The organism is Lepagella muris, assembly GCF_004793975.1.
GTDB classification, from domain to species: Bacteria; Bacteroidota; Bacteroidia; order Bacteroidales; family Muribaculaceae; genus Lepagella; species Lepagella muris.
Genome location: NZ_SRYB01000030.1, coordinates 1 through 57,671 on the forward strand (window position 1 = coordinate 1; position 57,671 = coordinate 57,671).

Below are 57,671 nucleotides of genomic sequence, written 5' to 3' on the forward strand. Positions count from 1 at the left end.
CATCTACAAGAAAGACGTCTATTGCAATTGCAATAGACGTCTTTCTTGTAGATGCCGGATCTATTCAGTATGGATATTTCGAGTTGTTGTTTTATATGCAATGAAGTCAAAATAAGTTTAAACAACTTCAATTGCCACTTCAATATGTTAATGTTAAATTTTTAGGCCGATATTGATATTTAATGATTTTTAGTGAACTTATCTATTTATTATGATGTTTTAAAGTCATAATAAATATAATGCTAAAAATCAATAGTTATGAAAAAGTTATTACTTTCCATTATTGCAGTAGTTGCGGTTGTTTTTTCCGGTTCTGCACAAATTACTTTGAAAGATGCCTACACATCTTTGGTAAATAATCCCGGTATGATTGAGAAAGCTGTGGGCACGATTCAATTGGCTCCTGGGATTTCCATCACGGATCTTCAAAGTGTCACTTGCAATACTTCTCGTTATGCGCAGGAATTCATTTACACTTATGAGAGTTTACCGGTGGTTAATCAGATTATAGGCGCAAATAATCAGAAAGAAATGGTTTGTGCTTTTACAGAGCCCTCTGATAATGGCGTATACAACGTGTTGTTTATTGTTGGGGCAAAGCAAGGTCCTTTTGTAGCGGCATACGGACAGACTTCTGCTGATGGTATAGAGGCAATCCGTAATAGTGATGTCAGTTTGGCTGGAGATAATTTGATTATGGCGGTCTCTCCTACTATTGATATTGTTCAATTCATTTGTATGGATATAAATGATTGATTAAAATTAGGTTGTTCTAAGTTTGATATAAAGTCAGATAAAGACTCCCCCATCTTAAGAAAAGTGTAGAGTTATATTTTATAGACCACTAATTTGGTTTTAGGTAAGCCATATTGCAAATGTGTGTCATTTATTATTAATGTGCTAAATTAAAAAAAGCTATGAAAAAATTATTTATATCAATCTTTGTAATATCGATTACAAATCTTTTAGGATATGCTGATACAACTCTTTCCGAGGCCTATGATGCAATCTCTTCTTTGTCAGGTATGTCTGAGAAGAGTGTTTCAAAGGTTAGCCTTTCCTCAGATGTTGCTATCACGAATCTAAAGTCTGCAACAGTCAACTCAAGTGTGTCTGACGTTGAGAAATATAGAGATAATATAATCTATACGTTAGAGAATCTTCCTGTACGTAATATGGTTATCGGAGCTAATAATATGCGGAATATCGCAACAGTATATTCATCTCCGTCTGGAAATGGGAATTACAATGTTTTGATTGTGACCGGGAATACTCAATCTGGACAATTTTCCGTATCTTATGGTCAGACTTCTAAGAAGGGGGTTGATTCGATACGTAATACTCAATTGACTATGGATGGCTTTGAGATCGTACTTGTTCCTGAAGAGGATTCAAATCTTAATAACTATGTCACGATGAAATAAAACCGTCTCTCTAAAATAAAAAATTTTTATAAAAGTAAGGCATCCCGATTTTTATCGGGGTGTCTTATTTTGTACATAATATTGTAGGTTGACGATATAAAAAGTTTTGTACTCTTATAATTTTTTGTTAACTTTGGAATAATTATGAATGAAGACTACCCTACCCTATCTCTTGCTTGTGTTTGCTATTGGATTAGATATTGGTAAAACATTGACATCTTTAGTGGATATTGATAGGGAATCTTCAAAAAATAAGATGTATGATTATATTCCATAGATTTTGTAGAGATAAGTTCCTATTGAGGATTAAATACTACAGGTTAAATTTAATCGTTGGAATAATAAAAATATTAAACTTCAAAATTAGTACAGAATTGCATCATGATTTCCATTAATAACTTAAATGTGGAATTTTCTGCGAAACCTCTATTTTCAGATGTTTCGTTTGTAATTAATCCTTGTGATAAAATTGCACTTGTTGGCAAAAATGGAGCTGGAAAATCAACAATGCTTAAGATCCTGTATGGTTTGCAATCTCCTACATCAGGAAGTATCTCAAAACCCAATGATGTTACTGTAGGTTATTTGCCGCAGCAAATGAAGTTATCGGATGACACATCAATCATAGAGGAAACTCGCAAGGCTTTCAAGGGAAGATCTGATATGGAGGATGAGTTGAAAGTTTTAAATCAACGCCTTCTTGAATTTGCAGATTTTGAAAGTGATGAATATTACAAATTGCTGGATCGTATCCAGACGGTTTCAGATAGGTTGAATGTCGATGATATAAATAATGTTGATGCAGAAATAGAAAAGACGTTGATCGGATTAGGATTTGTCAGGAGTGACTTTAATCGTCCGACAAGTGAATTTTCCGGAGGGTGGAGGATGCGTGTGGAACTTGCAAAGATTTTGTTGCAACGACCAGATGTCTTGCTTCTGGATGAGCCTACCAATCACCTTGACATAGAATCAATCCAATGGTTGGAGCAATTTTTGCAGACAAAAGCTAAGGCTGTTGTATTGGTTAGTCATGATCGCGCTTTCCTTGACAATGTGACAAAACGGACAATAGAAATATCTTGTGGTAAAATCTATGATTATAAGGTAAGCTATTCTATGTTTGTGAAAATGCGTCAGGAGCGTATTGCCCAGCAGTTAAGAGCTTATGAGAATCAGCAAAAACAAATAGCTGATATAACTGCATTTATCGAACGTTTCCGTTATCAGGCTACTAAGGCAATTCAAGTTCAAAGTCGTATAAAGCAATTGGAAAAGATAGTCCCTATAGAAGTGGATGAGGTGGATAATTCTAGACTCAGATTAAAATTTCCACCGGCAGCGAGGTCTGGAGATTTCCCTTTGATAGTGGAGAATCTTGGTAAGATGTATGGAAATCATGTAGTCTTTCAAAATGCAGAATTCACAATAAAACGGGGGGAAAAGGTTGCATTTGTTGGGAAAAATGGTGAGGGAAAATCCACATTGGTAAAATGTATAATGGGAGAGATTCCTTTTTCTGGTCATCTTAAATTAGGTCACAATGTTAAGATTGGGTATTTTGCTCAAAATCAGGCTCAGATGCTTGATGAATCAATATCAGTATTTGACACGATAGACAATGTCGCTACGGGCGATATTCGTACTAAAATCAGAGACATATTGGGAGCATTCATGTTTGGAGGTGAAAATTCCGAGAAAAAGGTTAAGGTATTATCCGGTGGAGAGAAGACACGTCTTGCCATGATTAAGCTTTTGCTTGAGCCCGTGAATTTCCTAATTCTCGATGAGCCGACGAATCATTTAGACATGCGGACTAAAGATATACTTAAAGATGCCATTAAAGATTTTGATGGTACTGTCATAGTTGTCAGTCATGATAGGGAATTTCTTGATGGACTTGTTGATAAGGTATATGAATTTGGCGGAGGCAAGGTCAAAGAGAATATCGGAGGTATCTATGATTTCTTAAAAAGAAAGAATCTTTCAAGTTTGAATGAACTTGAGAAATCTGTAAAAACGCAGAATAATGATGAATTAAGAAAAATAGATTCATCTGAATCAACAAGTAAGAATCTTTCTTATACTGAGCAGAAAGAGAGAGAGAAGATTCTTAAACGTGCAGAGAAATCTGTTAAATTAGCAGAAGATAATGTTTGCCGTCTTGAAGAAGAACAGGCAAAGTTGGAGAGTAAGTTATCATCCGGTCAAAGTGATAGTGAGTTATTGAAGGCATACTCTGAAATTATAAAAAAACTTGAGGAGGCTATGTCTGAATGGGAAAATGCTCAAGAGAACTTTGAGTCATTATCAAAGAATGCCGGGAAGTGAAAATCTAATAATGGAAATGATATGATTAGTGAAAATAAAATAGAAAGAATCTGTAATAATGATAAGGAACCTGGTGCTCTTTTATCAAATGATCGGCATGGTATTGATAGATCAAATCTCGATACTTCGGTAGATCCAAGAGATAACTTTTTTTTATATGCTTGCGGCGGATGGATGAAAAATCATCCTCTTACATCTGAATATTCTCGTTTTGGAACATTTGATTTATTGAGGGAGAAGGCTCGTGAACAGCTGAAGGAACTTGTCACTATGTTGTCATTGGATCCGGAAAGCAAGATACAAGGAACAGATGCGCAAAAAGTATGTGATTTATATTGTATGGGTATGGATGTATCTCGTCTTAATAAAGAGGGTGCTTCTCCGGTCATGCCATTTATTCAGAAAATACAAGATTTCTCTAAAGATGAATTTATACGAGTTTTGGCATGGCTTCATAATGGCATTACCGGTTCCTTCTTTACAACGGGAGTAGGGGCTGATCCGATAGATTCAGATAAAAATATAATGCATATAGGGGAAGTCGGATTAGGGCTTGGCGATAGGGATTTCTATCTTGAAAGAAGCGAAACTAATGATAAGATTCTCTCTGCGTATGAGAAATACGTGAAACGAATGGTTGAGCTTATTGGTTATGATAAAGATTCTCAACAACGAGTATGGGATAATGTGATTTCTATTGAGACTGAGTTTGCAAGGTATAAAATGACTCGCGAAGAAAGACGTAATCCGCAATTACGTTATAATTTATATTCTATAGATAAGATAGTTGCAGATTTTGACAATATTGATTGGAATACATATTTTTCAGAAATAGGTATAGAAAATATTTGCGAGGCAAATATAATATCAGTCGGATATCTTAAGTTTTTAAATAAATACTTACCTACATTGTCATTGCAGCAGATTAAGGATTACTTGGTATTTGAATGTGTTTCCGACTCATCCGGGGTCTTGAGTGATGAATTTCATGATGCTAATTTTGAAATGTTTGGGAAGATAATGTCTGGGAAAGAGGAACCGGAACCAAGATGGAAAAGGGCAATGACAATACCTAATTCTATGCTTGGAGAAGCTGTTGGGCGTCTTTATGTGAGCAAATTCTTTCCAAAAGATAATAAGGATTATATGCTTAGACTTGTAAAGAACCTACAGGATTCTTTGGGTAAGCATATTCGGAAACTAACATGGCTGTCAGAAGACTCTAAAAATAAAGCTTTGGATAAATTGTCAACGTTCAAAATAAAAATAGGCTATCCGGATAAGTGGAAAGATTATTCCGATATTGATATTGATCCCCAAAGAAGTTATCTTGAGAATGTATATCTTGCCTCCAAATGGTATACTCAAGATAATTATAAGAAGCTATATAAACCAGTAGATAAGGAGGAATGGCACATGACGCCTCAGACTGTAAATGCATACTATAATCCCACGACTAATGAGATATGTTTTCCGGCGGGTATCTTGCAGCCTCCGTATTTCGACGTATCTGCTGATGATGCAATAAATTACGGAGGAATTGGAGTCGTAATCGGACATGAAATGACACATGGCTTTGACGATCAAGGTAGGCAATTTGATAAAAATGGAAATTTAAAGAATTGGTGGAGTGATAAAGATATTGAGCGTTTTAATGAAGTTTCAGATCGCCTTGTAAAGCAATTTGATGCAGTAGAGGTGGCTCCAGGAGTTTTTGCAAATGGTAGATTTACATTAGGGGAAAATATTGCAGATCAAGGTGGACTTTGTGTTGCACTTACTGCGTATTTAGATTATGCAAATGGTAAATTTGCACCCGATATAGATGGGTTTACTCCCCTTCAACGTTTCTATCTTGCGTATGCTAATGTTTGGGCTGGAAATATCAGGCCGGAAGAGATTATTGTTAGAACTAAAACAGATCCTCATTCATTAGGAGAGAATCGAGTAAATGTCACGTTGGGTAATATCTCTCAATTTCTGGACGCATTCAATATTCGGAAGGGTGACAAGATGTTTCGTGCAGAGAAAGATAGAGCAATTATTTGGTAATTTTAATTATTATAATTTATTCATTAATATGTACGGTCTAATCGGTAATCCTTTAGGACATTCCTTTTCTGCAAAATTCTTTAATGAAAAATTTCGCAAAGAGGGTATTGAAGAATCATATAATTTGTTTCCATTACCTGACATTTTATGTGTCAACGAAATGTTGAGGGAAAATAAAGAATTAAAGGGATTTAATGTAACCATTCCATATAAGGAACAGATAATTCCTTTACTTGATTCCATTTCGAAAGAAGCTGCAGAAATTGGTGCTGTTAATGTTGTAAGGGTGGATAATTATGAGGGAAAGCAATGGTTGTCTGGATTTAATACTGATGTTATTGGGTTCAGGGAATCCATAAGACCTTTATTGCGCCCTGAAATGAAGAAAGCTTTAGTGCTTGGTACGGGAGGTGCATCTCGTTCAGTCGTTTATGCTTTGTCAAATATGGGAATTAGGGTTACTTTGGTATCGAGAGCTAAGAATGAGAATACTATTACTTATTCAGAATTGACGAAAGATATCATTGAATCAAACCTTATAATTGTAAATACGACACCCCTTGGGATGTGGCCAGAAATAGACAGATGTCCGGATATTCCTTATCAATTTATTACAGATAGACACGTATGTTATGATTTGGTGTATAATCCGGAAGAAACCCAGTTTTTGATTAAATCAAAAGAGAAAGGAGCTGTCATCAAAAATGGTATTGAGATGCTCCATTTGCAAGCGCTGGCGGCTTGGGATATTTGGCAAGATAAAGGGTAATGTCATTGCTGATACCTCTTATAGCGACTATTGTCGGTATTTTATGTGGCGAGTACTTGAATGGTCCAATCTACGGATTCATTCCAGTAGTCGCTGCATTATGTACGTATATATTATTGTTAAGAAAGATTCATATACCGGTTATTGCTCTAAAACTTAATAGATTTCATTCAATATGGATTTTTCTACTCTTTCTTGGATTGGGATTATTTTCATCATGGTATCATTCTGTTGATAGTTATAACAATAAATTCATTCACGGCATAGAGGGAGGAACCGGAGAGGTGACAGACGTCAATTCTTATGCCTCGCAAGATCGTATAAAAGTAAAGGTATCAAATCTTGTTGATAATACTGGTAAAATCACAACTTGTAGAAACTTCAAAGTTATTTTGAATACCAATGGTTTCTCTACAAAAAAGGGTGACGTATTATTATTTAAGTGTAAGTTCTCCCCTATTGTTGATAATCAAAATTATCGTGATAGAGGATACGCTGCCAGAATGCAACGAATGGGTTATCATTATACATCAATTGTAGATCCGGATAATCTCAAGATCAAGAGATTTAATGGCTCGTTGTTTTCAAAATCTTCTTTGTGGAGAGATCGAATCGAGATAGCTCTTGAGAAAAGCTCTCTTGAACGTTCTACGGTAGATTTCTTGATAGCTTTCTTACTGGGGGATAAATCATTTATTCATTCAGATATAAAGGAGGCATTTTCAAATTCAGGAGTTGCTCACGTGCTTGCACTAAGCGGAATGCATGTAGCTATCATAATGGGTATTTTGTTAGTGTTGCTTTTCCCTCTATCCTTATTAGGTTGGTATGTTCCTCGATATTGGGTTGCTGTTGTTGGAATATGGTTATATGCTTTTTTTACAGGTCTGGCTCCATCTACAGTCAGAGCATGTATAATGGCAACATTTGTAGTGTTATCAATGACAGTACAGCGAAAAAGGAATGCCGGAAATGCACTTCTTGCAGCATGTTTGGTCATCTTACTTATGGATCCATCTGCCGTATATGATGTGGGTCTGCAATTAAGTTTTTTAAGTGTTGCATCAATATTGCTCTTTGTGTCCCAACTAAATCCAATCAATCGACACTTACATCCAAGATTACATCTAATTACTTCGTCTATCCTTGTATCCCTTGTCGCAACATTGAGTACATGGGTTCTGGTTTCATATTATTTCAAAAGAATCCCAATTCTTTTTCTACCGGCAAATCTGTTGATTTTACCATTGCTGCCCGCATATATGTCTGTGGCATTAGCTTATACTGTATTGCTTATTATCGGTTATGATGTCGATGCTTTATCTTGGATACTTAATCATGGCTATGAATTATTTATTATGATAATTGATAATTTATCTTGTCATGGAAATTATACATTAGATTTTAGGGCGACATTGCCCATGGTGTTGTTATGGATAATTGGAGTCCTTGTTTTAGGATATGCGCTTAATCGACAAAAGAAATTTATTGCCATAGTTGTATCTGTGTTGATGTTTGTAGGGTCAATAGTAATTACTCCGTTCCTAACATCTCCACAAAAGGATACAATCTTATTCCAGAAAAAATATAGAGAGATATCTATGATGCTTTATCAAGGGGAAAGTGAGACCAGATCATGTTTCCCACGAAATTCAATCAGTAGGCTCAAGAGAAGGAATTCTGAGATATTATCGATAGATTGCAGCAACATAACAGATAGCTTATCAAATTCGTTGCTTAGAGAAAAGAATATCTATCGGTATGGGAATTATATAGTGAATGGAAATCAAAGAAAGAGATACCTACTTTTAAGCTCAGGATTTGAAAAAATGAATCTTAAAGATATTCCTGGAATAGAAAATTTTGATAAAATAATTCTTCATTCATCTTTTAAAAAGAAAAAAGAACAATTGCTTATTAAAGAAGCAAAGGAACTTGGACTTAAGACACTTCATAGCTTACGTATGGACGGTCCTCTTGAGATAGAAATGTAACAGGTTCTCAGATATGAAGATATGTACAGATAGGATTATTATTACTTTCAAGATTATATGGCTGCTCTTAAATTTTTTTGAAATTTGATTAAAAAAATCACTAAAAATTAAACTATATTAATTGAGAGGTGTTTTATAGATAAACAAACAAAATTTCTCTAAATCTAAATCTTAAATTATCGAGTTATGAAAAAAACAGTTTTATTTTTGGCCGCAGTGATGTCGCTTTCATGCGCATGGAGCCAGAATCTCTCAAAAAGTGAATCAAAAAGCCTTCAGGCTTTTATCAGTCAGCCGTCAGCAAAAGGCGGTAATAACGGAGAAGCCCTTGGTTTCCAGGGAGGTAATGTCGCAAATATTCCTGGAATCACAGTAAGTAACGGTCATGTTACAGACATCAAATGGGATGGTAAGGATCTTGGCGGCAGTCTTGATTTGTCTGCTTTCCCTGCACTCCAGAAAGTAGATATCAGCAATAATAAGATTAAGAATCTTAGCGTTGCCGGTGCCCCTTCCTTGGTAGAACTCAATGCTTCTAAAAACAGGATTTCTGAAATCTCTCTTCAGGGTTGTGATCAGCTTCAGACACTACGTCTTAATCGTAACAGACTTTCGGAGATTGATCTCTCAGGCACTCCATTCCTCAAGAAGCTCAATGTATCATCCAACCAGATTGCCGATTTGAATGTCAGCAATGCAGTGAACCTTACTTATCTTAACTGCATGAGCAATCGTCTTGAAGAGCTCTCAGTAGATGGATGCCCTGCCCTTCGTACCCTCTATGCTGGTTACAATGATTTGTCAGGCATCACCCTCTCGGGATTGGTGAAACTTGAGAATCTTAATTTGCAGGGTAATAAGATTCAGAAGCTGTATGTTCAGGAACTCCCCTCTTTGGTAACACTCGCTTGCAATGATAACCACATGCAGGAACTTGTTATCAATGGATGTAAGGCTTTGAACGACGTGTTCGCACCCTACAATGATTTGACAACGTTCACAGTTACTGGTACTCCTACTCTTGGTTTTGTAAATCTTGAATGGAATGATCTTACTTATGTAGATCTTAGTAACCTTTCATTTCTTCAGAGAGTTAACCTAAGCAATAATCAACTTCAGACTCTTGATGTAAGTTTTGACCAAATGTTGACTCATCTAAATATTAGTTACAATGTAAATCTTACAGATCTTCGTACAATTGGTGATACCCAGCTTCGTCAGATCGTAGGAGAATGGTCAAATTTCAACGAACCGGAAAACTTCTGATAAATTCCGGATTGCAAATAGTATAACCGCCGAGCCGGAAAGGTGGTTTGATTAGAGAAAATGTGAAGGCACCCCCAAAAAGGGTGCCTTTTCAATTTGTATACTTATAAATTTATTATTAATTTTGTGTATTCTTTGGATATACATGAATACGTTTAAAATTTATTGCCTAATACTTAATATATGCAATATTAGATGAGATATTCAGGTGATATCTAAGGAATATTTGAATTATAATCTGAAAAATTGGTTCAAATATAAATTAAGATTGGGTTAAGCTGTAGAACTTGTATAAAATATTTGTTTTGCATCATTCAATCAGACTCTTTCTAATGAAGCTTAGATAACTTCAATATATTAAATTTTCTCAAAGATATCATTTGCAGATGAAATCTATATTAATAGCGGATGCTGGCTCTACTAAAATAGAATGGACTCTGATTAACTTCAGAGGTGAGATTCTGTGTTCATTTATTACAGTAGGGTTAAACGCACTATTAGCTAATCGTCAAGATATGGATAATATTTTCAATGATGTAAAAGAGATGTTTCTTAATACGCAAGTAATTGATAATATATATTATTACGGTGCAGGTTGTGCAACATTAGAGATCTGTAATAAAATTGAGATGTCTCTTAGATATTGTTGGAAAGATGCAGAAATCTTTGTTGGATCTGATTTGTTGGCGGCGGCACGTTCGCTTTTCGGACAAGATGAAGGGGTGGCATGTATATTAGGAACCGGGTCTAATTCTTGTCTTTATAATGGGGAAAAGATTGTAGATCATATTCCTTCCTTGGGCTATATTTTGGGTGATGAGGGAAGTGGCGCAGCTTTAGGCAAACGTTTGCTTGGAGATATCTTAAAAAAGCAGCTTCCCGGAAAAATAATAACAGATTTCATGGTGGAATATAAAGAATCCTTACCTCATGTCTTGGATACTGTTTATCGAAAGGTCTCCCCTAATAGATATTTGGCATCCTTTGTACCATTTCTTCATAAGAATTTATGGTGTCATGAGGTATATTCCCTTGTATTAGTGGAATTTATTGCATTTTTTAAGCGAAACGTTGTTATGTATGAGGTTTCGAATAATGTAGATATTAGATTTACGGGATCTGTGGCTTTTCATTTTGAAAAAATATTAAAAGAAGCAGCACTTGCTGTTGGCTGCAAAGTAACAGAAGTGACAGAAAAACCGATGCAAGGGCTTGTTGGGTATCATTCTCTAAAAATGTCAGGATATGAATAGGTTCAAAATATTTTGGTCAATCTTTGTTCTTGGAATCTGTTTGAGTCCCAATATATCGTATGCTCAGAAACGAAGTGAGTATTGGCATCAGAGAGTATCTCATTTTGAAAAACTTGGTGTTAAATCGTCTGACATAGTATTTATTGGTAATTCAATTACAGATGGATGCGAATTATCGGAGTTGTTTGATAATCCAAACATTAAGAACAGGGGCATCAATTCAGATGATATCTGTGGAATAACGGAACGTATTGGCTCTGTTTTAGAAGGTAGACCCTCTAAAATATTCCTTCTTATAGGTATTAATGATATTTCACATGATTTATCCTTATCTGAAATGACAGAAATGTATGAATCATTAGTAGCGAAGATAAAGGATAGATCTCCGGAAACTCAATTATATATATTATCTGTAATGCCTGTAAATAATGATTTTAATAGGTATAAAAGACTTATAGGGAAAGAAAAAGTCATCAGTCAATTAAATAATAATCTGAAACAAATCTCAGAGAGGTATAAGATCGATTATATTGATTTATGGGATGCTCTGATTATTCCCGGAACTAATAAATTGAATTCCAAATACACCAATGATGGCTTACATCTAATTGGGGAAGGATATGAAATATGGAGAGATTGTATTAAGCCTTTTATTTAACTTAAGTTGTTAATTTATAATTAAAATAAAAAATGAAAATATTCAATAGACTCATATTGTATTCAATGATTTCATTCTCAGCATTGACCATTGATACATTCGCACAGGATATAATAGAGATTCAACCGTTGTTTGAATATCCATCCGCTCCGGAAGAATTAGCTACGCTTGAAGAGAAATCAGATTATCTTGTAGAGCATTTTTGGGATTCAATGGATTTTAAATCAAAAAGCACGGTTGATCAAAATGCTCTGAATGATGCATTTAAGGTATTTTCTGTGCCGTTAAGGTGGGCTAATAGAGATAAGGCAATTGCTGCTACAAATAAGTTATTACAGACAATTTCTAAAAATCCAACATTGTTGCTCCAATTTACTAAGGCTGCTGAAGAAACAATATATGGACCTCGCGCGGAAGTATGGGTTGATGAAGTTTATCTGAAATTTCTTAATACTTTAGTAAGCAATAAAAAGATTCCGGCGCAAAGAAAAAAGAAATACGAGGATCAATTAAAAGTATTAAGTAATGCCCTTGTTGGGAATGTTGCGCCGGAGTTTAAATTCGAAGGATTGGATGGCAGGGAAGCAACATACTTTCCAATGACAACTGTCACCATTATAATATTTGGAGATCCGCGAGACACTGATTGGCGTATTTCTCGATTGAGAATGGAATCGAATGCAGCTTTGACGGATGCACTGGATAAAGGCAAGATAAATATATTGTATATATTACCCAATAAATTGGATAATTGGAAGAATGAGGTGTCTGGCTATTCTTCCAAATGGACAGTTGGATGTGGTGATAAATTGAATGAAATTTATGATATGCGTGCCACTCCCTCTGTATATCTCATAGGAAGTGATGGTAAAATATTACTAAAGAACACTACTTTGAACATGGCTGTAAACAAAGCATTTGAACAACTTAAATAATAGTTTGTCTTTTTTCAAGGTATGATATAAATCAAATAGATATGAGAAAGTTTAATCTATCTAAGCTTATAAAAAGAACCTATTTCAGATTCACGGGCTACTCCTATACTAATTTAGGAAGATTGTTCTTGCGTCTGTTTGTAGGTATTATGCTCATGCAATTCGGTATCCGTCAGATTTTAAATTTTGAGGATATGCGTTATTGTTTCCCTTCCGTCTTTTTCATGGGTTCGGAATTGTCGTTACTGGTTATGATAGCAATTGAACTATTTTGCTCATTGTTTATCATGATTGGGTTTCTTACAAGATTTATGATTATTCCTCCATTTATCGCAATGATTGTTGCAGAACATTATTTATTGTCTGATTATGTAGGAGATGCATCATATTTGCTTGATTGGCAGCAACAGGGATACTTGCCAATTATGTTTCTTGGTATTTATTTCTTTCTGATGCTTGTTGGACCGGGAAAGATTTCCATTGACTATTTTCTTTCTCTGCATATCATTCATAACGAAAATAAAAGCGAAGGAGAACTTGAAGAGGTATGAAAATTGCTGTTCTTATTTCCGGAGGAGTCGATAGTGCTGTTGTCGTGCACAAGCTTTATTCAGAAGGACATGACCTTCATCTATTCTATATCCGTATAGGGATGGATAAGGGAGAGGGAGATTGTTCTGCTGAAGAAGATATTGAGATGTGCTCATTAATTGCAAAAAAGTACTCATTGCCTTTTGAGATTGTGTCATTACATGAGGAATATTGGCAATATGTCATGTCTTATGTCTTACAAACGGTGAAATCTGGATTGACTCCACATCCAGATATGATGTGTAATAAAATCATAAAGTTTGGTTTTTTTGAAGAACGTTGGGGTAAGAATTTCGATAAGACAGCCACTGGACATTATGCTTCAGTGAGAGAAGTTGATGGTAAATTATATTTGGCTACTGCCAAAGATCCGATAAAAGATCAGACAGATTTTCTTGCACAGATTTCGTATGATCAATTGTCGCATATAATGTTCCCTCTTGGGAATATGGATAAATCAGAAGTGAGAGATCTTGCAAGACAGGTATCCCTTCCAAATGCTCTTAGGAAAGATTCTCAAGGAATCTGTTTCCTCGGTAAGATTGATTATTCTGATTTTATTGCACGTCATCTCGGTGAAAAAAAAGGACCTGTAATCGAAATTGAAACGGGGAAAAAAATTGGAAGTCATCGGGGCTATTGGTTCTATACAATCGGACAAAGGAAAGGATTGGGATTAAGTGGAGGTCCATGGTTTGTAGTTGGAAAGAATATTAAGGATAACGTTATATTTGTATCTAATGGATATGACACCAGGCTACAGTATGGAAGAATAATCTCTCTTGCAGAACCAAATTGGATTAGTGGCTCTCCGTTCGTCGTCTCTAATAAATCAGAGGAACAGGAAGTAAGTGTCGTCATATCATTTAAGACTCGTCATTCCCCGGAGTTTTATACCGGAATGTTAGTGATGTCTAATGATGGGAATATTAAAATCGTGTCTGATGTTGATGTTCAGGGGATTGCTCCAGGACAATTCGCAGTAATTTATTCTAAGGATAAAATTTTGTGTTATGGCTCTGCGATGATTATCCCGAATGTAAAGAAAAGACGCCATCATCATTATAAAGGAAAAAATAATTTGGAAACTTCTAATAATGACTAATTCAATTTAAATGGAAAAAAGATATAAACTTGAATTGGTGGGCATAACTTATAATCAAATACAGTCCGGAGTATATGCTTTGATATTACAGCAGGTAGGAGCTACCCGACGGATTCCAATTATAATTGGATTTCCTGAAGCTCAAGCAATTGAGTGTAAACTACAAGAAGTTTCAACTCCTCGTCCTTTGACACATGATACATTCGTGGCGGCAATGTCTGCTTTTGGAATTTCTCTTAAAGAGGTTGAAATCAGAAAACTTCCTAATGGTGTCTTTGCGGCTAATCTTATACTATCGGATGGTATAATTGAGAAAACAGTTGATTCTCGTTCATCAGACGCTATAGCGATTGCAATAAGAGTTGGAGCTCCGATATATACTACAGAGACTGTGCTTCTTGAAGCAGGTTTCGATCCAGAAGAGCAGGCAGAAATGAAGGATGAAAATGATATTCATGGACTCAAATCAATCATGTCATTATCAAGCATGACTATGGCTCAATTGTCAGAAGCTATGCTGAAAGCATCAGAGATAGAGAATTATGAAGAAGCTGCCAGAATAAAAAATGAGATAGAGAAAAGAAACAAACAAAACATGAAGCAATGAAAAACAGACGTAAGAGAATCGATCTGATTATTGATCTTATAAGAAATCAATGTATCGGTAGTCAAGAAGAATTGGCTGATTGTTTGGCAGAAAGAGGACATAATGTGACACAGGCAACTTTGTCACGCGATTTAAAAATGCTTAGAACTACAAAGGTGCCTACAGATAGAGGCACCTATATGTATGTTTTGCCGGAAAGTGATTCATTGAAAGATAAAATACTATCTTTTGGACAGGCTCCCCCACGAGCAAATTATCAAAGTGGATTCTTATCGTTGCATTTTTCTGGTAATTTAATTGTAATAAAGACCAGAATCGGTTATGCTGCCGGATTGGCTTATGACATAGATATGAGAAATATGGATGAGATTCTTGGTACGATTCCTGGAAGTGACACTATCCTTGTAGTTATGCGTGAAGATGTGGTTCGTCAGAGGGCTGCTGAGATATTTGCAGGGATTCTTGGTGTTGGGATTAACGATATTCAGTCTTGATTTAAAATATATGATTAAAGTTGGAATTATTGGAGCTGATAAACCTGATGCTGGCGAATTGCTCCGTCTTTTAATTAATCATCCGGAAGTGGAAATTGAATCATTGTATTCTCCAGCATTTGCCGGACGTCAGATAAGCACATGTCATCATGGGTTTATTGGAGAAAGGATGTTGATATTTACTGATAGAATAGATATATCAAAAGTTGATGCTGTATTTGTGGTTGATGATTCTCAATTGGGACGCACTCTGATTGAAAATGTAGAGTTAAATGATAAATTGTGTATTATAGATTTATCTCCGAATAGAATGGATAAATTCTTTAATAATAGTTTAGAATATGGTCTCTCTGAAATAAATAGGAAACCACTTGTGAGAGGTGCTCGTATGGCATCAATACCATCAACAGTTGCATCTTTAACTTTGATCTCGCTTTATCCGTTAGTGGCAAATTCAATACTATCGGATGAGTTAAATATTGTTGTTAATGCACCTGAGGAATTTATCGGTGGAATTGATGTGGAAAAGACAATAAATGAAATCGAAAAAGTTTTAAGAAATATCAATGGGCAATTTAATAGTAAAATATCAATGAGATTAAATGCGGAAGGTAACGGTCGTACTATGCGGGTTATCGTAGACATGTCTTGTCCTCTTGCTATTTCAGAAATAGATACAATCTATAATTCAATTTACGATGATCATAATTTTACGTTTACTTCTTTATCAAAAGTTGGAAAGGAGGAGGTAGAAGGCACACAGAAATGTATTATTTCAATATGTAAACCTGGAGCCGGTCTTGTAGAAATTGATACTATTGGAGATTGCTATATGAGAGGAGGTGCCGGTGATGCGGTACATGTGCTTAATTTACTGTTTGCTCTACATGAAAAAGTTGGATTATGTCTGAAACCTTCAGCTTTTAGACGATATGATGAGAGCTCTTTGCGACAAACCTCATGGTTCGCATAAGCCAATGATTGGTTTCCCAATTGGGAAAATGATTGAATCTTTAAGAGAGATAAATTTGTTAATAATTCAACGATTATGTCTGTAAATAAAGTTATATTACTTGGATATGTAGGTAGCGATCCAGAGTTGCGTTATCCTGAAAAAGATAGGGCAATTGCGTATTTATCGTTAGCTACAAATGAATTACGAGGAAATACACGTACAGAGGTGACAGAATGGCACTATCTGGTATTTGGTGGGCAGAATGCAACGCTTGTAGAGCGTTATGTAAGGAAAGGTACACAACTATATGTGGAAGGCTATCTTAGAAGTAGAGAATATGAAGATAGAATGAAAATTGTCCGCAGACGTACAGAGATAATTGTGGATAAATTTGAAATACTTGGCAGAAAAATATGAATATTATTTTGCTTTATTGCCTTAGATTTTATATCTTTGGTAGTGAAGTTTAAATAAAAAGTTTAGTAAGGATTAAATTCAATGTTTTAAAGGATATTAATTCTTAACTAAGTAGATATCAAGATAATACATATTATAAGTTTTGAAATGAGAAAGTGGCGTATTGAGGATTCGGCAGAAGCCTATAACATAACCGGTTGGGGTCTCAGATATTTCTCGATTAATGAGAAAGGTCATGTTCAGGTGACTCCTAAGGAAGGTTGCGCATCAGTGGATCTGAAGGATGTGATTGATGAGCTTAGAATAAGAGATGTCTCTCCTCCGGTATTGTTGAGATTTCCAGATATTTTGGACAATAGGATACTGAAAATATCTTCCTGTTTTAAGAAGGCAGCAGAAGAATATCAGTATAAGGGGGTAAATTATATTGTTTATCCTATCAAGGTGAATCAGATGTGTCAGGTAGTTGAAGAAATAGTGAGTCATGGCAATAAGTATAATATTGGACTTGAAGCTGGTTCAAAACCGGAACTCCATGCTGTCTTGGCTGTTAACACTCATTCCAACTCTCTTATAGTTTGTAATGGCTATAAGGATGAGGATTATGTGGAACTCGCTCTCTTGGCACAAAAGATGGGACGTCGGGTGTATCTCGTTGTCGAAAAGCTGAATGAACTCAAATTGATCGCTGATGTTGCAGCCCGATTGAATATAATACCAAATATAGGCATACGTATCAAATTGTCTTCCTCTGGGAGTGGAAAATGGGAAGAGTCAGGCGGAGATGTAAGCAAGTTCGGTCTTAATTCCTCTGAATTATTGGATGCCCTTTCATTTTTGGAAAAGAATAACTTGAAAGAATCTTTAAAGTTAATTCATTTCCATATTGGCAGTCAAATCACAAAAATTAGACGAATAAAAAATGCATTGAGAGAGGCTATGCAGTTTTATGTGCAATTGTCTAAGATGCAATTTAATATACAATTCGTTGATATTGGCGGTGGTCTTGGAGTGGATTATGATGGCACACGATCTTCATTTGGAGAAAATTCAATGAATTATTCGATACAAGAGTATGTAAATGACTCAGTATCAGCATTGGTGGATGTCTGTGTAAAGAATAATTTACCCCAACCGAATATTATTACAGAAAGTGGAAGATCCCTCACTGCACATCATTCTGTTCTTATTATAGAGGTGCTTGAGACAACTCAGTTGCCTTTGTGGAATGATAATGAAGAGATTGATGCAGATGCTCATGAATTGACAAGAGAACTTTACAACATCTGGGATAGAATAAATCCTACCACAATGTTTGAGGATTGGCATGATGCTCTTCAGATTAGAGAAGAGGCTCTTGAACTTTTCAGTTTAGGTATGCTTGATCTTAGGACACGTGCGCAGATTGAAAAATTATTCTGGTCGGTTGCTCGGGATGTGAATGATCTTACACGTTCAATGAAACATCCTCCTGAAGAGTTGAAGAAAGTTGACAAGATGCTTCCTGAAAAGTATTTTTGTAATTTCTCATTGTTCCAAAGCTTACCAGACTCATGGGCTATTGATCAGGTATTTCCGATAATGCCTATTTCTAGATTGGATGAGAAACCCACTCGTCGTTGTACAATTCAGGATATTACTTGTGATTCTGATGGAAAGATAAATCGTTTTGTTTCTCCACAAGGTATGTCATATTCTCTTCCGATTCATCCGTTGAAGTCGAATGAACATTATTATATTGGAGTATTTCTTGTAGGTGCATATCAAGAGATATTGGGAGATCTTCATAATCTTTTTGGAGATACAAGTGCTGTGCATATCACCGTGAATAAGAATGGATATGATATTGAGCAGATAATTGATGGTGAGCCGGTTGCGGATGTGCTTGATTATGTGGAGTATAATCCTAAAAAATTGGTTCGTAATCTTGAGACGTGGGTGACTCGTTCAATGAAACAAGGTATAATCACTCCAGAAGAAGGACGGCAATTTCTAAATAATTATAAGTCCGGATTGTATGGAATAACTTATCTTGAAAGAGATTGACATCATGAGATATTTTATTAAATTATCATATAACGGAGAAAAATTCCATGGATGGCAATTTCAACCGAATGATATAAGTGTTCAGCAGATAATTGAGGAGGCGTTGTCAATAGTGACACGCCTCTCAATTGAAATTGTAGGAGCAGGTAGAACAGATGCTGGAGTCCATGCTCGAGAAATGTATGCACATTTTGACTTGCCTACTCCAATTCAGAATAAGGACAAAGTTCTTCTTTCTTTAAATCGTATAGTTGGTAAGGATATCTCTATTTATGATATTATTCCAATGCATGACAATGCCCATGCTCGTTTTGATGCAATAGAAAGAACTTATAAGTATTTTGTCTCATATTCAAAATCACCATTCATGTATCCATATTGTTGGCAAACAAATTATGATCTTGATATTGATAAAATGAATGAAGCTGCTGCAGTTTTATTAGAAACAAATGATTTTACCTCATTTGCAAAATTGCATTCAGACACCAAGACAAATATTTGTGACGTCAGAGAGGCATATTGGGAGAGAATCCAAAGTAATGATACAAATTTTATATCAAATTTCATCGATGATGGTTTGGTATTCACTATATCCGCTGACAGATTCTTAAGAAATATGGTAAGAGCAATTGTCGGTACTCTTATTGAAGTTGGAAGAAATAAGATATCAATAGAAGATTTCAAGAATATAATTGAGAGTAAGAATAGATCTTCAGCAGGCACTTCTATGCCCGGTGAGGCATTATTCTTATGGAAAATAAAATATCCGTATATATAATGGTTAATTTGTTGGATATTAATTGATTGTATATAACTTATTTTATTTGGTATGATCAATTCTAAAGTCAAAGGATATACTATTGGAGCAATTGCTGCTGCAAGTTATGGGTTGAATCCTATGTTTGCATTACCTTTATATCAAGAGGGGATGACACCTGATTCAGTCTTATTCTTCAGATATATGTTGGCTATTCCTATTATGGGAATATTACTTGCCTATAGGAGAGGTCTAAAAGAATTTGAGATCAGAAAGAAAGAGTGCTTCCAATTTTTTGGAATTGGAGTTCTAATGGCATTGTCATCTCTATTTTTATTCTTGAGTTATACCTATATGGATGTTGGAATAGCATCTACCCTACTCTTCATATATCCGATAATGGTCGCAGTGATGATGGCAATAGGATTTTATGAAAAGTTATCATTGTCTACGGGGATATGTATGGTATTGGCTTTGTGTGGTATATTTCTATTACATAAGAATGAAGATGGAAATACTATAAGTTTATTTGGAACAGTCTTGGTAATGTTATCATCTCTTACGTATGCTATTTATATTGTATATGTAAATCAATCTGGGTTGAAGAATATCTCAACATTAAAAGTGACATTTTACATGTTGTGTTTTGGATTGTCTGTATTTATAGTTAAAATTTTAGTTACCAATACATTCACTATGCCCGTCTCATTTTTTGGATGGGTATGTATTTTAGGATTGTCAGTTTTCCCTACGGCAGTGTCATTTTTATGTACCACTTCTGCTATTCACTATATAGGTGCTACTCCAACAGCTATATTAGGAGCTCTTGAGCCGGTGACTGCAGTTGCTATCGGTGTATCCTTATTTGGAGAAGTGTTGACCACTAGAATCGTAATAGGTATATTATTGATATTATTTGCAGTTTCAGTTGTTGTTTATGATGGGAAATCCTCTGGTATGCTTATTAAAATTAGAAAACTTTTTCCAATTAACATAAAAAAATAATTATATATGGACTTATCTTCCGTCAAGTTATATATTGAGAATCTAAGAAAAGATCTTAATCGACATAATTATAATTATTATGTTCTTAATTCACCACAAATATCGGATATTGAATTTGATAAGTTGATGAAGGAGCTGGAATCTTTGGAACAGGAGTTTCCTGAATTTGTAGATCCATTATCTCCAACGCAACGAGTTGGATCCGATTTGACAAAGGGCTTTGAACATGTTGTGCATGTACGGCCTATGATGTCTCTTTCAAACTCTTATTCTATTGAAGAGGTAGATGATTGGTTTAATCGTGTAAAAAAATCATTGGCGAAGGAACAATTCAATATAGTTGGCGAATTAAAATTTGATGGGACATCAATTTCTATTACGTACAAATCTGGACGAATGATTAGAGCTGTCACTCGTGGAGATGGAACGCAAGGTGATGATGTCACAGCAAATGTTAAGACAATTAAAAGTATTCCATTGGAATTGCAACCTGGCGACTGGCCTGAGGAATTTGAGATAAGAGGTGAAATCCTTATGCCATGGGATATTTTTGAAAAATTAAATGCAGAAAGAGAATACAATGAAGAGCCTCTTTTTGCAAATCCTCGTAATGCAGCTTCTGGAACTCTTAAGATGCAAGATCCAAAAGAAGTTGCAAAACGTCATCTTGATGCTCGGTTCTATTATCTTTTAAGTGATAATCTTCCGTATGACTCCCATTATAAGAATATGGAAGCTGCGAGATCATGGGGGTTTAAAGTTTCATCTTGTATGAAGAAGCTTAATTCTCTTGATGGTGTAAACGAATATATTAAATATTGGGATATACATCGAAAGGAATTACCGGTTGCAACGGACGGACTGGTATTTAAAATAGATTCAATAAATCAGCAACTCAATTTAGGATTTACAGCAAAATCACCTCGTTGGGCAATTGCATATAAATTTAATCCGGAGAATGCATGCACTCCGTTAAAATATGTATCTTTTGAAACGGGTAGAATGGGTATCGTAACTCCGGTGGCAAATCTTGAACCAGTTTTACTTTCTGGTACGATAGTTAAGCGTGCTTCTCTACATAATGATGATATTATTCAAGAGCTTGATATTTATGAGGGAGACTGGTTATATGTAGAAAAAGGGGGTGAAATTATTCCTAAGATTACTGGAGTGGATAAAGAAAGACGTTTGCCTAATGCAAAAAAAATTCAGTTTGTTGATAAGTGTCCAGTATGTGGCACCCCACTCATAAAGATATACGGAGAAGCTGCTTGGTGTTGTCCTAATCATTATGGATGTAGACCTCAATTGACTGGTAAAATTGAACATTTCTGTGCTCGCAGAATGATGAATATCGATGGAATTGGTGAAGAAACAACTGAATTATTGTTTGATTGTGGACTTGTAAAGAATATAGCAGATTTATATGATCTCAAATATGACAATCTTTTGGGTCTTGATAAAATTGGAGAAAAAACTGCGAATAGAATAATTGATGGTATAGAAGCATCAAAATCAGTTCCATTTGAAAGAGTCATTTATGCTCTATCGATTCCAAATGTTGGAGAAACTACTGCTAAGCGGATTGCGAAAGCCGTTAAATCTATAGATAATATGCAGATGATGTCGGAAGAAGAGCTTACTGCAATTCCAGATGTAGGTCAGATAATTGCAAAGAGTATATATGATTTTTTAAGAGATCCAATCAATATAGATATAATAGCACGTCTGAAGCAAGCCGGAATACAAATGGAACTTTCTCAGGAAAAACTTTCATCATTAGGAGATGCTCTTGTTGGAAAAATTATAGTTATTTCTGGTACGTTTTTGCATCATTCCCGTGATGAATATAAGGAAATTATTGAACGTGAAGGCGCAAAAAATTCAAGTAGTATATCTAAAAAGACCTCGTTTGTTCTTGCAGGGGATAATATGGGTCCTTCAAAAAAAGAGAAATGTGAGAAATTAGGTATTCCGTTGATTTCAGAAGAGGAATTTCTTGAAATGATAGGCGGCAAATAGATATTTGGGTGTTATTGTGGAAACGTATTATATAAAAATAATACGTTTCCATAATGGAGCTTATTTTGTATCTATAGAAAAGGATTTGTATTGTTTATATTTGATTATAAATAGTTTATGTAGCTAATAATTTCTTTATTGTATATCTTAATAATATTATTATTCATTAATAAATATTATTATTTGTAATTTATACTACTTAATTATTCTATTCCTAATCATAAAGATGGCATTGTAATTGTTGTGTAAATTACATATAATCAGTATATTACTGGTAAAATTTATTAAATTAAGTATGATTTCCTTGGCATATTTATATAATGTTGATCCATTGTATTAGTATTTTGGATTCTAAGAGATATCAGAGATGTAAAATCTACTTAGATAATCTTAAGGTGTAGTGTATATTTTATCTTAAAACTTCTATAAACTTATGTAAAAAGATATTTCTAATATGGCATAAGTATCACATTAGTAGTGTTTTAGGCTTTATCTTCGTTAGATTAAGCGGCAATTCCTTGGACTTTTTGGACTTTGACTGTATGATTGATTGTATTTACAGATTCTAATAGGCATTTTTTGTATATTGAATCCTATTTTTTGTCAATTAAAGTTATTAAAAATATAAGGGCATTAAAAATGCCCTTATATTTAAAAGTATTTGTTTTATTTTACTGAATGAGCCGCTGATAAAATTACTTCGCTGACAGTTGGATGTCCGAAAATAATATCAGTTAATTCTGAAAGATGAATTTCTTGATTCATCATATCAGCACATTGTTGGGTTAAGTCTGCAGCTTCCACACCCATGATATGGGCACCGATAAGTAGACCATCCTCTTTACGGAATATCAGTTTACATAGACCATCAGTTTCACCAAGAGCAAGAGATTTTCCATTTGCTCTAAAAAAACTTTGACCAATCATAATGTCTATTCCGTCAGCTTTACATTTATCTTCAGTCATTCCTACCATACCGCATTCCGGAACTGTGAATACTGCCGATGGTACTAAGTCAAATAGAATATTATCGGTTTTGTGATCTATTGCATTCAATGCTCTTAACCCCTGGAATGATGCAGCATGTGCCAACATCATTCTTGCGTTCACATCGCCGATAGCATATATACCCTTTATGTTGGTTTCCATATTATCATCTACGGAAATTCCTTTTGATGAATATTCTATACCAGTGGATTCAAGATTAAGAGTATTTATACGCGGAGCCCTACCAACAGCCATCAGCAAATCTGAAGAGATAACTTTTTCAATTTTTCCTTTAACTTCATAAGTTACCTCAATTTCATTAAACTCATTCTGTTTAATTTCTTTTGCTGCTGCACCCGTGATGATTTTAATACCTTTCTTGCTGAGTGTTTGCTTTAATCGTTTAGCGATATCTGAGTCAAAAGGCGGAAGAATTTGTTTCAAAAATTCTATTACCGTTACTTTTGAACCGAGTTGGCTAAAGATTGATGCAAATTCCATTCCAATTACACCACCCCCAATCACAGTTAGTGATTCCGGAATATAATTTATATTCAGTATCTTGGAAGAATCCATTACACAATCAAGATCATGACCTGGTATTGGAAGTGATTTGGATGTGCTGCCTGTGGCGATTATGATATTATCTGCTGTATATTCTTCACCATCGGCCACTATAGTCGCAGCATTTTTGAATGAAGCCATTGAATTTATCACATTCACTTTTGCTTGCTTCAACATGCTGTCAATTCCACTACGTAATGTCTCGATAATATTATTTTTTCGTGACAAAACTTTATTATAGTCTACAGTGAAAGTGAAGTCCTCAATTCCGAAATCTTCTCCTTTTTTAAAATTCGAGATCATTTCAGCATTTCGGCATAGACATTTGGTTGGGATACATCCCTCGTTTAGACATGTACCGCCAAGTAAGGTTCCATTGAATAGGGTTACATTCTTATCGCGTTTTGCTGCGGCAAGAGCTGTCTCATATCCACCGGGTCCTGCTCCTATAATTATAATATCACTTTTCATTTCTTGTTGGCTTTTAAAGCTTTATAATTTAGGATCGGATTTTTTGCTGCGGTTGTCTCATCTAACTTGCGTACGATTGTTGTCAATGGTGCATTAATCACTTCATCGGGAGTCTCACGTGCTTCTTTGGCAACTTTGTGCATCACATCAATAAATTCATCAAGAGTATCTTTACTTTCTGTCTCTGTAGGTTCAATCATCATTGATTCATGAAATAACAGAGGGAAATAAATTGTGGGTGCATGGAATCCGTAATCAAGCAACCTTTTAGCAACATTTAATGTTGTCACTCCTGTTGATTTATCCTTGAGTCCATCAAATACAAATTCATGTTTGCATACTCCTTCAATTGGAAGCAAATAGTCGTCTTTAAGACTTTCCTTGATATAATTTGCATTTAGTGTCGCAAGTGGTCCTACATTTTTTATATTTTCTTTGCCAAGAGTGAGAATATAAGCATACGCCTTCATCATTACTCCGAAATTCCCAAGAAATGTTGATATATTGCCAAGGCTATCTTCTCCAAAATCAACATAAAATTTTCCATCAACATTTTTCTTTACTCTCGGATTTGGAAGGTATTTGACAAGATGAGATGCAACTCCGACAGGACCAGATCCTGGACCACCGCCCCCATGAGGAGTAGAGAAAGTTTTATGGAGATTAATATGCATAATATCAAATCCCATATCTCCTGGACGAACTTTTCCCAATAACGGATTAAGATTTGCTCCATCGTAATACAGCAGACCTCCAGCTTCATGAACAAGTTTCGCAATATCAAGGATTTCAGTTTCAAACATTCCAAGGGTATTGGGGTTTGTCATCATAATGCCGGCAATTGTATCATCAAGCAAGGGTTTAAGATCTTCTACATCAATTGACCCATTAGGCTTTGATTTTACTTCAATCACTTCCAACCCAGCAACCATTGCAGATGCCGGATTTGTACCATGTGCAGAGTTCGGAACAATTACTTTTGTTCGCTTATGATCTCCTCTTGAAATATGGTATTGCCTCATTACCATCAATCCTGTAAGTTCTCCATGGGCTCCAGCATAAGGATTGAGGGTGAATTCTGCAAGACCTGCTATGTTGGATAGCATTTTTTGTAGATTCCAATATAATTCAAGGGATCCTTGTGCAGTCTCTGCATCTTGAAGAGGATGAATATTATTGAATGCCGGTAAGGCTGCTATTTCTTCATTGATTTTTGGATTATATTTCATGGTACAACTACCAAGAGGATAAAATCCAGTATCGACTCCAAAATTTTTAGATGATAGATTTGTGAAATGGCGAACCACTTCAAGCTCGCTTACTTCTGGAAGATCTGCCGGAGTTTCTCTCAATAGTGTATCGGGTATTGCCGACAAACCATTCGTTCCATATCCATTCTTAGGAAGAGAATAACCCTTTCGTCCGGGTTTTGAGAGTTCAAATATAAGTTTATCGTATGTTTTCATTTTCCGTTATCCTTCAACAATTAAGTTTACGAGTCTGTCTATTTCTTCTTTAGTCCTTTTCTCTGTCACTGCGAACTCAACCATGCCATTCCCAAGAAGGATGCCTCCCATGATACCATTTTCAAGTAATTTGGAATTTATCTTTTCCATGTCAAGTTCGGTTTTAACCACAAATTCCTTTAAGAACGGCTTATCAAATGCTGGTGAGAATTTACCGGATTCAATTAATCTGTGGTAAAGATAATGTGCCCCATCACAAGAAAGGACGTTAACTTCCTTCAATCCTTCTTTTCCAAGAAGAGACATGTAAATGGTAGCATACAAAGCCATAAGACTTTGATTTGAACAAATGTTGCTTGTAGCTTTTTCTCTACGTATATGTTGTTCACGGGCCTGTAAGGTGAGTACGTATGCACGTTTTCCATCGGCATCAGTTGTTGCCCCTACCACACGTCCGGGCATTTTACGAAGCATAGATTTGCTACATGATATATAACCAAGATATGGCCCGCCAAAAGCCAATGGCATTCCAAGCGATTGCCCATCGCCACATGCGATATCAGCTCCCCATTCAGAAGGAGTGCGAAGCACTGCTAATGTGGATGGATCTGCGAATATAGCAAGGGCTCCCTTTGAGGAATGAATGGTATCAGCCAAGCCTGTAAAATCTTCTATTATACCGTATTTATTAGGTGTCGGGACGATCACTCCAGCGACATCACCCTTGGAAAGTTCTGTTGAAATCTCTTCAAGATCTGTGATGCCTTCTTTTTCTGGAATAAGAGTTAAATTTACGCCATGAAACTTTGCATAAGTTTCTACAACGCGAATAACTCTATCTGATACTGTTGAAGATATTAGGATCCTATTTTTCTTCTTGGCAGACGCTACCATCATAAACATTGCCTCTGCTGCAGCAGTAGCTCCGTCATACATAGATGCATTTGTAGCTTCCATGCCGGTTAATTCGCTTATCATACTCTGATATTCAAATATATATTGAAGAGTACCTTGTGAAATCTCAGGTTGATAAGGGGTATATGCTGTGTAAAATTCACTGCGAGAAAGAAGATGGGCTACGGTGGATGGTGCATAGTGATCATACGCTCCTCCTCCTGCAAAAATAGTAAGAGTTTTATTTTTTGAACCCAAATCGTTGATATGGCGACGTAATTCTATCTCAGACATTGCAGAAGGTATATCATATTCTTCCCGATATATTACTTCTTCCGGAACGTCTCCATAGAGTTCGTCGATTGATGCAACACCAATTTTATTGAGCATTTCACGAATTTCGCTCTCGGTGTGCGGCATAAATTTATCTGACATGATTAGATTTAATTTGACTAAATGAAGCTTAGACTTCATTAAATTATTCAACTGATAGAGTTCGACATCCGTCGACATATCCATATATGTCAAGAGTTAAGAGTAAGGTGGGGCTAAACTACCTAAACACCCAACTCTTAACCCTTGAAAATTCTATATGCTCAAATTATTCTTCGCATATTTTTGCGTATGCAGCTGCATCAAGGAGAGAATCAATTTCAGAGGCATCCGATACCTTCACTTTCATAATCCAATTGGAGTATGGATCTTGATTTACAAGTTCGGGTTCATCCTCAAGAGCTTCATTGATCTCAATGACTTCTCCTGATACAGGAGAGATAAGATCACTGGCAGCCTTGACACTCTCAACTGCTCCAAAATCTTCACCTTGTGATACTTCGTCCCCAACTTCCGGCATATCAACATACACGATGTTGCCTAAAGCATGTTGTGCATAGTCTGAAATGCCGATAGTGGCGATATCGCCTTCAAGTTTAACCCATTCATGAGAATCTGCATAGCGCAAATCTTCTAAAATCTTACTCATATCTTATATAAATTTATTTCGTTGAAAAATATTATTTTTTATAGTTTTTATCGTAGAACCGTTTTTTTATAACCTTGGCAGGGAATGTTTTCTTTCTGATTCGAACTTCCACGTTTGTCCCAAGTTTATCGTATGGTTTTTCAATCATGGCCATAGCGACACTTTTGCCTGTAGATATGCTGCGATAGCCAGTAGTGATCTCCCCTATTTGCTTACCGTCAATTTCTACGGGATATCCATGGCGAGGTATGGCATTACCTTCAAGTTCAATCCCCACAATACGGCGTTTTACTCCATCAGCCTTTTGTGTTGCAAGTGCTTCCTTACCGATAAATTCAGGCTTATCAAGTTTTACGAACATACTTAGACTTGCTTCAATAGGCGTGATATCTTCAGAGAGTTCATCACCATAAAGAGGTAGTCCTACTTCAAACCGCAATGTATCTCGACAACCTAAGCCGCAAGGCTGAACACTTGCATCCATTAATTTGTCCCATGTCTTACGTGTGAAATCATGACTTCCGTATACTTCAAAGCCATCTTCTCCGGTATAACCGGTACGACTCACAATTATATCTTCTCCGTCAATGTGTATTGTCTTGAAGTTATAGAAAGGAATGTCTTTAACTGGAATATTCAATACTTGCTCAACGGTTTCTTCCGCTTTAGGTCCTTGAATAGCAACTTCTCCGTAATATGGGCTTTGATCAATTATCTCGACATCAAACCCTTCTGAATTCTTTAATATCCAGTCAACATCTTTTGCAATGTTTGATGCGTTGATTACAAGGAAATATTCATCATCAGACACTTTATATACTAAAAGATCATCGACTGTGCCACCTTTTTCATTGCACATCATACCATAAAATATCTGACCATCAGGCGCGCCGGTGACATCATTGACGAAAATATGGTTTACGAATTTACAGGCATCAGCACCTTTGACCCGGACTTCACCCATGTGGCTTACATCAAAAACTCCGACTTCGTGCCTTACTGCGTTGTGTTCTTCTGTTATACCCTTATATTGTATGGGCATATCAAAGCCTCCAAATGGTGACATCAAGGCTCCTAATGCAACATGACGATCATGGAGACATGTTTTAGTTAGATTTTCTTCCATTTTTATGGTTTAAATTATGATGTTGTTTCTTTTTGCAAGGCAAAAACTATTGCTTTGCTGGCATTTAGAAATAAGGATCCGACATGTTGTCGGTTTTCATTTTCAAAGTTAATTAAACAGATTTAATTCACCAAATTTTTTTAAGAAAAAGAATTAGAAAGTTTTTTGATTGTCTTTAATAAAAGAAACAGACTAATGTTGGATTAAATAATAATTGTATCCCTATATTCTCTAATGATGGCATCCTTACATAGTATATGTCGTAAATAATTCCTAAATTTGCAAGATAATGAGGTAACATATACATGAATTCCTCGCTATATTTTATAAATTCACTTGTTTTTATGAATTACGCATTTTTCGTATCCCGTCATTTGTCGTTATCTTATGGCGGCAATAAAAAAGCTCCGGCGATTATTGTCGCTGTTGTCGCTGTTGCTCTTTCTGTGGCAGTCATGATTATTTCAATTTCAATTGTACTTGGATTTAAGAAAGAGATAAGAGATAAGGTGATTGGATTTAATAGTCATATAACGTTGTTTTCATCACCGATTTCAAATAATGAGGATAATATAATTACTCTTACTCCAGTACTACAGAAAGAATTAAATAAAATGTCGTTTGTGACGGATTATTCTTTGCAAGCTGCAATACCAGCAATATTGAAAACTAATTCGGATTTTAAGGGTACTTATTTAAAAGGTATAGCCAGTGAAAGATCTGTTGAATTCCTAAGGAAGAATCTTTTGTCTGGTGAAGTTGTAGATTTCTCTAATCCCGAGAATAAAGCTAAAATTATTATTTCTAATAAGGTGGCATCACAGTTAGGATTGAGCGTTGGAGATAAGATTGACACTTATTTTATTAGCGATGAAATACGGGTTAGACGGTTATCTGTGGTTGGTGTATATGACTCTCATTTTGACCAATATGATGATCTCATGATTTTCGGCTCGCTTTCACTTATTCAGCAGTTAGGTAATATTGAAGATAACCAAGGTACATCATTGCAGATTAATACAGATGATTTCAGCAACGTGCAAGAATATTCCGTCATTTTACAGAATACTCTAAACAAGGCGGTTGCTGAAGGCGAATTATCTTATGTGTTTCATGTAGAGAATGCATATAATCAAGGAGTGGTCTATTTCAGTTGGTTGAATCTTCTGGATACAAATGTTGTTGTTGTGTTAATATTGATGATGATTGTGGGTTGTGTCACGTTGGTGTCAGGAATGCTCATTATTATATTGGAAAAAAAATCATTTATAGGAATTATGAAAGCCTTAGGTGCTTCGACATCGAAGATTCGTGAAATTTTTATTTGGCTTGCTCTAAGAATAGCACTTTGGGGAATGTCAATAGGTAATATCATTGCTGTGACATTTATATATATGCAAAGAAAAACTCATTTTATCCCACTTGATCCTGATTCCTATTACATTGATTTTGTTCCTGTGGTTATGTCATGGGAGTCAATAGTGCTTCTAAATATTGGTGTATTGTTTGTTGTGTATTGTGTACTTATTCTGCCGTCAAGATTTGTCGCATCTGTCTCACCTGCGCAAACAATGCTTTCTGAATAATATAAAAATAGTTAATGTAATGATATATTTTGGCATGGTATTTGTTGTAGTTTAATACTAAAAGAGTATACATAAATAAAACATAAATTATGGCTACAGGCAAAATTGGGGTCACAACTGAAAATATATTCCCCATAATAAAGAAATTTCTATATAGTGATCATGAGATTTTTCTCAGAGAACTTGTTTCAAATGCTATTGATGCTACACAAAAAATCAAGACTCTGTCATCGTTCGGCGATTATAAAGGAGAACTTGGTGATTTGAAAGTGGTTGTATCAGTCGATAAAAATGCAGGGACTCTTACTGTATCTGATCATGGTATTGGTATGGATGCTGATGATATTAATAAATACATTAACCAAATAGCATTCTCCGGAGCAGAGGAATTTCTTGCAAAATACAAAGATACAGCTAATTCCATTATAGGGCATTTTGGTCTTGGTTTCTACTCGGCTTTTATGGTTTCTAAAAAAGTCGTTATTAGATCGCTTTCATACAAAGATGGAGCCAAGGCTGTTGAATGGAGTTGTGATGGCAGTCCTGAATTTGAAATGACGGAAATTGAAAAGGCAGGGAGAGGTACAGATATAGTGCTTTATATAGACGATGATAATAAGGATTTTCTTGAGCAAGATCGTATCGATACTTTATTAAAGAAGTATTGTAGATTTTTGCCTGTACCTGTCGTTTCCGGTAAGGAGAAGGAATGGAAAGATGGCAAATATGTAGATACAGATAAGGATAATGTTGTCAATGCTTCAGAACCTCTCTGGACAAAGAAACCGGTTGATTTGACAGATGAAGATTATTTGAAGTTCTACCATGAATTGATGCCGGGAAATGAAGACCCAATGTTCTGGATTCATCTAAATGTAGATTATCCTTTTACTCTAACAGGAATATTGTATTTCCCTAAAATTCGTAGTAATTTCGATGTACAGAAAAACCGGATTCAATTATATTGTAATCAAGTCTATGTCACTGATCAAGTGGAAGGAGTTGTGCCGGAATTTATGACTCTGATGCAGGGTGTCATAGATTCACCGGATATCCCTCTCAATGTGAGTCGAAGCTATCTTCAGGCGGATCAGCAGGTGAAGAAGATTTCATCTTATATATCTAAGAAAGTTGCGGAGAAACTTGATAAGATGTTTAGAGATGATCGTAAATCTTTCGAAGAAAAATGGGATGATATAAAAATATTCATTGAATATGGCATGTTGACTGATGAGAAATTTTATGAGTCAGCAAAAAAATTCTTTCTCATTAAAGATGTAAACTCTAAATATTACACTCTGGATGAGTACCGGATTCTTATTGAACCTGAACAAACGGATAAGGATGAAACTGTTGTCTATCTTTATTCTACGGATACGGTATCTCAATATACGTATATCAAGGCTTGTGAAGATAAAGGTTATAATGTATTGGTAATGGACGGTCAGCTTGATAGCCATATAATTGGTCTTATTGAGCAAAAAATTGAAAAGACCCGTTTCGTCCGAGTCGATTCAGATATTCCGGAACGACTGATTGTAAAAGATAATCAAGATGATGCCGGTTTGACTCCTTTGCAGACGGATATCATGAGCACGCTGATCCGTTCGCAGATACCTGAAATTGAAAAAACAAATTTCATAGTAAGTTTTGCAGCTCTTAAAGAGAGTGATGCACCTGCTACAGTAACGCGTAATGAATTTATGCGACGTATGAAGGAAATGGCGGCAATGCAGCCGGGTGCAGGATTCTATGGAGAGATGCCAGATAGTTATGAAATTATCATCAATACAAATCAGCCTGTTGTTAAGCAAGTTGTTGAAGATGCCACAACTTCTCTTGAAAAAGAGGTGGCTCCAATCAGAGCAGATATTGAGATTCTAAACAATCATATTGAGTCTCTTCGAAAGGAAGCTTCAGAGAAGAAAGAGTCAATGCCCGACATATCTGATAAAGAGAGTAAGGTGACTGAATTGCGTAACACGGAATCCGAGGTAATTAGTTCTTATGCTAAGACACAACCTAAGGTTAAGCAAATTATTGACTTGGCTCTTCTCCAAAGTAATCTCCTGAAAGGTGAGAGCTTGAATGAATTTATAAAACGTTCAATTTCATTATTATAATTATAATAATGTTGACAAAGAAAAGAGGGTATACCTATTTTGGCATACCCTCTTTTCTTTGTCGACATTATTTCTTAAATGGCTCCTTACTGATATAGACCTTAAAGTTCTTTATTGCACCAGGCACTTCGCTTTCCATTCTTGGAAGGTATTGGATTCCGGATACTTTCTTAGAGCTACCAAGGTCAATTACGATAGCATGAGGGAATGGTTTACCTGCCTCTGTACTCCAATAAGTTGATTCTTGAAGGTCAAATGACTTATCGGCAGATCTATTGCCGGTTTTGACATCTTCACTATCGGCATAATCCACAATCCATGGCTCTCTTGATATTCGTTCGCCTTTATCGTCAAGAACGTATAATTCAGCTATAGCCGCAATATCTTTTCCATCAATTGCATCAATAGCTTCAAGGCATAAGTAGCGTCCTTCTGTTGGCTTGTCAAGTTTCTTCTCTTGCCATCCATTCCCCGCAGAGAATTCTCCTACCAGCAGCGGGGATATTTCGGAGAGATCAAGATTTTCGCCTTCCAAACGATGAGTGAGAGGTTTACGCACCTGTAGATTGTTAAGTAATGGAGACGTAAGGCCCTCGGATATTGCCTGATGGGGACCTACAATATCAAAGACCATTATATCGTTCTCCCCCTCTTTCAACCAACATCCAGGCATATAAAGGGTTTGTTGAGGACCGATTTCCCATATTCTACCGATACCATGTCCGTTGACATATACCAGACCTTTCCCCCATGTCTCAAAATTGAGGAATGTATCAGATGGCTTGTTTACGTTAAATGTCCCTCGATAGACTCCGATTGGTAATCTACCATTTTCACCAATAGAAAATGTTTCTATTGGAAAATATTCCATGGAATCATAAAATTCCGGATTATCGTTGAGGTTAAATATTTCCCAATTTTTGAGGTCGCAAATAAAAGGATAACCATCTCTATCTTCTTTGACAGTGACGTTATTTGTGATACCCTTAAAATCTTTAATTGCACGCCCGAAATTGATTCTTCCCATAGCTTCAACCAGAATATCAAGCTGCGCACCTCTTTTACATGAAGGAATTGTTAAATCCTTTTCCCCGTTCCTTCGGTCAAGTTTACCTATATATTTACCGTCAATAAATATTTGGGCATAGTCATGTGGGTCATTTACTGTCAATACTCCTCCATTAGTAAGTTCCGGGAGAGTAGTACGGTATAATATACTTCCGAACCCTTGGTCATATTCTTCCATTGTCCGTATTTCCTCGTCTTGTTTAGGCTCGGGTAGATTTGGGAATAATGGTGCGACTTCAGTGAAATTGAACTTTTTTATTGAAATCGGCTTTATCGTTTTGGGCACAGGAGGAAGTTTCTTGCCATTGTTATATTTTGAAAGAGTTTTACGTAAATCCCAATATTTAGGAGTTGTCTGTCCACTTTCGCTTATTGGCGCATCATAGTCATACGATGTTACATCAGGTGCATATCCAGGTGAGTTTGCGCCTGCCCAATGTCCCCAGTTTGTCCCTCCGTGAGTCATATATAAAGAAAAAGATATTCCTTTTGAAAGCATCTCATCAATACCCTCAATCATGTCGGCAGATGGTCTGGTTTCATGATTAGCCCCCCATTTGTCAAACCATCCACTCCAGAATTCGGAACACATAAGGGGACTTTCGGGACGCAGCTCCTTTAATTTTGCAAATTGCTGATCAATATTTGCACCAGTACCAAAATTCATGGTCCAGATCAAATCATCAAGCCCATTAAGTGTGAAATTAGATGACCAATCACATTGGAAAAGAGTAACGTCGTCACCGAAATTTTTACGTAACATATCTCTGATATTTGCAACGTATTCTTTATCTTCACCGTATGAGCCATATTCATTTTCTACTTGAACCATTATGATTGGTCCACCGTTTGATATGGTCATGTCTGCGACTTGATCAGCAACAGCCTTTTGGAATTTGTCTACCCTCTCAAGAAAATATGGATCATTTTCTCGTAGCTTGATATCTTTCTTCTTCAAGAGCCACCATGGTAATCCTCCCATTTCCCATTCTGCACAAACGTATGGTCCGGGACGAAGAATTACTTTCATATCATTTTCCGCACATAATCTTATAAATTCTGCAAGATCATTTTGTCCGGAAAAATCAAATTCTCCTTCTTTTGGTTCATGGGAATTCCAGAATGTGTAAAGACAAATCGTATTCATGCCAAGAGCCTTGCATAGTTTTATTCTTTGATCCCAATATGGCTTTGGAATTCTGGGATAATGCAACTCAGCCGCTTTGACGACAAATGGTTCGCCATTGAGCAAGAATGTACCGTTTCCGGCTTCAAATTTTCCATTTGATATAGTTTGTTCCGATGCCTGTTGTGGTAGAGGCATGGAAATTGCAGATGCTGATAATGCCGTGGAGAATAATGAAGCCACAGCAATTATCTGGATGATAGGTTTGTGTTTCATATCGAAATTATTCGAGTTTATTATGGTTTGATTTATTATGCGAATTTAGATATAATTATTAGGAAGTGTCTAAACAAATCAGTCAAATTTGAATATAAATCAGTCTTTATAGACGATTTTAGGTACAAAAAATAGCAATCTCCGGTTAATTTGACCGGAGATTGTATTTGTGCTTCAAAATATAATTATTTTGAAGATTATTATTTGCTTGACATGAAGTATCATTTGCATGTGTCAAGTGGACAACGAGGTTTAATCTGCTTGAAGAAGTCATTGCCCTTATTGTCGACAAGAATGAATGCGGGGAAATCTTCCACTTCAATCTTCCATATTGCCTCCATACCAAGTTCCGGGTATTCAAGAAGCTCGACATTCTTAATTGAATTCTTTGCCAAGATAGCAGCAGGACCACCAATTGATCCGAGATAGAAGCCTCCATGTTTTTTGCAAGCATCAGTGACTTGCTGGCTTCTGTTGCCTTTTGCAATCATAATCATGGAGCCACCCGCCTCTTGGAATTGGTCAACATAGGAATCCATTCGACCTGCTGTTGTAGGTCCAAAAGATCCTGAAGGAAGACCTTCCGGTTTTTTTGCGGGACCTGCATAATAAATTGGATGGTCTTTTAGATACTGTGGCATTGGTTCTCCGGCATCGAGACGTTCCTTGATTTTTGCGTGAGCTATGTCTCTGCCAACAATGATAGTGCCATTGAGAGATAAGCGAGTTGAAACTGGATATTTATCAAGATCTGCAAGCACTTCCTTAATAGGACGATTCAGATTGATTTTTACCACTTCACCCTCACCTTCATTACGGAGTTCCTCAGGAATCAGCTCGCCGGGGAATTCATCAAGCTTTTCAATCCAAAGTCCATCTTTGTTTATTTTAGCTTTTACATTGCGGTCGGCTGAGCAGCTAACTCCCATTCCCACTGGACATGAGGCTCCATGACGAGGTAAACGTACCACTCTGATGTCATGAGCATAGTATTTACCTCCGAATTGTGCCCCAAGACCAAGATTATGTGCAGCGTCAAGAAGTTCTTTCTCAAGTTCAATGTCGCGGAAAGCTTGGCCATATTCATTCCCTTCTGTAGGAAGATTGTCGTAATACTTAGCTGATGCTTTCTTTACAGTGGCAAGGTTTACTTCAGCAGAAGTTCCTCCAATAACGAATGCGATATGATACGGAGGACAAGCCGCTGTGCCGAGAGTCTTCATCTTTTCTATAAGGAATGGGACAAGCGTTTTCTTATTTAATATGGCTTTTGTCTCCTGATATAAATAAGTTTTATTTGCTGAACCACCACCTTTTGCAATGAAGAGGAATTTATATTCATCATCTTCAGTTGCATGGATCTCGATCTGAGCCGGAAGATTGCATCCCGTATTGACTTCGTCATACATTGTCAATGGCGCATTCTGAGAATATCGCAGGTTATTCTCCGTATAAGTCTTGTATACGCCCAAAGCAATACGCTCTTCATCGTTGCAACCGGTCCAAACATGTTGCCCCTTATATGCTGCACAGATTGATGTGCCGGTATCCTGGCAGAAAGGAAGAACTCCTTTGGATGCTACTTCTGCATTACGTAGCATCGTAAGTGCTACAAACTTGTCGTTTTCAGAAGCTTCCGGATCTTTAAGTATTTTTGCAACCATCTCGTTGTGTTCACGACGAAGCATAAATGAACAATTGTGGCTCGCTTCATTAGCAATTATTGTTAATGCTTCCGGATCAACTACGAGCATTTCATGTCCGTTCCAATTCTCAACTTTGACATAATCTTTCGTGATGAGACGATATTCTGTCGTGTCAGGTCCTAATGGAAATGGATCCTGATAATGAAAGGGTTTTGTTGCCATTGTATTTTTATTTAGATATAACTTGCATTTGACTGCATAAACAGTCTGTCGGCTTATTTTTGCAAAAATACGTAATTTATTCGACAACTGAAAACTAAATTAGAAAGAATTTTTTATAAGGTGGATTTTTATTTTATTCATCAATTAAGTGAGTGTGATTAACAAATTTTTATTTTTAATTATAAAGTTTTTTTCATAATTTTGTAAGTTGCGATTTCCCAAGTTAACATCATTGAATATTAAGTCGTATTATTTGAAATTATTATGCGACTGTTTCCTAAGACTGCAATGTATGACTTGTGGAACACATTGAAGGAGTTCAATTTTTTACATTCTTCAATAACCAATTGTAAAATGTAGACCTACGATGGCTAAATTATATTGTATGAAATTCAGAAGCATCTTATATATCTTATCAGCGTTTATTATTACGTTGGCAGGATTCGCAGCAACTGATGTGCAAGCTGCAAAGAAATCTAAGGCAAAGACATCAGTTGCTGCCAAGAAAAAATCCACATCAAATAAGAAAAAAAACATTGGTAATAAAAAAAAATCAAAGAAAGTTAGTGCTAAAAGAAAAAAATCGGTTTCAAAAAAACGTGTCAAACGGAATGGAATCAGCCATAAGCAGTACACTCCTCCTGTAGACCTACCGCTTAATGACTCATTGACTCTCTTAGTAAATTCAGAAGTCATATCGTGGATTCCTGAAAATCTAAATCCTGGAGGACTCAGGGTAAATAGCGTCATTCCTGATAATCGCACACGAACAGCAAAAGTGAAGTTAAACGAAAATTTCACCTATTTACCTGTGTCAAGCGATCTGATCTCGGCTATGAGAAATAAAATATCTGAGATTCTTCCGGATTCAATTTCGGATTATTATGTGTCTCTTAATGTCGGAGATAAGAATTATTCATATTATATAACTACAATTGATAAACTTCCGGAGGAATATCGGAAGAATATCCCATTTGTAATTGCTGCTGAACCATACGTCAATGCTTCAAAGGGGATGAAAAACGATATTGTCGCATTATGGGCAAGTCATGGACGTTACTATAAGCCTGGAAGTGGAGCATGGCTTTGGCAACGCCCTAAATTATTCCAAATAACTGAAGATACACATACTATGAGTTACATACTTCCGTATGTCGTTCCTATGTTGGAAAATGCTGGAGCTTACGTAATGTTGCCAAGAGAGAGGGACATAAATCGTAATGAGGTTATCGTTGATAATGATACGAATGATGATGGCTATATATTTTCTCAGCCATATTATAAAGAAATGACTGGAAGTACAGAATGGTCAACAGGTTATGGAGAGGGATTCATCTATGATCTTCCGGATTTCCGAGATACTGAAAATCCTTTTGAAAATGGCACTTATAGACAAACCACTACTATAACGTCAGGTTCGCCTTCTGTAGCTGCATGGTATGCGGATATACCTGAAGATGGCGAGTATGCCATATATATAAGTTATAAAACTTTACCAAATTCAACGACGGATGCTCATTATACGGTTAATTATTCAGGTGGAATTAGAGAGTTTAGAGTAAATCAGAAAATGGGTGGTGGAACTTGGATATATCTCGGAACATTCCCACTTGAGTCTGGATATAGCGATACTGAGCCTATTGTGACACTTTCTAATATTTCTGATAAATCTGAAGGGTGTGTTATTACTGCTGATGCTGTCAAAATTGGTGGGGGTATGGGTAATATTGCACGTAGCGACAAAAGATCCGATATATATAATAATCCATCAACTCCTGATAATAGCATCACCAAGGATACGTCAGATTTCCCGAATGAAGATAGTGAGATCCAGAACATTTATGAGACAGGTGATTCAGTATCTTTAAATTTGGAACAGAACTTGGCTTTTGAATCTAAATTTAAAGTGTCAGGATTACCACGTTATCTTGAAGGTGCTCGTTATTGGCTGCAGTGGGCTGGAATGCCTGAGTATATATATTCTCCATATCATGGTGAAGATGACTATAAAGATGACTATACATCACGAGGCAATTGGGTGAATTATCTTGCAGGTGGCTCACGTGTATTACCTCAAGAACCCGGATTAAATATACCTGTTGATGTGGCAATGGCTCTTCATTCAGATGCAGGTAAACGAGCGGATGATTCTTTTGTCGGAACTTTGGGAATATTTTATACTAATGGAGGCGACAGTTACATTGACGGGACACCCAGGTCAAATTCCAGGACATTGACAGATATGCTTATGCGCCAGATTGTATCTGATATTCGTCAGACGTGGGAACCTAATTGGAAACGACGTTCTATGTGGGATAAGTCTTATGTTGAGGCTCGAGTTCCAGAAGTGCCGACGTCTCTTATTGAATTCATGAGTCATCAGAATTTTGCAGATATGTGGTATGCTCTTGATCCAGGATTCCGTTTTTCTGTCAGTCGTTCGATTTATAAGGCCATAGGTCGTTTTATTGCTGAACGTAAGGATAGAAAATTTGTGGTACAACCGCTTCCGATCAAGAATTTTTCAATTGTTAAAGTTAAAAAGAATCATTATAAGTTAAGTTGGGAGAAAACTCATGATCCATTGGAGCCAACTGCTGTCCCGGAAAAATATATAATTTTTGAGAGGACTGCTGATGAATTAGGATTTCATAAATTAGGAGAAACTAAGGATGATCATTTTGAAGTTATTGTTGATGATTCAGATATTCATTCCTTCAAGATTGTCGCTGCAAATTCCGGAGGAATGTCCTTCCCTTCTGAAATATTAGCAATGAGAGAGTCTGGACATAATGAATCTCCGGTGTTGATAATAAATGGTTTTACAAGGATAAGTGGTCCTGCTCATTTCTCAAAAGATGGTATGGCTGGATTTGATGCATCTTCTGATTTTGGAGTGCCGTATTTACGAGACATATCATTTATGGGCTATCAGACAGAATTTAATCGTGCCGCAGGTGAGTCTTTTGGCCGCTCTGGGGATAGTTATGCTGATGTTGTGATTGCAGGTAATACTTTTGATTTTCCATATATTCACGGATTGGCACTTGCTGATGCTAATAAGGGTTTTGTTTCAACAAGTGTTGGGGCAGTGGAATCAGGGTTGGTTAAGTTGCAAAATTATAAACTTATTGATCTAATTTTGGGAAAACAGAAGCTTACTATTACCGGTAATGGCAATACTGGACTGCGTTATTTCGCGTTTTCAAAGAAACTTCAACAAGAGATTACAAATTTTGTAAATCAGGGTGGGGATATATTTATATCAGGTCAGTATATTGTTAGCGATCTTTATGATTCCAGATCTTCGGAAGGTAGTATTGATTTCGCCCAAAAAGTACTGGGTATCTCAAAAGGGGAAGGAAGTGTCTCTTATTCCGGATCACTTTCAATTAATGCCGGTGCAATGGATTCTAACATAAAAAAATCTTCTTTAAACTATAGTTCGACTCTAAACGAAAAACAATATATAGTCGAATCTCCGGATATAATTGCTCCGTCAGGAGAAATTGAATCTGAAATATTCCTTACTTTTAGTGATACAGGGAATGCCGCTGGAGTGTTTACGAAAAAAGGTAAAAGTAGAGGAGTGATAATGAGCATTCCATTTGAATCAATATGGGATTCAAATGTGCGTAGCTTATTAATGAGACAATTGGTTGATTATCTGGAGAAGTAGTATTTTTTATAATTTTAAATCTCATAACATGAAATTGATAAGGTTTTCAACCGTAGAAGCACTTAGAGACGAGATTTTTAAAAATACGTTGCAACAGTTCATACTTGTGCAATTGGATGATAGAAAAATAACGTTTGATGATAATTTCATTCATAGAATGGAAGAGGTATCGGCTGATTCTGATGCGTCAATTACGTATTGTAGTTTCAGAGAAAAAAATGGCGAACAAATTTTGTTACATCCTGTGAATGATTATCAATTCGGCTCTGTCAGGGATGATTTTGATTTTGGGAGTGTTGTATTATTGAATGCTGCGGATGTTTTGGCTGCTTCTGAAAATTTTTCACATGAAGAAAGCTGTGCTCCGGATGGTGGATGGTATGCCTTACGATTGAGAATGTCTATTGGTAAGACAATTGCTGCTTTACCGGAATATCTATATACTGTCGAGAAAGTAGACTTCAGAAAAAGTGGGGATAAACAGCATGATTATGTGAATCCCAAAAATAAATACTATCAAGCTCACATGGAACGAGTATTTACCGAGTTCCTCAATGAAATTGATGGACTTGTACCACTCAATCCGATTCGTCCAGATTTGACAGAGGGTGATTTCCCTGTAACAGCTTCTGTTGTTATTCCTGTTAAGAATAGGGTATCAACAATTCTTGATTCTGTAAATTCTGCCTTATCGCAAAAAACGGAGTTCACTTTTAATGTCATAGTAGTCGATAATGATAGTGATGACGGCACAAGGGAATTGCTTGAAAATATCAATGATGACCGTCTGATATTAATTAAGGTTGACAAAGGCGAATTGTTAGGTATAGGAGGATGCTGGAATAAGGCATTATTATCTGACTATTGTGGGAGATTTGCTATTCAATTAGATTCCGATGATATATATAACGATGAACATGTTCTGACTAAGATTGTGAATCGATTTTATGAAGAAAATTGTGTGATGGTTATTGGTTCCTACGTAATGACGGATTTTGATTTGTCAGTGATTCCCCCTGGCATTGTTGACCATAGGGAGTGGTCAGCATTAAATGGTGCAAATAATGCATTAAGGGTCAATGGATTCGGAGCGCCAAGAGCATTCTTTACACCAGTGGTTCGCAATATATTGTTTCCCAATGTAAGTTATGGAGAAGATTATGCAATGGGACTTCGTATATCTAGAGAATACGCAATCGGTAGAATTTTTGAACCGATATATTTCTGTAGGCGATGGCATGGAAATAGCGATGCAAATCTTTCAATAGAAGAAGTGAATGCAAACAATTCATATAAGGATTTCTTACGATCGGTTGAACTGATAGCTCGTATTCGAGCTAACGTTGAAAATAGTAGTTATGCTGAGTCTTGAGGATATTAATAGTTTCATTGAGTTGCAACTTTCCCAATGGTATCTGGCTAAAAATAATTATGATAACCTTATAAAAGTCAAAAGACGATACGTGAAAGTTTGCGATGTCGAAATCGGTATTCAATGGAATCCTGGAAGAATTGTATCTACAGCTGCAAAAGTGGATAAGGAATCTATAATCAATCGTAAATGTTTTCTTTGTAAAGTAAATAGGGACAAGCATCAATTGTCGATCAGAATGTTTGATAATTGGGAATTATTGGTAAATCCATACCCAATTTTCCCCACTCATTTGACGATCGCATCAAAAGATCATGCTCCTCAATCAAGAGTGCCCTATGATATTGTAAGATTTGCGGAAAATCTTCCCGGCTTGTGTGTGTTCTTTAATGGCGCTAAATCCGGAGCTTCGGCACCTGATCATCTACACATGCAAGCTGTCTTAAAAGATGAGATTCCTCTGATATCTATTGCTGAAAGATTCCATAAGGATTCTGAATCAGGGATTAAATTTTCATCTGATTTCGGAGTGTCTCTTCCTTTTTTCTTTGTATCAGGGGTTGTCTCTCCAGATTCCGCCGGGTTATCTACAATGAAGTTTGGATTAGATTTAGGTGGAATTGATAGTAATGATGAATTTAAAGACTTATCATTGGTCAATTGTTTCTTTTGGCTTTCAAACAATGGGTTGTTGAGGTTTATATCTATTCCAAGAAGAACGCATCGTCCGAAATGCTTTTTCTCAAATAATAGTGACTACCGAATGATAAGCCCTGGATCAATTGATATGGGCGGACTCATCATCACACCACGAGAGGAAGATTTCAATTTACTTACGTCATCCGATATAGAGAAGATTTATTCGGATGTAGCTGTTGCAAATGATTGTGTATATCATTAAAACTAATATTATGTCTACTCATAAAGTAAGTCCATGGCAATGGATACCAACTTTGTACATGGCTGAAGGTCTCCCCTATTTCGCAGTAAATACATTGACAGTGTTGATGTATGTCAATATGGGAATAGGAATGAAAGAGATGGCATTTTATACAGGATGGTTGTATCTCCCTTGGGTGATAAAACCATTCTGGAGTCCGTTTGTAGATTTGATAAAAACGAAAAGATGGTGGGTATTGATAATGCAGTTTGCTATAGCTATTTGTATGGGGGCCGTGGCGATAATGCTGCCGTCAAGCTTTTTCTTCGTTTTAACATTATTAGTGTTTTGGATTATGGCATTTTGTTCAGCCACACACGATATTGCGGCTGACGGTTATTATATGTTGGAATTATCTGCTCATGATCAAGCTGCTTATGTGGGAGTGCGTTCGACTTTTTATAGAATAGCCAGTGTGATTGGTCAAGGTGGTCTTGTGATAATTGCAGGAAAACTTGAAGAATCAATTGGGGATATTCCAACAGCGTGGGCAATTGTATTCGGGTTATTGTCTTTGTTTTTCTTGAGTGTGACGATATATCATAGTAAATTTATGCCTATTCCATATAGGGATAAATTGTCTAATAAGAAGTCTGTAGGCTCCATTATTATAGAATTCGGTCATACATTTAAGACCTTTTTTAGAAAAAAATATATTTGGTCAGCTATTGGATTTATGCTTCTTTATAGGCTTCCTGAGGCTCTTTGTATAAAATTGATTCAGCCATTTATGGCATCTTCTCATAGCCAAGGTGGATTAGAATTGTCAACGGCTCAGATTGGAATTATTAACGGAACTTTAGGTGTCATAGCTTTACTTTTAGGTGGCATTTTTGGTGGCGTCGTTATATCAAAAGGTGGATTAAAAAAATGGTTGTGGCCAATGGCATTCTCACTTACGTTACCGTGTGGGTTCTATTGTTTGCTCGCAATGACACAGCCGACTAATTTTATACTTATTTCAACTGCTGTTTTTATTGAGCAGTTTGGATATGGATTCGGATTTTCTGCCTACATGTTATTCTTGATATATTTTAGTAGAGGTGAAAGTCAAACCTCGCATTATGCGTTTTGTACTGCATTTATGGCATTGGGCATGATGATTCCTGGTATGATAGCAGGTTGGATTTATGAATATTTATCAGATATTGTAATTTTTGAATCATCACAACTGCAAGGACAAGGATTTGTTAATTTCTTCTGGATAGTAATGTTGACATGCCTTGCTACACTATGGATTTGTTCAAAAGTGAAGATTGAATCTTCTTTTGGTAAGAAAATTTGAGACTTTGATTGAATATAGAGATAGAAATAATAATTAGACATTAAAAACGTCAGATTATTATTTCTATCTTTTTTAGTGTTAGAGTACTTTAAAGTTAAGTTGCTTCAGAATTTGTCGGATAGAAGTTTTAATATTTCGGAAGGTGAGCTTACGATATTGTCTGCCAATGCATTCCTTAATTCAGAAATGGGACGAAAACCCCAGCTTACTCCAACAGATTCGACACAAGCTCTTCTTGCAGTTTCCATATCGACTCCTGAATCTCCAATATAAAGTACTTCTGATTTTGGAGTAGGATGCTCTGTCAATATGGAAAAAACTATAGATGGATCTGGTTTTGTAGGACGTCCATCTTGTTGTCCTTGAATTGAGACAAACGGAATATCTGGGAAATAATGCTTTACTATTCGTATTGCAGCTTCTTGATATTTATTTGATGCGACAGCTATCGCTACTCCTTTATCTGTCAATTCTTGAAGCAATTCAGGTATTCCGGTATATGGTTTTGTGTCATCCATACAGTGTATGTCGTAATATTCTTTAAATAGCTCAAGTAATTCGTCAACAATCTTTACATCTGCATCCGGTTGAGCTCTTTCAATCAACTTACGCACACCATTCCCTACCATATAATTATAAGCAGGAATAGGATGCTGATTAAAGCCTAACTTTCGTAATGCATAATTGCATGCTTCTCCTAAATCATATATTGTGTTTAGAAGAGTACCATCAAGATCAAAGATAGTCAGCTTTTTCATAAATAACATGTTTTAGATAATCAATAGTATAATCTGGTGGATTATTCCATCAAAACGGATATCCGATAGAGAAATGGAAAGAAGAATCTCTTTTCCATTGAGGATGAATAATTGGCCAATGCTCTTGTCCTGAAGCAGGATTATGAGCCTTCATTCCAAGGTCAAATCGCAGAAGAAAATATGAGAAATCCATTCGTATACCTAATCCATAGGCAGCTGCCAACTGTTTATAGAATGAATTAAATTTAAATAATCCTCCTGGTTGATTTGAATAATTATGAATGGTCCAAATATTTCCGGCGTCAACAAATGCTCCAAGTTCGAGCACCCAGAATAGTTTGGTCCTATATTCAAGACTCATATCAAAACGTATATCTCCGCATTGATTTATAAAGTCGCTCATTGAATTTGTTCCGGGATAACAACCGGGTCCAAGAGTTCTGACATCCCATCCCCTGACGCCATTTGCACCACCTCCATAGAAGCGTTTTTCAAATGGTAGCACGTATGAGTTGCCGTATGGATATCCTACTCCAAAACCAACATGAAGAGCAAGTGAATTCCTACTGTCAATTATATGGAGGAATGAGAAATCACTATTTAACTTTACATATTGTGAATATCGTATTCCAAAAACTTTATAAGGATCTTCTCTATAATTAGAACGGTGTTCAAGAATATTGCTTATTGCAAATAATAGGTTTCCTGCAAATTCAAAGTTTGTACGGATAGTATAAATATTGTTTTGTATTGATTTTTGCCAAGGACTACTTCCTTTTTTATTTGAATGATAGAAAGAGAAAGCACTACGCATTATGAAATGATCTTCATAGCTGTATCTTAGCAATGGATTATCTGGAGCTATCTGATCAATGAAATTGTTTGTGCTTTCTGGGAGATAGACATAATTTATATCTATCGGAGTAAGCACATATCGATTTCTATTTTTATTGTATATCCATTTGTATGACCAGCCTGCTGTTGAAATAATACGAGTATATTCAGGCCGTTCTTGATAAGACATTGAAATATTAAGTTCAGAAGTGGCATTTATACGTCTTTTAAATCTTTCTGTTAAAAAGGGAGCCTTGAACTTGGGAAAATTGAGTCCCATGTCAAGAGAATACTCCATATAGCGGTTATGGAGAAGTCCGTCAAGATCTCCACTTAAAGATTCGTATGCACCACGTAATTTTGCTGTAAGTGTTTCTGACCCCTTTGCAATATTCCGATGCGTATAGGTAGCTGATGCTGCAACTCCAAGATCCCCTTCGGAATTGGTCCCTTCAAGCTGTAACTCCATACTTTGACTTTTTGCAGGAGTCAACACTACATAAGCATCAAGAAGAGAAGTGTCTCCAATTTTACCTTGAGGAATAAAGCGAATATTTATAAATTTAAGAATTCCAAAACGAGAAAAAGCCTGGTAAGTCTTATCTACTTCTGTTTGCTTGTATAATTCACCTGGATGTATGAAACAATTTTCATATAATACAGAAGGACGTAGATATTTTTTATTGTTATACAATATCGTGATTTTTTTATAGACTAAAGTATCTAGTGCTTGGTATGTTGCCAATGATATATCTTTTGCAGCATCATAATCAGTTATAAATACAACATTACGAATCATGAATTTTTCATGATTCGGCACCACTGGATTTGAATTGCTTTTATGAGGTGGGTTAAGAGTCATAGTCAAATCTACAGACTTGCTCCCTTCTGTAGTGTCTGCACTAAAGGTGATGAACTCTTTTACAAAATTATAATAGCCTTTATTCCTAAGATTTTGCGTGATTATTTCACGCTGTAAATCCAATTGATTTCTATCAAGAGATTGACCTGGTTTTACAATAAATGATGCACTGTCGTTCAACACTAATGTGCGGAATGTGGTATCAGGAAAAATATAATCAATTGAATTGATTATATGTGGTTGACCTGGATTCAGTATATAGTTGACCTGGATTTTACGTTTTGAATCATCCCTTACCGTATCTGTCTCAACAACTGCACCCATAAATCCTCGATTGACCATGGCCTTTTGAAGTTGTTCTTTACCTGTATCCATTAGTGTTGAATCAAATATTACAGGAGCTTCACCAAGTTTACGAGCCCATTTATTCCACCATTTTGTTGAGTCATTGCCACTCATATTATATATCCCAAGTCGAAACTTAATGCTCCACAACATTTTATGATTTGGCAGCTGTCGTAGATATGCACTCATTTCTTGTTCATTAAATGTATCGGTAGAATCATTTATCTTTATATTGACCTTATCAAGAAGATAACTTCCCATAGGTACATGACGACTGCTGCCACAACTGCATATTAATAGAAGTGGCGATGCAATAATTGATACGATTACTATCTTTTTTATTGAGATCAACTTTATTTGATTTTTTCTTGGCAGAAATGTCTGCAAAGATAATAAAAATTTTTTATTAATTTTGTGGTTGTGTTGGATGAAGTTGTCCAATCTGAATCTTTAAAGAATTAAAATTTTATAATTCTACTAATATTTTTGTTATTCTTAATCCAATTAGGAACGACATGATTAAGGTTATAAATTTTATCTTTTTTTGTTTTGAATGATTCAGATTGTATAATTGCGATTCTATTTAAAATTACTGATATATACACATAGATAATTATGAGTCCCATATATGAAGAGATGCTATTTCTGTCAGCCGGTGAAGCAAATGCAGAGCAAGAAATATCATTACCTGTTTTAGTGGCAAAATTTATTGACATTGCAACAGCGCATGCTAATAGTCTTGACATAGGTAATCCGTCCATGCGTAAGATACATGCGGGTTGGGTCCTTTCTCGCCTTACTATTGAAATGAATTCTTATCCGGCGGTTAACCAATGTTATGTTATATCTACTTGGATTGAAAGTTTTAACCGTCATTTTTCAGAAAGGTCATTTTGTGTTAAATCTCAAAATGGCGAGATCTATGGTTATGCCAGATCTATTTGGATGGTAATGGATACTTATAATCATTCCAACATTGGACTTTCACATTTTACTATTCCATCTGAAATGATACTTGGAAAGAAAGCTCCTATTGAGAAACAGGCAAGACATACTGATATTATTGAGAGTTGTGACATCCCTAATTGTAAAGCATTAAAGGCAACGGATAGTGTTTTTAAGTATAGCTTTAATTATTGCGACCTTGATTCCTATAGGCATGTCAATACCGTGAGATATGTTGAACTTTTACTAAATAGGTTTAGCCTTAGTGAATTTGATTCTATGTTTGTCAATCGGTTGGAACTTTCATTTCTGCATGAGGCCAAATATGGGATAGAAACCAAACTCTTACGTAGCGATAATTATAGTGATAATGTGTTTTTAACATCATTTCAATTAAAGGCAACCGAGGATGACTCTTCTTTATTGTTTGCAAGGATGTTTAGGAAAGAGCGTATAAAGAATGAATCTGAGATAAATTGAAAAACGTCATATTTCGTATAAAATGGCAGATAATAAAAATTCAATAAAATGTCAACCACAGGATATTGCAGATCGTTTGACTAATCTCGGTATTAGGCCCACCGCTGTACGTTTGCTTGTATATCGTTATCTAGAGTCAGTGGATTCACCTGTGTCAAATTTGGATATTGAAATAGCTCTGGAAACGGTGGATAAGTCAACGATATTCAGGACAATCTCAATTTTCATAGAGCATAATGTTGTCCATACAGTAGATGATGGATCTGGCTTGTTAAAATATGAAATTTGCAGAGCAAGTCATGAACATTCGATTCATGATATGCACGTCCATTTTAGATGTACTCACTGCAATCGCACAGTTTGCTTGCCTTCTACGGCTATTCCAATAGTAAATCTCCCTGATGGTTTTATTGCCAATAATGCAAATTATGTGATTTCAGGTATATGCGACAAATGTTCTCAAATTATTTCTGGATAAAGGAAAGTTGAATATGGTGATTGTAGACAAATGTATTCTCCTCTTGTGGGATTTGCATAATATTCAGTTTTTGTAGCGTCTAATTGATACTTTAACTGTTGTCTCGGTGTATCTCCTAACCCAAAATGCATAGGAAAAAAATGACGAACATCAAAGTATTGCAAAAAGATTTTTGCTCCGATGTAATAATCACTTCCTATTCGTGAGTCAACTGGAAACATGACAATATCGAAATCTATATGTATGGATTTTATTTGTAGTAAGATAGATATATAATTATTTATCGATTTGTCAATTTCTTCTTCTGTTGATTGCTCTTTCCATATCCATGCATTCAGGTCACCGGCATGAAATAATTTCATACCTTTGGACATGACTACATAAGAATTACCGATATCTGTTGAACCATACGCTTCAATGGTAATACGCTTATCTATATAGCGTTCGCCTGCAGAAAGTATTATTACGGAATCTTTATTCGGTTTAGGACCTTTATATATTGATTTGTCAGACAGAATATGGCGTGAGTATTTAGCTATATCTTTACTGATTATATATTTGATATCATTAAATAGTTTGCACCATTCAAATATCCTTTTTGAGTAATGATCCTTGTGATGGTGACTGACAATTACATAGATTGGCTTATTTTTATCTGCATATTCAATAAATAATGGTAATGAATCTGCAGATGTCAATGGATCTTTCCAATAATCAAATATAATCATTAGCTTATCATTCTCAAAAACAAAACAATCATGCCAGATATAAGTCAATTTATTCATATAAGTTATTTATTTTGTTAAAAATTATCATAGGGTTAAAGAACCGACCATCTAAATTTAATAGATGGCTCTGTTTGTTTAGATTATAGTCGGCGCAGAAAGTGGTTTATGATCGATTATAACCTTTTTGTAGTAAGATAGAATAAGGGTAGTCAAGGGGAGGGCAATTATCATTCCAATAATACCTAATAATGTACCCCATATAGATAATGATAGAAGTATTATTGCCGGATTTAATCCCAATGATTTACCCATGATTTTTGGAGTAAGGATATAGTCACAGATGCATTGGCTTATAACATATACCAAAGCACATTTGCCTACTATTGCCCAGAAATCGACTGAGCCACTTAGGGATGAGACAAAGCATAGCATTGCAACAGGAATAACTGTAATATATTGAAAATATGGAATCATATATAATATTCCCACAAGGATGCCCATGACTATAGCCATAGGTAGCCCCACTATTGAAAATCCTATACAATAAAATATTGCAGCACAAAATGCAATTAACAGTTGACTGCGAAAATATTTGTTCATACTATCTTTTAAATCGGTTGCTATCTGAAGCACAGCTGGTTTATATTTATTTGGTATCAATAATTCAAAACCAGATCCAAGTTTATCATAATCAATAAGTATAAATAGTATATATATAAATGTAAGTAACCATTCAAGAGAATGCATGAGAAATTCAACAGAATTTGCCACTAATGTCTCGCCTCGATCTAACCATATAGAGCCCTTCCCATTCTCAAGTTCTGTTAGAAATTTCGATAGATTAAATTTCCTTTCGATTATTTCAGTTATACTTTCGGGTACAAATGGGATAGTAACTGTTTTTGTTGAATATTCTTTTACCATTGACATCATTTGATTTATTTCATCTAACACTAATGGAACAAAGAAGTACAAAAGCATTCCAACAATTACAGTCACGTCAAATATTGTTACAAATACGGCCAATACCCTACCCTTCTGATGAAGTAGTTTTTGATTAAATTCTACAAATGGTTCCATTATGTATGAAAGGAGACAAGCCAGACAAAATGGGAGTAGCACATTTTTTAAGATTCCAATTAACCATATAGTACAGACTATTAAAGTCAACGCTATAATCATACGGACAACTCTATCAAATGTAAATGGTCTGGACATTATGCAATATTATTTTAAGTTAGACATGTTTAGTAGTTAATTCTAAAACAATTATAAGTGCACTATAGTTGAGGTAAGTCTTTATAATATGTTATTGGATTTTGATGTGACTATATATATACTTAGAATCCAGCCTATTCCATATTCCTTTGAATCATATTTTGCTTGTACGCAATGTTTTGATTAACTTTGCGAAATAATAATATAAATAATAGATATATGCAAGATTATATAGCACTACGAATTGAACCAAAACCATGTGATGAAAATATCACCGATTTACTTGCGGCATTTTTATGTGATGTCGGATATGAGTCCTTCACATCAGACGATTCAGGGATTATCGCTTACATAAAAGCTGAATCATATAGTGAGTCTGACGTGAAAGATATTCTGTCTGATTTTCCAATTCAATGTGAATTTTTATTTAATATCGAATTGGTAAAGGGTGAAGATTGGAATGAAGAATGGGAAAAAAATTATTTCCAACCGATTATTGTAGACGATCGTTGTGTGGTTCATTCATCTTTTCATAAAGAAATCCCCGTTGCTGAATATGATATTGTGATTGACCCGAAGATGGCTTTTGGTACTGGGCATCATAGCACAACCAGTAATATGATGCGACATATTCTTAGATCAGACTTGAAAGGGAAAGATGTAATCGATATGGGTACTGGTACTGGCATATTGGCTATCCTATGTAAAATGAGAGGGGCTGCCAATGTCACCGGAATTGAAATTGACTCGTTTGCTTGGGAAAATGCTATTGAAAATGCAAAACTTAACAAAGTTGAGATTTCGATGATTTGTGGAGATGCCAGCAAACTGGAACATATTGATATGGCTGATTATTTTCTCGCAAATATCAATAGAAATGTTATAACGCATGATATTGATAAGTATGCATCCCGATTGAAAAATGGTGGTGTAATGTTCCTTAGCGGATTCTATGAGAATGATATACCAATTATAGAAAAAGCCGCCTATTCTAATGGTATGAGATTAGTATGTAAGCTTGAGGATAAAGGTTGGGTGGCACTTAAATTCGTTAAAAACATTTAATTTACAACTTACTTTCCTCTTATTTATTGTAATATTAACTTTTTTTATGTTTTTTCACTGCTCTTAGTTTGGATATGGCATAATAATTGACTACTTTTGTGAATTGAAATAAATACACAAAAGCAACTGCCTATCGATAAACTCTACTTAACGAAAAAAGGAAAAGAATGGCAAAAACTTTGAGCATGACCGATGAACAATTGGTCAAAGCTTATGCGAAAGGAGACAACGAGGCGTTTGACACTCTTCTGAAAAGGCATCAGGAGCGTATTTTTAATTATATTCTACGTATAATTAAGAATGAAGATATTGCAAATGATATTTTTCAAGAGACTTTCGTTAAGGCGATTTTGACCATAAAGCAAGGTCGCTATACGGAAAATGGAAAATTCCCTGCGTGGATTTCGCGTATAGCTCACAATCTGATCATTGATTATTACCGACAGGAGAAATCAGAGAATCTCCAAAGTGCGGATTTGGATGATGTAGATGTGCTAAATAGAAAAGAACTCTGTGAAGAAACGATCGAAGATGTTATTATTACTGACCAGATAAGAGAAGATGTCAAATATCTAATCAAAGAGCTTCCTCATTTACAGCGAGAGGTGCTTAAGATGAGGTATTATCAGAATCTGTCGTTCAAAGAGATTGCAGAAATAACAGGAGTTAGTATAAATACGGCCTTAGGAAGAATGAGATATGCAATTCTTAATCTGCGGAGATTGGCATCTGAGAAGGATATAATATTGACAGTATAATTAATTATTCTCCATCTTATCTCCGGATACTTCGTTTCTTAAGATGTATGAAAAATGCAACCCGATACAATTATTGCATCGGGTTGCATTTTTAGATGCCAGTGAAATAATAATTATATCATTGTTGTCGTTATATATAAAACTCATTTATGGACATCATGTCATTCTTATATGTCATCAACAAATTTATTTATGATTGCCTATGATAAATGATCCCGCTGAGTCGTCTTTTACTCTAGAGATTGGAAGCGAAGAAAACAAATCGCCTCGGCAAACTACCATTGATTTTATTCGGCAGTTTGCTAGGATATATATGGATTACGATGATCGTAATAGATGCATAGGTGGTATCGTGGCGAATTGAATTTGCTCTCTTGGAATTTGTAAGGCTGGTTGAAAAATCGGCCTTTACTGCATTTATAAGTGATATCCTATTATTAGAATTACTTAGAATCTCATAATATGGTATATAAAAATTATAATGAAGACGATAATTCATGAATAGTTTATAATTTTTTATTAATTTTGCATATTCAATAATATATACCGTAATTTGGACGTATAATAAAATTGGTAAAGATATAAGATCTTTGGTAATTTGTCTGAATCCGGTTGCTTATCATATTTGTATTATGTCAGAAATCATAGAAGAAGGCATCGTTAATGAGGCAGGTCTTAATTTTATTGAGCAGGAAATCAAGGAAGATCTGTCTATGGGGAAAAATGGAGGTAGATTGAATACTCGATTTCCTCCGGAACCTAATGGATATTTGCATATAGGGCATGCAAAGGCATTTATTATGGATTTCGGGGTTGCGGAGAAATTCGGAGGGACATGCAATCTCCGTTTTGACGACACAAATCCACAGAAAGAAGATATGGAGTATGTCAACTCAATAAAGAGAGACATTAATTGGCTTGGATATGATTGGGAAGATCGTCTTTATTATGCGAGCGATTATTTCCCTCAGTTGTTTGATCTGGCAATCAGAATGATTAAGGAGGGAAAAGCTTATGTTGACGAACAGACAAGTGAGCAGATTGCGCAGCAAAAAGGTACACCTACTACTCCGGGTGTTGACTCTCCCTATAGAAATAGACCAGTAGAAGAAAATCTTGATTTGTTCATGCGAATGAATGCGGGCGAATTTGATGAAGGATCTATGGTTCTTAGAGCTAAGATTGATATGTCGAATAGCAATATGCATTTTCGTGATCCAATAATGTATAGGATTATAAAAACTCCACATTGGCGAACGGGGTCAAAATGGAAAGTATATCCCATGTATGACTTTGCTCATGGACAGAGTGATTATTTTGAGGGAGTGACTCATTCTATATGTACTCTTGAATTTGTACCCCATCGTCCTCTTTATGAATATTTTGTAAAGGAACTAGCTGACGAATCATATTGCCCTCGTCAAATTGAGTTTAATCGTTTGAATCTTACATATACAGTAATGAGCAAACGTAAGCTTTTGCAGCTTGTTAAAGAAAATCTGGTAAATGGTTGGGATGATCCTCGTATGCCTACTCTATGTGGTCTTAGACGAAGAGGTTATACTCCGTCCTCAATAAAGGACTTCATTAACAGAATTGGCTATACTAAATATGAGGCATTGAACCATATTGAATTACTCGAGCATGCCGTACGAGAAGATTTGAATAAGACAGCGACGAGAATTAGTGTGGTGGTAAATCCGGTGAAATTAATCTTGACAAATTATCCTGAGAATAAAGAGGAAATTATAGAAATTGATAATAATCCGGAGAATTTGGAAGAGGGAAAGCATCCAATGCCTTTTACTCGAGAATTATGGATTGAGAGAGAAGATTTCATGGAAAATCCTCCCAAGAAATTTTTCCGTCTTTCTCCCGAAAAAGAAGTGCGTCTGAAAGGGGCTTATATAATTAAATGTACTGGGCTAAAGAAAGACGACAATGGAGAAATTGAAGAAATATATGCAGAATATGATCCGGCCACTCGTAGTGGAATGCCAGGAAGCGATCGAAAGGTGAAAGGCACTTTGCATTGGGTCTCAGCTGCTCATGCTGTAGATGCCGAGGTTCGGGACTATGATCGGTTATTTTCTGTAGAAAATCCTTCTGCCGAAGAGGGCGATTTTAGGGATCTTCTTAATCCTGATTCTTTAAAGGTAAGGAATAATGTGAAGATTGAACCTTGGGCTGCGCAGAATTCAAAAGTTGGTGATCATTTCCAATTTACGCGATTGGGGTATTATACAGTAGATCCTGATTCTTCTGAAGGTCATTTGGTATTCAATAAAACCATTGGACTAAAAGATACTTGGGCAAAAGAGCAAAAAAAATCTTCTAAATAAGATTATTTTTAGTATGTACTATAAATAGGGAATCTAAGAATTTTGGGGTTCCCTATTTTATTATGTATGTAATCCGTACTATGTATTATCTAAATTAAATTGAGAATTTTTGATTTAATAAAGCTCTTTCATAAATTTATTACATCTCTCAGATTAAATAATTTGTGGTGTAGCTTAATTATCGCTAATTTTGTAAAATAAAGCACTCTCCTCCCCTTCTTATGATAACAGCATCTATAAAAAAAAGAGAAAATATTGCAGAGTACTTACTCTATATGTGGCAGATAGAAGATCTGATTCGAGCAAATAATCTTGATATTGATAAGATTCAATCAACGATTATAGATAAGTATCCTGATCTCACAATTGAACAAAAAAAGGAAATGCGAGATTGGTATGAATCATTTATTGATATGATGCGAAGAGAGGGCCTGATTAAATCAGGTCATCTTCAGATCAATAAAAATGTAATTATTGCATTAGATGATTTACATCAGCGTTTACTTTCTGATACAAAATTTGCATCATATTCCGCTCAATTTTATCATACTCTTCCTATAATAGTGGAATTGAGAGCTAAGGCAGGGGAAAATAAAGTCGGAGAGATTGAAACTTGTTTTAATGCTCTATATGGAATCTTAATGTTAAGACTCCAAGGTAAAGAGATTGGGGAAGAAACTACACAGGCAGTCTCTCAGATTGCAAAATTCCTTGCATTACTTTCTTATTACTATAAGAAGGATTATAATAATCAATTGTTTAATGATGAGGCAGATTCTCAGAAATAAAAAATTTTTTCAGCAATGAGTGAAGAATTAAATAATGAAATAAAAAGGCGACGTACATTTGCTATTATATCTCATCCTGATGCAGGTAAAACAACACTCACTGAAAAGTTATTGCTTTTTGGTGGGGCTATTCATGTCGCGGGAGCAGTGAAAAGTAATAAAATTAAGAAAACTGCTACGTCAGATTGGATGGAAATAGAAAAGCAACGAGGAATATCCGTAGCTACGTCTGTTATGGGTTTTAACTATGGTGACTATAAAATAAATATTCTTGATACTCCGGGACACCAGGATTTTGCAGAAGATACTTTTCGAACTCTTACTGCTGTTGATTCTGTAATTATAGTAGTAGATGTTGCAAAAGGAGTGGAAACTCAAACTCGTCGTCTTATGGAAGTGTGTCGGATGAGAAATACTCCGGTTATTATATTCGTAAATAAACTTGACCGCGAAGGACGTGATCCGTTTGACATTCTTGATGAGCTTGAGCAGGAATTGAAAATCAATGTCAGACCATTATCTTGGCCTATAAATATTGGCGCTAAATTTAAGGGCGTCTATAATATTTTTGAACAAGGACTTGATCTGTTTACTCCTTCAAAACAAACTATTAGTGAGCGAGTTGAGATTGAGGATGTAAACTCTCCATTAGTTGATGAATTGATTGGTCATTCTGATGCAGTAAAGTTACGTGAGGATCTTGAACTTATAGATGGTGTATATCCTGAATTTAATGTTGAGGAATATCTTAATGGAGAGGTAGCTCCTGTATTTTTTGGCTCAGCTTTAAACACCTTTGGTGTAAAGGAATTACTTGATTGTTTTGTGAAAATTGCTCCATATCCTAAAGCGATAGATGCAGTGGAACGCCGTGTGTATCCATCAGAGGAGTCTTTTTCTGGTTTTGTATTTAAAATCCATGCAAACATGGATCCAAATCATAGATCTTGTATTGCCTTTGTAAAAGTATGTTCTGGAAAATTTGAAAGGAATGTAAACTATAGACATGTCAGAAGTGATAAAATGATGAGATTTGCAGCTCCTACTGCATTTATGGCTCAAAAGAAAAATGTAGTTGATGAGGCATACCCCGGAGATATTATAGGAATTCCTGATACGGGAAATTTTAAGATTGGAGATACTCTGACATCGGGAGAATTACTCCATTTTAAAGGTTTACCCTCGTTTTCACCTGAAATGTTTAAGTATATTGAAAATGCTGATCCTATGAAAGCAAAGCAATTAGATAAAGGTATTCGTCAGTTGATGGATGAGGGTGTGGCGCAGATGTTTACTAATAGTTTTAATGGTAGGAAAATTATTGGTACAGTTGGACAGCTTCAGTTTGAAGTAATTCAATATCGCCTTCTTCACGAATATGGAGCTCAATGTCGATGGGAGCCTATAAGTCTGTATAAGGCATGTTGGATTGAAAGCGATGATAATAATGCTTTGGAAGCTTTTAAGAAAAGAAAACATCAATTTATGGCTACAGATAAAGATGGAAGGGACGTATTCTTAGCGGACTCCAACTATGTGCTCCAGATGGCACAGAGTGATTTCCCTAAAATCCGTT

Annotated in this window: 43 protein-coding genes and 1 pseudogene (1 of these 44 running past the window's edge); 33 read left to right on the forward strand and 11 right to left on the reverse strand. The window is 35.7% G+C overall.

Going from position 1 to position 57,671, the window contains the following annotated elements:
• Positions 1 to 258: 258 nt before the first annotated feature.
• The 20 genes and pseudogenes from E5331_RS15890 (at position 259) to ligA (ending at position 22,681) form a co-directional block, all read left to right on the forward strand.
• Positions 259 to 756: a hypothetical protein gene (locus tag E5331_RS15890; RefSeq protein ID WP_123484089.1), complete on the forward strand. Its 498-nt coding sequence runs from the start codon at positions 259 to 261 to the stop codon at positions 754 to 756.
• Positions 757 to 917: 161 nt separating this feature from the next.
• Positions 918 to 1,424, forward strand: coding sequence for a hypothetical protein (locus E5331_RS15895; protein WP_123484088.1), 507 nt, complete (start codon positions 918 to 920; stop codon positions 1,422 to 1,424).
• A gap of 381 nt (positions 1,425 to 1,805) precedes the next feature.
• The gene (locus E5331_RS15900) at positions 1,806 to 3,755 is read left to right on the forward strand and encodes an ABC-F family ATP-binding cassette domain-containing protein (protein WP_123484087.1); all 1,950 of its coding nucleotides are present in this window, start codon (positions 1,806 to 1,808) and stop codon (positions 3,753 to 3,755) included.
• A gap of 21 nt (positions 3,756 to 3,776) precedes the next feature.
• Positions 3,777 to 5,807: a M13 family metallopeptidase gene (locus tag E5331_RS15905; RefSeq protein WP_123484086.1), complete on the forward strand. Its 2,031-nt coding sequence runs from the start codon at positions 3,777 to 3,779 to the stop codon at positions 5,805 to 5,807.
• Positions 5,808 to 5,829: 22 nt separating this feature from the next.
• A complete protein-coding gene (locus E5331_RS15910; protein ID WP_123484116.1) occupies positions 5,830 to 6,576 on the forward strand; it encodes a shikimate dehydrogenase family protein in 747 nt (248 codons plus the stop codon).
• The gene (locus E5331_RS15915; RefSeq protein ID WP_123484085.1) at positions 6,576 to 8,570 is read left to right on the forward strand and encodes a ComEC/Rec2 family competence protein; all 1,995 of its coding nucleotides are present in this window, start codon (positions 6,576 to 6,578) and stop codon (positions 8,568 to 8,570) included. The genes E5331_RS15910 and E5331_RS15915 overlap by 1 nt, the downstream gene beginning before the upstream one ends.
• A gap of 186 nt (positions 8,571 to 8,756) precedes the next feature.
• Positions 8,757 to 9,836: a leucine-rich repeat domain-containing protein gene (locus E5331_RS15920; RefSeq protein WP_123484084.1), complete on the forward strand. Its 1,080-nt coding sequence runs from the start codon at positions 8,757 to 8,759 to the stop codon at positions 9,834 to 9,836.
• Positions 9,837 to 10,222: 386 nt separating this feature from the next.
• Entirely contained in the window at positions 10,223 to 11,089 is an 867-nt protein-coding gene (locus E5331_RS15925) for an ATPase (RefSeq protein ID WP_123484083.1), read from the forward strand.
• Positions 11,082 to 11,747, forward strand: a complete 666-nt coding sequence (locus E5331_RS15930) for a GDSL-type esterase/lipase family protein (protein ID WP_123484082.1) — start codon at positions 11,082 to 11,084, stop codon at positions 11,745 to 11,747. Before E5331_RS15925 ends, E5331_RS15930 begins: the two co-directional genes overlap by 8 nt.
• A 32-nt stretch (positions 11,748 to 11,779) precedes the next feature.
• Positions 11,780 to 12,682: a DUF5106 domain-containing protein gene (locus tag E5331_RS15935; protein WP_123484081.1), complete on the forward strand. Its 903-nt coding sequence runs from the start codon at positions 11,780 to 11,782 to the stop codon at positions 12,680 to 12,682.
• 41 nt (positions 12,683 to 12,723) lie between these two features.
• Positions 12,724 to 13,233 carry a DoxX family protein gene (locus E5331_RS15940; RefSeq protein WP_123484080.1) on the forward strand — a complete coding sequence of 170 codons (510 nt, stop codon included), beginning with the start codon at positions 12,724 to 12,726 and terminating at the stop codon, positions 13,231 to 13,233.
• Positions 13,230 to 14,303: pseudogene (mnmA, locus tag E5331_RS15945) on the forward strand (tRNA 2-thiouridine(34) synthase MnmA); the annotation flags it as partial. The gene E5331_RS15940 and the pseudogene mnmA, both read left to right, overlap by 4 nt.
• A gap of 85 nt (positions 14,304 to 14,388) precedes the next feature.
• Complete coding sequence (locus E5331_RS15950; RefSeq protein WP_123484115.1) at positions 14,389 to 14,985, forward strand: bifunctional nuclease family protein; 597 nt, start codon at positions 14,389 to 14,391, stop codon at positions 14,983 to 14,985.
• The gene (locus E5331_RS15955; protein ID WP_123484078.1) at positions 14,982 to 15,479 is read left to right on the forward strand and encodes an arginine repressor; all 498 of its coding nucleotides are present in this window, start codon (positions 14,982 to 14,984) and stop codon (positions 15,477 to 15,479) included. Before E5331_RS15950 ends, E5331_RS15955 begins: the two co-directional genes overlap by 4 nt.
• 10 nt (positions 15,480 to 15,489) lie before the next feature.
• Positions 15,490 to 16,452 carry a hypothetical protein gene (locus tag E5331_RS15960; protein WP_168355272.1) on the forward strand — a complete coding sequence of 321 codons (963 nt, stop codon included), beginning with the start codon at positions 15,490 to 15,492 and terminating at the stop codon, positions 16,450 to 16,452.
• A gap of 75 nt (positions 16,453 to 16,527) precedes the next feature.
• Positions 16,528 to 16,851: a single-stranded DNA-binding protein gene (locus tag E5331_RS15965; RefSeq protein ID WP_123484076.1), complete on the forward strand. Its 324-nt coding sequence runs from the start codon at positions 16,528 to 16,530 to the stop codon at positions 16,849 to 16,851.
• Between the two features lie 147 nt (positions 16,852 to 16,998).
• Positions 16,999 to 18,897: a biosynthetic arginine decarboxylase gene (gene speA / locus E5331_RS15970; protein WP_123484075.1), complete on the forward strand. Its 1,899-nt coding sequence runs from the start codon at positions 16,999 to 17,001 to the stop codon at positions 18,895 to 18,897.
• 4 nt (positions 18,898 to 18,901) lie between these two features.
• Complete coding sequence (truA, locus tag E5331_RS15975) at positions 18,902 to 19,675, forward strand: tRNA pseudouridine(38-40) synthase TruA (protein WP_123484114.1); 774 nt, start codon at positions 18,902 to 18,904, stop codon at positions 19,673 to 19,675.
• 54 nt (positions 19,676 to 19,729) lie between these two features.
• Positions 19,730 to 20,659, forward strand: a complete 930-nt coding sequence (locus E5331_RS15980; protein ID WP_123484113.1) for a DMT family transporter — start codon at positions 19,730 to 19,732, stop codon at positions 20,657 to 20,659.
• Between the two features lie 6 nt (positions 20,660 to 20,665).
• Positions 20,666 to 22,681 (forward strand): NAD-dependent DNA ligase LigA, encoded by a 2,016-nt coding sequence (gene ligA, locus E5331_RS15985; protein WP_123484074.1) that lies wholly within the window; start codon positions 20,666 to 20,668, stop codon positions 22,679 to 22,681.
• Positions 22,682 to 23,347: 666 nt separating this feature from the next.
• On the opposite strand, the gene lpdA is transcribed toward ligA, so the two are convergent.
• The 5 genes from lpdA to gcvT all read right to left on the reverse strand — a co-directional run bounded on the left by lpdA (position 23,348) and on the right by gcvT (position 29,171).
• The gene (gene lpdA, locus E5331_RS15990; protein WP_123484073.1) at positions 23,348 to 24,703 is read right to left on the reverse strand and encodes a dihydrolipoyl dehydrogenase; all 1,356 of its coding nucleotides are present in this window, start codon (positions 24,701 to 24,703) and stop codon (positions 23,348 to 23,350) included.
• Complete coding sequence (gcvPB, locus tag E5331_RS15995) at positions 24,700 to 26,169, reverse strand: aminomethyl-transferring glycine dehydrogenase subunit GcvPB (protein ID WP_123484072.1); 1,470 nt, start codon at positions 26,167 to 26,169, stop codon at positions 24,700 to 24,702. The genes lpdA and gcvPB overlap by 4 nt, the downstream gene beginning before the upstream one ends.
• 6 nt (positions 26,170 to 26,175) lie before the next feature.
• On the reverse strand, positions 26,176 to 27,498 hold the full coding sequence (gene gcvPA, locus E5331_RS16000) for an aminomethyl-transferring glycine dehydrogenase subunit GcvPA (protein ID WP_123484112.1): 1,323 nt from the start codon (positions 27,496 to 27,498) through the stop codon (positions 26,176 to 26,178).
• A gap of 166 nt (positions 27,499 to 27,664) precedes the next feature.
• Positions 27,665 to 28,045 carry a glycine cleavage system protein GcvH gene (gene gcvH / locus E5331_RS16005; protein WP_123484071.1) on the reverse strand — a complete coding sequence of 127 codons (381 nt, stop codon included), beginning with the start codon at positions 28,043 to 28,045 and terminating at the stop codon, positions 27,665 to 27,667.
• Between the two features lie 31 nt (positions 28,046 to 28,076).
• Positions 28,077 to 29,171, reverse strand: a complete 1,095-nt coding sequence (gene gcvT / locus E5331_RS16010; protein WP_123484070.1) for a glycine cleavage system aminomethyltransferase GcvT — start codon at positions 29,169 to 29,171, stop codon at positions 28,077 to 28,079.
• Positions 29,172 to 29,515: 344 nt separating this feature from the next.
• Between gcvT and E5331_RS16015 the strand changes: the two genes are divergently transcribed.
• Both E5331_RS16015 and htpG read left to right on the forward strand, forming a co-directional pair.
• Positions 29,516 to 30,757: an ABC transporter permease gene (locus E5331_RS16015; RefSeq protein ID WP_123484069.1), complete on the forward strand. Its 1,242-nt coding sequence runs from the start codon at positions 29,516 to 29,518 to the stop codon at positions 30,755 to 30,757.
• A gap of 89 nt (positions 30,758 to 30,846) precedes the next feature.
• Positions 30,847 to 32,880, forward strand: a complete 2,034-nt coding sequence (htpG, locus tag E5331_RS16020) for a molecular chaperone HtpG (RefSeq protein WP_123484068.1) — start codon at positions 30,847 to 30,849, stop codon at positions 32,878 to 32,880.
• 67 nt (positions 32,881 to 32,947) lie between these two features.
• Here the strand turns inward: htpG and E5331_RS16025 are convergent, their stop codons facing one another.
• Together E5331_RS16025 and E5331_RS16030 are read right to left on the reverse strand one after the other, a co-directional pair.
• Complete coding sequence (locus E5331_RS16025; RefSeq protein ID WP_123484067.1) at positions 32,948 to 35,350, reverse strand: beta-galactosidase; 2,403 nt, start codon at positions 35,348 to 35,350, stop codon at positions 32,948 to 32,950.
• Between the two features lie 221 nt (positions 35,351 to 35,571).
• Positions 35,572 to 37,218 (reverse strand): fumarate hydratase, encoded by a 1,647-nt coding sequence (locus tag E5331_RS16030; RefSeq protein ID WP_123484066.1) that lies wholly within the window; start codon positions 37,216 to 37,218, stop codon positions 35,572 to 35,574.
• Between the two features lie 385 nt (positions 37,219 to 37,603).
• Between E5331_RS16030 and E5331_RS16035 the strand changes: the two genes are divergently transcribed.
• Genes E5331_RS16035 through E5331_RS16050 form a run of 4 tightly spaced genes read left to right on the forward strand, consistent with a single transcriptional unit; the run spans position 37,604 to position 44,494 of the window.
• Positions 37,604 to 40,897 carry a golvesin C-terminal-like domain-containing protein gene (locus E5331_RS16035; protein WP_135985715.1) on the forward strand — a complete coding sequence of 1,098 codons (3,294 nt, stop codon included), beginning with the start codon at positions 37,604 to 37,606 and terminating at the stop codon, positions 40,895 to 40,897.
• A 28-nt stretch (positions 40,898 to 40,925) separates the two neighbouring features.
• Positions 40,926 to 42,269 carry a glycosyltransferase family 2 protein gene (locus E5331_RS16040; RefSeq protein ID WP_123484064.1) on the forward strand — a complete coding sequence of 448 codons (1,344 nt, stop codon included), beginning with the start codon at positions 40,926 to 40,928 and terminating at the stop codon, positions 42,267 to 42,269.
• Positions 42,256 to 43,170 carry a DUF4922 domain-containing protein gene (locus E5331_RS16045; RefSeq protein ID WP_123484063.1) on the forward strand — a complete coding sequence of 305 codons (915 nt, stop codon included), beginning with the start codon at positions 42,256 to 42,258 and terminating at the stop codon, positions 43,168 to 43,170. The genes E5331_RS16040 and E5331_RS16045 overlap by 14 nt, the downstream gene beginning before the upstream one ends.
• Before the next feature lie 10 nt (positions 43,171 to 43,180).
• On the forward strand, positions 43,181 to 44,494 hold the full coding sequence (locus E5331_RS16050) for an AmpG family muropeptide MFS transporter (RefSeq protein WP_136013282.1): 1,314 nt from the start codon (positions 43,181 to 43,183) through the stop codon (positions 44,492 to 44,494).
• A gap of 104 nt (positions 44,495 to 44,598) precedes the next feature.
• Here the strand turns inward: E5331_RS16050 and E5331_RS16055 are convergent, their stop codons facing one another.
• Positions 44,599 to 45,252, reverse strand: a complete 654-nt coding sequence (locus tag E5331_RS16055; RefSeq protein WP_123484748.1) for an HAD family hydrolase — start codon at positions 45,250 to 45,252, stop codon at positions 44,599 to 44,601.
• A 49-nt stretch (positions 45,253 to 45,301) separates the two neighbouring features.
• The gene (tamL, locus tag E5331_RS16060; protein WP_275441266.1) at positions 45,302 to 47,680 is read right to left on the reverse strand and encodes a translocation and assembly module lipoprotein TamL; all 2,379 of its coding nucleotides are present in this window, start codon (positions 47,678 to 47,680) and stop codon (positions 45,302 to 45,304) included.
• A gap of 228 nt (positions 47,681 to 47,908) precedes the next feature.
• On the opposite strand from tamL, the gene E5331_RS16065 reads away from it, so the two are divergent.
• Both E5331_RS16065 and E5331_RS16070 read left to right on the forward strand, forming a co-directional pair.
• A complete protein-coding gene (locus E5331_RS16065; RefSeq protein ID WP_123484737.1) occupies positions 47,909 to 48,718 on the forward strand; it encodes an acyl-[acyl-carrier-protein] thioesterase in 810 nt (269 codons plus the stop codon).
• A gap of 22 nt (positions 48,719 to 48,740) precedes the next feature.
• A complete protein-coding gene (locus E5331_RS16070) occupies positions 48,741 to 49,196 on the forward strand; it encodes a Fur family transcriptional regulator (RefSeq protein ID WP_123484738.1) in 456 nt (151 codons plus the stop codon).
• Here the strand turns inward: E5331_RS16070 and E5331_RS16075 are convergent.
• Positions 49,178 to 49,981, reverse strand: coding sequence for an MBL fold metallo-hydrolase (locus E5331_RS16075; protein ID WP_123484739.1), 804 nt, complete (start codon positions 49,979 to 49,981; stop codon positions 49,178 to 49,180). The genes E5331_RS16070 and E5331_RS16075 overlap by 19 nt on opposite strands.
• Before the next feature lie 78 nt (positions 49,982 to 50,059).
• Positions 50,060 to 51,142, reverse strand: coding sequence for an AI-2E family transporter (locus tag E5331_RS16080; RefSeq protein WP_123484740.1), 1,083 nt, complete (start codon positions 51,140 to 51,142; stop codon positions 50,060 to 50,062).
• A gap of 219 nt (positions 51,143 to 51,361) precedes the next feature.
• Here E5331_RS16080 and prmA point away from each other — a divergent pair, with 219 nt between their 5' ends.
• The 5 genes from prmA to E5331_RS16105 form a co-directional block, all read left to right on the forward strand.
• Entirely contained in the window at positions 51,362 to 52,207 is an 846-nt protein-coding gene (gene prmA / locus E5331_RS16085; protein ID WP_123484741.1) for a 50S ribosomal protein L11 methyltransferase, read from the forward strand.
• A gap of 167 nt (positions 52,208 to 52,374) precedes the next feature.
• Positions 52,375 to 52,965, forward strand: coding sequence for a sigma-70 family RNA polymerase sigma factor (locus tag E5331_RS16090; protein ID WP_123484742.1), 591 nt, complete (start codon positions 52,375 to 52,377; stop codon positions 52,963 to 52,965).
• A gap of 632 nt (positions 52,966 to 53,597) precedes the next feature.
• Complete coding sequence (locus E5331_RS16095) at positions 53,598 to 55,307, forward strand: glutamine--tRNA ligase/YqeY domain fusion protein (RefSeq protein WP_123484743.1); 1,710 nt, start codon at positions 53,598 to 53,600, stop codon at positions 55,305 to 55,307.
• A 221-nt stretch (positions 55,308 to 55,528) separates the two neighbouring features.
• Positions 55,529 to 56,095 (forward strand): DUF4924 family protein, encoded by a 567-nt coding sequence (locus E5331_RS16100; protein ID WP_123484744.1) that lies wholly within the window; start codon positions 55,529 to 55,531, stop codon positions 56,093 to 56,095.
• A 15-nt stretch (positions 56,096 to 56,110) separates the two neighbouring features.
• Positions 56,111 to 57,671: the 5' portion of a peptide chain release factor 3 gene (locus E5331_RS16105; RefSeq protein WP_123484745.1), read on the forward strand. 23 nt of this gene lie beyond the right edge of the window; only the first 1,561 of its 1,584 coding nucleotides appear in the window; its start codon is at positions 56,111 to 56,113; its stop codon lies beyond the right edge, outside the window.

What these genes read in the sequence shown, in the direction of transcription:
- E5331_RS15890 (WP_123484089.1), top strand. Translation starts at nt 259, where the DNA reads ATGAAAAAGTTATTACTTTCCATTATTGCAGTAGTTGCGGTTGTTTTT.
- E5331_RS15895 (WP_123484088.1), top strand. Translation starts at nt 918, where the DNA reads ATGAAAAAATTATTTATATCAATCTTTGTAATATCGATTACAAATCTT.
- E5331_RS15900 (WP_123484087.1), top strand. Translation starts at nt 1,806, where the DNA reads ATGATTTCCATTAATAACTTAAATGTGGAATTTTCTGCGAAACCTCTA.
- E5331_RS15905 (WP_123484086.1), top strand. Translation starts at nt 3,777, where the DNA reads ATGATTAGTGAAAATAAAATAGAAAGAATCTGTAATAATGATAAGGAA.
- E5331_RS15915 (WP_123484085.1), top strand. Translation starts at nt 6,576, where the DNA reads ATGTCATTGCTGATACCTCTTATAGCGACTATTGTCGGTATTTTATGT.
- E5331_RS15920 (WP_123484084.1), top strand. Translation starts at nt 8,757, where the DNA reads ATGAAAAAAACAGTTTTATTTTTGGCCGCAGTGATGTCGCTTTCATGC.
- E5331_RS15925 (WP_123484083.1), top strand. Translation starts at nt 10,223, where the DNA reads ATGAAATCTATATTAATAGCGGATGCTGGCTCTACTAAAATAGAATGG.
- E5331_RS15930 (WP_123484082.1), top strand. Translation starts at nt 11,082, where the DNA reads ATGAATAGGTTCAAAATATTTTGGTCAATCTTTGTTCTTGGAATCTGT.
- E5331_RS15935 (WP_123484081.1), top strand. Translation starts at nt 11,780, where the DNA reads ATGAAAATATTCAATAGACTCATATTGTATTCAATGATTTCATTCTCA.
- E5331_RS15940 (WP_123484080.1), top strand. Translation starts at nt 12,724, where the DNA reads ATGAGAAAGTTTAATCTATCTAAGCTTATAAAAAGAACCTATTTCAGA.
- E5331_RS15950 (WP_123484115.1), top strand. Translation starts at nt 14,389, where the DNA reads ATGGAAAAAAGATATAAACTTGAATTGGTGGGCATAACTTATAATCAA.
- E5331_RS15955 (WP_123484078.1), top strand. Translation starts at nt 14,982, where the DNA reads ATGAAAAACAGACGTAAGAGAATCGATCTGATTATTGATCTTATAAGA.
- E5331_RS15960 (WP_168355272.1), top strand. Translation starts at nt 15,490, where the DNA reads ATGATTAAAGTTGGAATTATTGGAGCTGATAAACCTGATGCTGGCGAA.
- E5331_RS15965 (WP_123484076.1), top strand. Translation starts at nt 16,528, where the DNA reads ATGTCTGTAAATAAAGTTATATTACTTGGATATGTAGGTAGCGATCCA.
- speA (WP_123484075.1), top strand. Translation starts at nt 16,999, where the DNA reads ATGAGAAAGTGGCGTATTGAGGATTCGGCAGAAGCCTATAACATAACC.
- truA (WP_123484114.1), top strand. Translation starts at nt 18,902, where the DNA reads ATGAGATATTTTATTAAATTATCATATAACGGAGAAAAATTCCATGGA.
- ligA (WP_123484074.1), top strand. Translation starts at nt 20,666, where the DNA reads ATGGACTTATCTTCCGTCAAGTTATATATTGAGAATCTAAGAAAAGAT.
- lpdA (WP_123484073.1), bottom strand. Translation starts at nt 24,703, where the DNA reads ATGAAAAGTGATATTATAATTATAGGAGCAGGACCCGGTGGATATGAG.
- gcvPB (WP_123484072.1), bottom strand. Translation starts at nt 26,169, where the DNA reads ATGAAAACATACGATAAACTTATATTTGAACTCTCAAAACCCGGACGA.
- gcvPA (WP_123484112.1), bottom strand. Translation starts at nt 27,498, where the DNA reads ATGTCAGATAAATTTATGCCGCACACCGAGAGCGAAATTCGTGAAATG.
- gcvH (WP_123484071.1), bottom strand. Translation starts at nt 28,045, where the DNA reads ATGAGTAAGATTTTAGAAGATTTGCGCTATGCAGATTCTCATGAATGG.
- gcvT (WP_123484070.1), bottom strand. Translation starts at nt 29,171, where the DNA reads ATGGAAGAAAATCTAACTAAAACATGTCTCCATGATCGTCATGTTGCA.
- E5331_RS16015 (WP_123484069.1), top strand. Translation starts at nt 29,516, where the DNA reads ATGAATTACGCATTTTTCGTATCCCGTCATTTGTCGTTATCTTATGGC.
- htpG (WP_123484068.1), top strand. Translation starts at nt 30,847, where the DNA reads ATGGCTACAGGCAAAATTGGGGTCACAACTGAAAATATATTCCCCATA.
- E5331_RS16025 (WP_123484067.1), bottom strand. Translation starts at nt 35,350, where the DNA reads ATGAAACACAAACCTATCATCCAGATAATTGCTGTGGCTTCATTATTC.
- E5331_RS16030 (WP_123484066.1), bottom strand. Translation starts at nt 37,218, where the DNA reads ATGGCAACAAAACCCTTTCATTATCAGGATCCATTTCCATTAGGACCT.
- E5331_RS16035 (WP_135985715.1), top strand. Translation starts at nt 37,604, where the DNA reads ATGAAATTCAGAAGCATCTTATATATCTTATCAGCGTTTATTATTACG.
- E5331_RS16040 (WP_123484064.1), top strand. Translation starts at nt 40,926, where the DNA reads ATGAAATTGATAAGGTTTTCAACCGTAGAAGCACTTAGAGACGAGATT.
- E5331_RS16045 (WP_123484063.1), top strand. Translation starts at nt 42,256, where the DNA reads ATGCTGAGTCTTGAGGATATTAATAGTTTCATTGAGTTGCAACTTTCC.
- E5331_RS16050 (WP_136013282.1), top strand. Translation starts at nt 43,181, where the DNA reads ATGTCTACTCATAAAGTAAGTCCATGGCAATGGATACCAACTTTGTAC.
- E5331_RS16055 (WP_123484748.1), bottom strand. Translation starts at nt 45,252, where the DNA reads ATGAAAAAGCTGACTATCTTTGATCTTGATGGTACTCTTCTAAACACA.
- E5331_RS16065 (WP_123484737.1), top strand. Translation starts at nt 47,909, where the DNA reads ATGAGTCCCATATATGAAGAGATGCTATTTCTGTCAGCCGGTGAAGCA.
- E5331_RS16070 (WP_123484738.1), top strand. Translation starts at nt 48,741, where the DNA reads ATGGCAGATAATAAAAATTCAATAAAATGTCAACCACAGGATATTGCA.
- E5331_RS16075 (WP_123484739.1), bottom strand. Translation starts at nt 49,981, where the DNA reads ATGAATAAATTGACTTATATCTGGCATGATTGTTTTGTTTTTGAGAAT.
- E5331_RS16080 (WP_123484740.1), bottom strand. Translation starts at nt 51,142, where the DNA reads ATGTCCAGACCATTTACATTTGATAGAGTTGTCCGTATGATTATAGCG.
- prmA (WP_123484741.1), top strand. Translation starts at nt 51,362, where the DNA reads ATGCAAGATTATATAGCACTACGAATTGAACCAAAACCATGTGATGAA.
- E5331_RS16090 (WP_123484742.1), top strand. Translation starts at nt 52,375, where the DNA reads ATGGCAAAAACTTTGAGCATGACCGATGAACAATTGGTCAAAGCTTAT.
- E5331_RS16095 (WP_123484743.1), top strand. Translation starts at nt 53,598, where the DNA reads ATGTCAGAAATCATAGAAGAAGGCATCGTTAATGAGGCAGGTCTTAAT.
- E5331_RS16100 (WP_123484744.1), top strand. Translation starts at nt 55,529, where the DNA reads ATGATAACAGCATCTATAAAAAAAAGAGAAAATATTGCAGAGTACTTA.